Origin of the sequence: Plantactinospora sp. B5E13, from assembly GCF_039871775.1 — a bacterium.
Taxonomy (GTDB): Bacteria; Actinomycetota; Actinomycetes; order Mycobacteriales; family Micromonosporaceae; genus Plantactinospora.
This window is the reverse complement of the sequence record NZ_JBDPLT010000047.1, coordinates 1-57,671: the sequence shown is the minus strand read 5'-3', so window position 1 is coordinate 57,671 and position 57,671 is coordinate 1. Positions and strand designations below refer to the sequence as shown.

The window sequence follows — 57,671 nt, the reverse complement described above, 5'->3', positions numbered from 1 at the left end:
CGGGGCGACCCGGGACGCCCACTCCGCCCAGTCCTCGAACTCGAGGAACCGGCCGAGTCGGCCGAGCTGCTCCACCGGATCGGCGACCAGGTCCTCGTAACGGATCCGGTGCAGGTGCCGGGGCGGGTCGTCGGCCAGCGCCTGTTCCGCCTGGCTGCTCATGAACGCACAGAGTCCCAGGTAGCGGCGCAGCTCGCGGCCGCGTTCGTGCAGCAGTTCGGCGGTGAGCCGGTCCGGCAGGTACCGGACCAGTTCCTCGGGCACCGGCTGCCCCGGCTCGACCCGGAACGGATCGAGCCCGCACCGGCCGAGGAACTCGACCCGGAGCTGGATGAGCTGGAACGACGGGTGTCGGCTCATCGAGCGCGCGACGTCCTCCGGGTTCCGGGTCAGATAGACGATCCGGGCCGTCGGATAGGCGCGCAGCAGGTACGGCGCCACGTGACTGGAGCCGCCGGAGCGTTCCACCCAGCGCCGTTTGCCGATCATCACAGCGAGCAGGTCGAGAAACATCTGGTGGTGCGCGCCGACCGGCTGGGTGGGAAACTCCGGCACCCGTTCGGCGAGTTGGTCGAAAAGCCGGTCCGGGTCGGCGGAGATCTTGGAAAGGGTGATGGCGAGGATCCGTGGCAGCTCGGTCATCCGCCCTGCCCACCGTCCGGTCCGTGGATAGCGGACCTCCTTCGGCGGCAGCCCGATCCGGAAGAGGGTGGCGAGTTCGGCCTTGGGGCTGCTCAGCAGCGTCCAGTACGCCGCTCCGGTGAGCACCTCGGCGCTGCGGGCCCACGGCGCCACGGACATGAAGAACTCCTGGGCCGAGAGGGTGTCCGGCTGCTCCGCGATCAGGTCGGAAAGGAGGGTGGAGCCGCACCGGCCGTTGCTGATGATGATCGACCGGCCGGAGACGGGGGTGTCCATCCGGGTACCTCCTACGGGATGTGGTCTCGATGGGGGTGGGCGGGTCCGGTCGGCGCGACGCCGCACTCCTCGCGGAGCCAGCTCAGGACGAGCCGGCGCAGCTTCTCCGGCTGGTCGACCAGGATGGTGTGCCTACCGCCGGGGAGGACGACGGTGCGGACCCGCGGCAGCAGCCGGGTCACCTCGCCGGCCAGCTCGACGACGGCCGAGTCCGCGCCGTACACGCAGAGCACCGGTACGCCGATCGTGTTGAGCTGCGCGGCGCTCGGCAGCGGGCTCGACGGCAGTTCCCGGGCCAGGGTGGTGGCGGCCAGCATCTCCCCGGTGGCCCGGGCGCGACGGACGAACGCGGCTCCCCGGCCGGCCGCGAGCGCGGCGACCGCGGCCGGCCGGGGCAGCAGGTCCGCCGCCCGCTCCAGCCGGCGGGCCACCCGGCCCATCCAGGCCGGCGTCGGCGGCGCGGACTCGACCGCCACGATGCCGGCGACCCGGTCCGGGTGGCGGGCCGCGTACGCGTACGCGATCGTGCCGCCGAACGAGTTGCCGAACAGGTGGACCGGCCCGGCGATGTCGAGCGCCGCCAACAGTGCCGCCAGGTCGTCGACCAGGTCGCCGAGGGTGTACCCGGTGGGCGGGCGCTCGCTGTGGCCGTGGCCCCGCAGGTCGTACATGACCACCCGGCGTCCGCTGTCCGCCAATGGCTTGGCCAGGGTGAAGTACCAGCTGGCCAGGCTGTCCGAGGCCAGACCGTGGATCAGGACCACGGTCGGCGCTGCCGTCGCACCGGCTCCGCGGCCCGGGTCCGCTCCGGTCCCGACCGTCGGAAGGTGCTCCGGCACCGCGACGGCCGCCGGCAGGACATCGGGGTTCGGCTCCGCCGCCGATCCCGGCAGCGGACCGGGGTTCGGCTCCGCCGGCGGGTCGAGCAGTTCGACGTGCAGGTCGACGCCGTTGGCCTGGACCATCACGGCCGGATCGCCCCGACCCCGTCGAGTGAGCCGGCGATGTGGTCGACGAGTTGCCCCACCCGCAGGTCCCGCACGGTCTGCAGGTCCAGCGTGGCGACGAAGTGGGCGAAGTTCACCCGGTCGCCGTACCGGGTCTGCAGCCGGCCGGCGAGCGAGACGACGTCGAGGCTCTCCATCCCGAGGTCCTCCCGGAACGTGGTCTCCATGGTGATCTCGTCGTCCGGGGCGAAGTCCGCCAGCACGGCGCGGATCATCTCCGAGAGTTCGGCGAGGATGTCCTCCTGTGAAGCGGTCACCACGTGTGCTCCTTCTCTGCGTCGAGCTGCTCGTCCGGCCGGTCGGTCGGGGTCGGGAGGGATCGGGCGGAGTGGTCGGTCAGGGTTCGGGCGTGGGGGACGTCGGTGCCGGGCCCCAGGTCCAGGCGACGACGTACTCCCGGGGCGGCAGGTCGTCCGGGTTGCGCACCTCCCGGTACCGGACCTGGTAGAGCCGGCCGTCGACCGCGACGTCCAGCCGGGACTCCGTCGCCGCCAGTACGGTGAACCGGCGTGGACGACCGTCGAGTCCGGTCCCCTCGGCCTTGCCGACCGCCTCCTTGGCCGCCCAGAACCGGGCGAACCAGCGGTCCCGTTCGGCCGGGCCGAAGGCGGCCAGCAGGGCGAGTTCCGACGCGGAGAGGGCGAGGTCCAGGGTGCTCTCCGGACGCTCGGCGATCTCCACGACGTCGATCCCGAGGCCCGGCTCGTCCGGCGCGGCGCCGGGCGGGCGGGGACGGGCGACGGCGACGCCGATCTCGGCGGTGTGCGCCAGCGAGACGTCGCAGTCGCGCATCCCCCGACCGGGTCGGCAGTGGACCCGGGGTCGGCCGTTCGGGTCGTTGGTGACGGTGAGTTCGATCGGGTAGACGTCGGTGTGCCCGTCCTCCCAGAGCCGGAGCCGGACCGCGTCCTTGGCCGCGATCCGCCCCAGCATCCACTGCTTGCGCGACGCCGCCGGCTGCCGCTCGTACTCGGCGTACGCCGCGCCGCCGAGGATTCCCCGGGCGGCCATGCTCCGGGTCACCAGATCCGTCCAGCAGTCGAAGACCATCGTCCAGCCCTCCGGCTGGATCAGCGACATCGGGTTGCGCTCCGGGAACCGTTCCGCCGGCCGGGCCTGTGGGTGGCTGTCGAACCGCCGGTCCACCGCGCCCTCGATCACCGCCCAGACCCGGCCACCGTCGACCAGCTGGGTGTCGGCGACCAACTGCCTGTCGTCGATGGACCGGACCCGGGCGACGCACTCGAGTGCCGTACCCGGAGCGGGCGGAGGGCCGAAGAACCGGACCCGTCCCAGCCCGACCGGCAGTGCCACGGTCCGAAACGGCTGGGTGGTGATCAGCCAGTTGCCGATCAGCTGCAGCGCGTTGTCGAGCAGTGCCCCGGGCGGTGTCGGGGCGGTGACCACGCCGCGTACGTGCCGGTCACCGAGGGCATGCACCGCCGTGACGCCCTGGAAGAGCGGTCCGTGGAACATCAGCCGCTCGGCGTACATCTCCTCGGCGCTGATCCGGGGTGGACGTTCGGTGGCCGGGTCGTGCTGCCAGACCGGGGGCGGTTCGCTCGGATAGTCGGCGGCGAGTTCCACCGTCGCCCGGGCGTACGGGCCGAAGGTGACCGACACTCGCCCGTCGCCCGCCGGCCGGACGCTGACCTCCACGTCCTGGGCCGGTTCCGCGATCAGCCAGCGGTTGAACCGGGCGTCGTGCACCGCGACCGCCCGTTGTCCGGGTGCCGCCCGCTCAGCAAACTCGATCATGTGCTGGACGAGGGTGGTGGCGGGTACCACCGGCCAGCGGTCGCTCGGATCCGGCCAGTCCGCCGGCTGTACGAAGAAGCAGTGGTCGATCAGGTACGGCATGGTCTGCAACGAGACCCTGATCGTCCCGCCCATCGGCGGCCGGCCGGTGCCGCCACGGCCGGCGATACCGTTGCCGTTCACCGGGGCTCGGGGCGGCCCCGGGGACGCGGCCGGGGCCGGGGGCACAGCCGGAACCGCAGTGGCTGATCCGGTCGGGACGGCGGCACCGAGCACGGTCACCGCTCCCCGGGCGGTCTCGGCCAGCAGGGTGGCGAGCTCGGCCGCCGCGCTGGACCGCCCGGCGAGCCGGTGCAGCGCCGCCAGTGTGGCGGCCGGATCAGCGGCGCCGACCGGACCGGGATGAGCAGCCGCACCGTTGCCCGCCCTGGCGGCGCCCGGGCCACCACCGGCGCCAACCGGCCCGGCCGGGGCCACCGGACCGGGCGTTGCGACCACCGCCGGACCGGTGGCCAACGCGGTGGCGCCGGGCCGGTCACTGCGGACCTCGACACCGAGCAGTCCCGCGGCGCCCTCGCCGAGCCGGACCAGCGGCCCGCCCAGATCCAGCTTCATCGTCGGCCCGGGTCGGCGGGCGGGCGCAACCGCCGCCGGCGGGGTGGCGGCCGGACGCGGCGGGTCGAGCACGGTCAGGTCCGGATTGCCACCCTCCACCCACAACGCCGTGGCGACCCGGCGCAACTGGTCCAGCCCGCCCCGGTGGGCGACGTTCACCGGCATCGCCAGATGGTCCCGGTCGCGCAGGTTGTCGCCGATCAGCGAGGCGAGTTGTCCGGCGCCCACCTGGAGGAAGACCCGGAACCCGGCGTCATACATCGCGGCCATCGTCTGCCGGAACCAGACCGGTTCCACCATGTGCCGGACGAAGACCCGGTTCACCTCCGCCTCGTCCGTCGGGAACGGTGCCGACAGAGTCGCCGACCAGACCGGCACCTCGGTCGGATGCACCTCCCACCGACGCAGCGCCGCACCGATCGAGGTCAGTCCCTCGGCGAACCGCGGCGTGTGGAAGGTGGACCGGAACGGCAGCTTTTGGCACATGACGGTGGCGGTACGCAACGTCTCGACGAGCCGGTCCACCTCGGGCTCGGGTCCGTTCACCACACACTGGGCCGGCGCGTTGTCGTGGGAGAGCAGCACCCCGGGGAAGTCGACCAGGATCGGCGCGACCCTCTGGGCCCCGGCACCGATCGCGGCGAAGACGTACCCGTCCACCTCCACGGAGTCGACGTTGAACAGTCCGAGGAACTCGTCCATCCCGGCGGTGCTGACCTGGCCGCTGGTCGCCGCCGCGGTCCACTCGCCGATACTGTGCCCGGCGACCGCGTCCGGCCGTACCCCGATCCGGCGCAGCGCCTCGTACAGCAGCTTGCCCACCTCGATCAGGCCGGCGCCGTGCCGCCCGAGATCGGTCGCGGACCACTCCTGGTCGGAGAGCCCGAAGTGGGCGGCGAGGTCGGCGGTACGGGGTGCGAACTCCGCCTCCAGGCCCGGATAGACGAAAGCCAGCCTCCCGGTGCCACTCGCGAGCAACGGGTGGGGACTGAACCAGATGTCCCGGCCGCCACGCCACGCCCGCCCCCGGGCCACCGTCTTGCGGGCCACCGCGAGCAACCTGTCAGTGGGATTGACGATTCCGAGGCGGCAGCGTTCGTCGGGGTCGGCCGGGCCGGTACGCCGGGCGCGCGCGGCACCGGCGGCACGGATCTCCGCGTCCGTGCCGTCCAGCGTGGCGGCGAGCGCGGCCCGGTCCGGGGCGGCCAGCCAGAGCACCTGTTCCGGTTCGACCACAACAGCGGACACGGCGGTGCCGGCGGTCGGGGCGCGGCCGCCCACACCGCGCCGGTGTCCCGCCGGCTCGGGCGCCTGCTCGACGATGACGTGCGCGTTGATCCCGCCGAACCCGAACGCGTTCACCCCGGCCCGGCGCGGGCCCTCGCTCTCCCACGGCACGGCGGCGGCGATCGGCGCGAACCGGGTCCGTTCCATCTCCGGCCGCGGACTGTCGCAGTGCAGCGTGGGCAGCAGAACCCCCCGGTACACCGCGAGCGTCGCCTTGATCAGTCCGGCGATGCCGGCAGCCGGCATGGTGTGCCCGATCATCGACTTGACCGAGCCGATCACCGGCCTTCGCCCGTTCCCGCGGTGCGGGCCGAACACCTCGGCCACCGAGACGAGTTCGGCCGCGTCGCCGGTCGGAGTGCCGGTGCCGTGCGCTTCCATGAGCCCGACCGCGTCCGGCGCGGTCGGGTCGAGCCCGGCGGCCGCCCAGGCCCGCCGGATGGCGAGGACCTGGCCGGAGGAGGCGGGGTTGAACATGCTTGCCGAACGGCCGTCGCTGGAGACTCCGCTGCCACGGATGACCGCGTACACGCGGTCGCCGTCACGGAGTGCGTCGGACCAGCGCTTCAGCACCACGATCCCGGTGCCCTCACCGATCAGCAACCCGTCGGCGTCACGGTGGAACGGACGGATCCGGCCCTGCCGGGAGAGCGCCCGGAGCTGGCTGAACACCGACCAGAAGCTGACGTCGTGCACGTGGTGGACCCCGCCGGCCAGGACCGCGTCCAGCCGTCCGCTGGTCAGCTCGGTGATCGCCTGGTCGACCGCGAGCAGCGAGGACGCGCACGCGGCGTCCAGGGTGTACGCAGGACCCCGCAGGTTGAGCCGGTTCGCCACCCGGGAGGCGGCCAGGTTCGGCACCAGGCCGATCGTCCCCTCCGGCTGGTACGGCCCGAGCCGCTCGTCGATCCTGGCCCGGACCAGGTCGATCCGGGACTCGTCCAGCTCGGGGATCAGTTCCCGCAGCACCTGGCTGACCTGGCTGGCCATCCGGACCCGGTTGGCGTACCGGGCCTGGGCGGGGCTGAGGATGCCGCCCCGGCCCAGAATCACCCCGACCCGGTCACCGGCCGGCAACCGGTCCGTGCCGCCGGCGTCCTCGATCGCCTCGGCGGCCACGTTCAGCGCGATCAACTGGTCCGGTTCGATGTCGCCGACGGACGCCGGCATGATGCCGAACCGAAGCGGCTCGAAGGTGGCGTGCTCGTCGACGAACCCGCCCCGCCGACAGTAGAGCCGGTCCGGCCGGTCGGCGCGTGCCGGGTCGTAGAACTCCTCGTCCCAGCGGTGCGCGGGCACGTCGGTGATGGCGTCCACACCGTCGACCAGGTTGCGCCAGTACTCCGCCAGATTTCCGGCCGACGGCATCAGAGCCGCCATGCCCACGATCGCGACCGGCCCGGGTCGGCCGTTGCTCATGCGTCGTCACCTCCTCGCTGCGGTGATGGTTCGGCGACCGGGGTGGACCGTCGGGGTGGCCGGGGCCGCACCGGTCACCATCCGGACGCGGTGTAGACAACCGAGGTGAGCCTCGGGTCTCCCCAGGCCAGTTCGGCCAGCAGGCTGAGCGCACCCTCCTCGGGATCGATCAGTTCGATGCCCCGGCGGGCGTACTCCCGGCTCAGTTCCTCGCTGACCATGCCGCCGTGGCCGCTGCCCGGGGCCCACGGACCCCAGTGCACGGTGAGACAGCGGTTGCCGGTGTGGGCGGCCCAGCGCGCGCCGAGCGAGTCGAGCGCGTCGTTCGCGGCGGCGTAGTCGCCCTGGCCCCGGTTGCCGTACGCCGCCGCGATGCTGCCGAAGAGCACGACGAACCGGGGTGCCGGGGTCAGTTCGTCGAGCGCGGCGAGCACGGCCCGCGCACCGTCCACCTTGGTGCCGTACACCCGGGTGAAGGACGCCGGATCCTTCTCCGCGATCAGCTTGTCCTCGATCACCCCGGCGGCGTACACCACGCCGTCGATCCGGCCGTACCGTCGGTGTACGTCGTGCAGCAGCTCCCGGGTCGCCGCCGCGTCCCGTACGTCGAGCGTGTGGTAGCTCACCTCGGCACCGCGCTCGCGCAGCTCGGCGAGGGTCGCCTCGACCTCACGCGCGCCCAGTACCGCCTGGGCGGTGCGTTCGATCTCCGCCGGTGACCGCAGTCCCTGCCGGACCAGCGCGGCGCGCAGTGCCGCCCGGTCCGGTGCGGCGGCCAGTTCCGGGTGCACCGGGCCGGGCGGCAGCACGGTCCGCCCGACCAGCTCGATACGGCAGCGGGCCGCCGCGGCGACGGTCTGGGCGAACCACGGGGTGATCCCGCGGGCGCCGCCGATCAGGACGAGCACGGAGTCCCGGTCGAGTCCGATGGCCCCGACCTCGGCGCTGCCGTCTCCGGCCGGGCCGGCACCGTTGCTGGCAAGCGGGCCGAGCTCCCGTGCAGTGAGGTCGACGCTGCGCCGTCCGGCCTCGCCGTACGCCACGATCAGCGGGTCGCCGCCGGCCAGCAACTCCGCGAGCACCTGCCGGGCGATCCGTTCCGGCTCGAGCGTCTCGTCGACCTCGATGAACCGGACCGTGGTCTGCGGATACTCGCGGGCGATGGTGCGGAACAACCCGCGCATGCCGTCGCTGGCACCGGCGCCACCGGCCGGGCCGACACCGACCAGCCAGCGGGGTCCGGCCGCCAGCGCCTGCTTGATGAACGGGAACGCTCCGGGCAGCATCGGCGCGCCGGTGGTGTTCAGACCGTCGAGCAGGACGATGCCGTCGAATTCGGCGAGCTGCTCCGCCGGGGTCGCGTCGAGTTTGCCGGTCTGTCCGCTCACCCCGTGATCCCGCAGCAGTTCGGCCAGGTACGCGAGGCTCGCATTCGCCCCGGTGAGCAGGAAACTGGTGCCGGAAAGCAGCGCGGCCGAGGCTCCGACGTCCGGGGCGGCGAGGGTACGCGCCTGGGGCAGCAGCCGTTTCGGCGTCCTTCCCCGCCGTTGCAGCAGAGCGATCGCGCCGGTGCCGGCAGGGGCGGTCGACCCGGCCGGCGCGTTCAACCCGCCGGGAACCGGCAACCCCGCGGAAACCGGCAACCCCGCGGCGACCGTCGGCGGGACTGAGACGGTCGGCGCGGCCAGCGCCGGACGGCTCGGCGCGACGGTCAGTGCTGTGCCGCCGCCGTGGCCCCCCGCTGACGGGCTTCCCGGCCCGATCTCCGCCAGGTACGGACCGGAGTCCACTGTCGGCCGCACGGCCGGCGCACTCATCCTGTTGTTGAGCCAGTCCACCATCGCCCGGACGGTCCGGGCCTTCACCAACTCCTCCAACTCGGACTCGTCACCCTGCACCGCCAGACGCAACCGCGCCGCCACCTCCCCGGCCACCTCAGCCCGCTTGATCGAGTCGATACTCAGATCCGCCTCCAGATCCAGATCAACCTCGATCAACTCCACCGGATAGCCGGTCCGCTCCCCCAGCACCTCCAGAATCGCCGTCTGGAAATCCGGCAACGCCACCGCCGTCGACACCTCGACGACGGTCGGTGCCGGCCCGACCGCCGTCATCGGAACAGGCGGGCCGGGAACCGCCGGGGACACCGGGACGACAGGGCCGGGCGGCATCGCCGCAGGCGCCGGAACGGCAACCGCCGACGTGGCGGACAGGGCGGAGACCGTCACCTGCGGATCGCCCTCGCCGGTCTGCCAGACCAGCCGACCAGCGGCCCCGGCGGTGTCACCGAAGTAGGCGAGCATCACGTCCCGTTGCGAGGCGATCATGTCTCGACTGGTCCGCAGGAACTCACTGAGCAGTTCGTCCCGGCTGTCCCGGCCACCGATGGCGGCCCCGTTCGGTACGGTCATCGACAACTCCTTGATCCGTCGCGGGGGTGTCATCCCGCCGGGCAGGGTGTTTCCGAACTGGTCGCGGACGAGTTGGCCGTCGACCGTCCACATCGGTCGGCGGGTCGTTCCGTCGGATTGGAGCGGGCCGCCGGGAGCCGCCGTCGTCCGGCCCTGGTACAGCCAGCCGGGCTGTACCTCGACTCCGGCGCAGGCGAGCCGGGCGAGACTGCCGAGGAATCCGTACAGCCCGTCCTCGGGACGGGGTTCGGTGGCGACCGCCAGGTGTGGCCGCTCTCCGAGTACCGCCCCGACGAGCTTGGTGAGGACCTGGCCGGGACCGGTCTCGACAAAGATCCGGGCGCCGGCGGCGTACATCGACTCGACCTGCTCGACGAACCGCACCGGTGCGCCGATCTGTTCGGCGAGTTGCCGGCGTACCTGGTCGGGATCGCCGTCATAGGGAGCGGCGGTCCGGTTCGACCAGACCGGGATGGCGGGACGGCGCACCGGTGTGGCGGCGAGCGCCCGGGCGAACCGCTCGGTCGCGCCGGCCACCACCGGGCTGTGGAAGGCGCAGGCGACCGGGATGCGGCGGGCCGCGAGCCCGGCCGTCCGCAACGCGGTCACCGCAGTCTCGACCGCCGGCGTCGGTCCGGAGATCACCACCTGGCTCGGCGCGTTCTGGTTGGCGAGCACGACCTCGTCGGCCAGCCCGGCCTCGGTCAGCAACCGGCCGACGTCCGCGGCGGCGGCCGAGACGGCGGCCATCGTCCCCGGGTCGTCGCCGGCGGCGGCGAGGATCGCCTCGGCCCGCTCCGTACTGAGCGGAAGCAGATCCGCCGGGTCCAGGGCACCGGCGACGCAGAGCGCGACGAGTTCGCCGTAGCTGTGCCCGCCGGCCAGATCGGGGCGGACGCCGACCCGGCGCAGCAGGTGGGCGACCGCGAGCCCGCCGATGCCGAGGACCGGCTGGGCGATCCGGGTGTCGCGGACCCGCTCCTCCTGCTGCCGCCGGATGTCCGGGTCGAAGGCCGTCGGCGGGAAGAGCGGCTCCGCCCACCGCGCGCCGAGCCGCAGATAGTGGCGCAGTTCCGGAAAGGCCACGAACAGTTCGGCGAGGGCGTCCGGGCGTTGGCTGCCCTGCCCGGGGAAGAGAAAGGCCACACTGCCCGGCCCCGGCCCGGCGTCCTCGGCCGGCTGGACCAGCCCCCACCCCGGGTCGTGCTCGCCGGCCAGCGCGCGACGCAACAGGGTGGCGAGTTCGTCGTGGTCCCGGGCGACGATCGCGACGCGTACCGGTCCGGCCCGGCGGTCCGACGCGTCGGGCACCGCCGCCGCCAGGTCACACAGCGGCCACGGCCGGCCGCGGTCGTCCAGGGCCGACAGTGCCTCCACCAGCCGCCGTACCCGGGCGTGCGCGCCGGACCGGTCGAGGCCGCGGAAGCAGAACAGCTCGGCCGGCCAGACCCGCCGGGCGTGGCGGGGCTCCGGACCGGGGTACGCGCTCAGCACGGCGTGGAAGTTGGTGCCGCCGAAGCCGAACGCGCTGACCCCGGCGTGCCGTTCGGCAGCGGGCGCCAGCCACGGTCGGGCGCTGGTGTGGAACACGAACGGGCTGCGCTCGGGGCTCCACGCGGGGTTGGGTCGGGTCAGGTGGATCGTCGGGGGTGTGATCCCGGTGTGCAGGGCCAGACCCGCCTTGATCACCCCGGCGAGTCCGGCCGCGCACTTGGTGTGCCCGATCTGCGACTTGACCGAGCCCAGTACGCAGCTGCCCGGTTCGGCCCCGGAGGAGTCGAAGAGCCGGGTCAGGGTCTCCAGCTCGGTCCGGTCGCCGACAACCGTGCCGGTGCCGTGCGCCTCGAGAAGCCCGATCTGCCGGGGCGAGATGCCGCTGCGGTGGTACGCCCGGTCGAGGGCCCGGCGCTGCCCGTCCGCCCGGGGCGCGGTCAGCCCGAGGGCCCGCCCGTCGCTGGAGGCACCGATGCCCCTGATCACCGCGTAGATCCGGTCGCCGTCGCGTTCCGCGTCGGTGAGCCGCTTCAGCACCAGAGCGGCGACCCCCTCACCGAGGGCGATGCCGTCACCGGTGCTGTCGAAGGTACGGCAGCGTCCGGTCGGGCTCAACGCGTGCGCGGAGGTGAACATCAGGTAGTCGTTGATGCCGTTGTGCAGGTCGGCGCCGCCACAGATCATCAGGTCGCTGTCCCCGGCGACGAGTTCCTTGCAGGCCGCGTCCATCGCGGCCAGTGAGGAGGCGCAGGCGGCGTCGATGGTGTAGTTGGGGCCGCCCAGGTCGAGCCGGTTCGCGACCCGTCCGGCGATCACGTTGGCCAGCACCCCCGGGAAGCTGTCCTCGTTCACGGTGGGCAACTGCTCCTCCAGTTCCGCCGGCACCTCCCCGAGGTACGCCGGAAGCATGGTCCGCAGGGTCTGTGCGTGGCCCATGTCGCTGCCCGCCTCGGCGCCGAAGACCACGCCGGTACGCCGGTGGTCGACGCCGGGGACGTCGTGGGCGTAGCCGGCGTCGACCAGGGCGCGACGCGCCGCCTCCAGGGCGAGCAGTTGGGTCGGGTCGATGCTGCCCAGCGCGGTCGGCGGGATGCCGTACCCGATCGCGTCCAGGGGCACCGGGTCGAGGAAGCCGCCCCACCTGGAGACACTGATCCGGCCGGTCTGCCCGGGTCCGACCTCGGGGGCGTAGTAGGTGTCCACGTCCCACCGGTCGGCCGGCACCTCGGTGACCGCGTCGAGGCCGTCGAGCACCGTACGCCAGTAGCTGTCGAGGTCCGGTGAGCCGGGCAGGATGCAGGACATGCCGATGATGGCGATGTCCAGCGGGGCCGGTGGCGGTGCCGTCGGAGACGCCGCCGGGCCGAGTCTGTCGCGTAGGACGGCGAGCCGGTGCGCCTGGTATTCCAGCGCCCCGGTGGTCACCTCGGCGTGCAGCCGCGCGACCGTGGTCGGTGCCTGCCGGAGCACGGCGACCTGACCGGCCATGAACAGCCCCTCGGTGGCCTGGGTCGCCTCGTCGACCTCGGCGAGTCCGTCGGCCTGTCGGCGGATGCCCTTGCTGGCGATCCTCAGCCGCCCGACGTTGAGGATCTCGAGCTGTTCCCAGATCTGCCGGTTCTCCAGTCCGGCTTCCTCGAGTTCGCGGCGCAGCGCCCGGAAGTCGTCGACGAAGGGACTCTGCAGGCACCGGGTGGCGTGCCCGGGTGCGGTCTCCAGCAGTGCGGTCGTGGCGGCGGCGACGACCTCGCGGTGGAACAGCGGGGTGATCGCCCCGCTCGCGACCGCCTCCTCGGTGAAGAGGTAGGCGGTGCCCATCAGCACCCCGATCCGGGCGCCGCGTGCGGTCAGCGGGGCCGCCATCGCCTCGACCATCGCGGCGGAGCGGGCGTCGTGGATCCCGCCGGCGAAGAAGACCCGCAGGTCGGCGGCGTCGGCGGGGTGGTCGGCCAGATGCTCGTCGAGCACCTGGAGTTGGGCCTCCCAGAGCGGGAAACTGGCCCGGGGACCGACGTGCCCGCCACACTCGGCGCCCTCGAACACGAACCTGCGGGCACCGGCACGGAGGAACTGGCCCAGCAGCCCGGGTGAGGGCACGTGCAGGAAGGTGTCTATCCCCTCCTGGTCCAGCATCCGGGCCTGAGGTGGCCGGCCCCCGGCGATGATCGCGCAGGCCGGTCTGATCGCGCGGATCACCTCGAGCTGCGCGGCGCGTAGGTCCTCCGGCGCGAAGCCCAGGACGCCGACCCCCCACGGTCGGTCGCCGAGCCGGGCGGCGGTCTCGGTGAGGATCCGCCGGGACTGGTCGGCGTCGGCGAGGGCGAGCGCGACGAAGGGCAGGCCGCCGTCGGCGGCGACCGCCTCGGCGAACGCCGCCTCGTCGCTGACCCGGGTCATCGGGCCCTGCGCGACCGGGATCCGTACGTTCAGGGTTTCGGCGAGGGCGGCGCCCGGGGCCAGTGCGCTGTCCGCGCCGCTGCGCCCGATCGCGTCGAGCAAAGTGGTCCGGATGGCGCGGACGGCAGCAGCCGTGTCCGGCCAGCGGTCGGCGAAGACGGCGGCGAGCCAGCCGTCCTGGCCGATCGGCAGCAGCGGCGAGTCGGTGTCGTGCCGGCCGCCCCGGCGTAGCCCCCGGTGGCCGTCGACCACGACGGTCTCGGAGCCGTCCATCCGCCTTACGGTGTGCCGGACGTCCTGCGGTGTCTCGGCCTCCGGCATCAGGGTGAGCTGGCTGTCCAACACCACGCCCGCCGCGCCGCCGACCAGGCAGGCCACGGCGGTACGCGGTCCGATGCCGCCGGCCACCCAGATCGGCAGGTCGATCCCGTCGGCGGCGGCGAGTTGCTGGAGCAGGACGAAGCTGCTCAGTTCCCCGACCCGACCACCGGACTCCATGCCCCGGGCGATGAGCCCGTGCGCCCCGGTCACGGCGGCCTCGCGGGCCTCGTCCAGGCTGGTCACCTCGACCAGCAGCCGGTACCGCGCGGCGATCTGGCGCAGTGGCCAGGGGGTGTCCGGTGGCGCGACGACGAGGTCGACCCTCCCCTGCCCGGCCCGTTCGACGTCGTCGGGACCGGCGGCGCAGCCGGCTGGTACCCGTACGCCGACCGGCCGGGTCGCTTCCGTCGTGGCCTGGGCGAGCGCGGTGAGTGCCCAGGCGTCGCCGCGGCCGAGGTCGAGGACGCCGATTCCGCCGCCCCGTTGTGCCGACATGACGACACGGGGGCTGGGTTCCAGGAAGCCACCTGCGCCGATGGCGATAACCAGGTCGCACGGGTCGAATGCAGAGTTCATCGGACTCCCACTTCGTGAGCGGTGGTCTCGGATCGCCAAAGTGATCAAGAACAGCGGAGGGTACGACTCACGCATTGTTGTGAGTCGATCTCGCATTCCGACTCAATCTAGGGGAGGCGGGTTACACGGCAGTTAAATCCTCCCTAAGGTCATTCGAGTGACCCGCTCCTCCCGCACCACACACCCCCTCACCAGGGCGATCACCGGAGGATCGTCGCCGCGGGCCCGACCGGCGCGGCCGTCCGCAGCGGCAGCCGACAAGCGGAGGCATCCGCCACCGTTAATTCGCGAGGCGCCCCGATTGCCGACATGTTAAGAACCACAGATCCAGTGACAGTTGTCACTTCCCTCTCCCGCACCCACCAATCGAGACGCATTCTGGTGAAGCCCAAATCCCGACGGAACCGTCCCTGCCTATTAAGTAGGAAATGATTGACGTAGGTGGATCACACCGCCGACCGGCCAACCCACCGGCGCTCCTCGGAAACCGTCCCGCGCACCACACACGACCGCTTTCCAGACCGAATCGGCGGTGAACCATGCGCACCCTCGTCCTGCTCGCCCTCGTCGGCCTCGGCGCCCAACTGGTCGACGGCAGTCTCGGCATGGCCTACGGCGTCACCTCGACAACCCTGCTGCTGGCGATCGGCACCCAACCCGCGGCCGCGTCGGCCGCCGTACACCTGGCCGAGATCGGCACCACGCTCGCCTCCGGGGCCGCACACTGGCGGTTCGGAAACATCGACCCGAAGGTGGTCGTCCGCATCGGCGTCCCCGGGGCCATCGGCGCCTTCGCCGGAGCCACCCTCCTCTCCGCCATCTCCACCGAGTTCGCCGCACCGGTCATGTCGCTCGTCCTGCTCAGCCTGGGCTGCTACATCCTCGTCCGGTTCACGGGCTTCGCCGTACCGGTCGGCAACCTCGGCAAGCCGCTCCGCGGCCGGTTCCTCGCACCACTGGGCCTGGTCGCCGGATTCATCGACGCCACCGGCGGGGGCGGCTGGGGACCGGTCGGAACCCCGGCCATCCTGGCCAGCGGGCGGCTGGAGCCACGCAAGGTCATCGGTTCGGTCGACACCAGCGAGTTCCTCGTCGCCACCGCCGCCAGCGCCGGCTTCCTGGTCGGCCTCGGCGCGGCGGACATCAACCTCGGCGTGGTCGCCGCTCTGCTGCTCGGCGGGATGATCGCGGCTCCGGTCGCGGCCTACCTGGTTCGCCTGGTGCCACCCCGGATACTGGGCTCCGCCGTCGGCGGCACCATCATCGCGACCAACAGTCGGACGCTGCTCAACAGCGACTGGCTCGGCGCACCACGCCCGGTGCGGTACGCCTGCTACGCCATGATCGGCCTGCTCTGGGCAGCGGCCCTGACCTGGTCGATCCGCCAACACCGGGCCGAGCAGCGTACGGCCAGGGTGCCGGACGCCGACAGGGCCACCCAACCGGCCGGCAGCTAGGCCGGGTCCGGCCAGGCGTCACCGCCGCGGTCATCCCGGACGAGGAGGGCCGCACGGCTCGCGGCGTCGGCGCAACCGGGTGCTCCCGCTCGCCGGACGAGGTGACGTCACCGGGCGAAGGGGCCGCCGCCGGTGAAGGCGTACTCGGCGAACCGGGTGCCGATCCGCTGGTGGGCCTCCGGGCTCGGGTGCAGGCCGTCGGGTAACGGCACCGCTACGGCGTCGGACGAACCGTACAGGGAGGTGCCGTCAAGGTAGTGCAGGTTCTGGTCGGCCGTACGGCGCTCGGCCAGGGAGCGCAGCTCGCGACGGATCACCTGGAGCGTCAGGCGTCCCAGTGTGACATCCCCAGGTGTTCCGGTCGCGACGAAACGCACCTGGTCGGTGCCGATCGACCCGGGGTCGAGCGCGCCCGGGCCGGGCGTCTCCTCGTGGACACCGCAGAACAGGGGCGAGATCAGCAGCAGTGGGACGTCCGGGTGGCCGTCGCGGATCGTGTCGAGGAAGCCGTGGACGGCGGGGACGAAGGCACGGAGCCGCATCGCGTCACACCGGTACCCGCCGGGCCGGCCGGAACATCGACCCCGGCCCGGCGGGTGCTGCCACGTCATCGACGGGATGTACGCGTGGTGTCGGTGATCACCTGTTACTGGAGTTGGTAGAACCGGGGCGCGCCGTTGAGGTCGCGGAACACGATCACCCAGGAGGACCCGTTCACGTTCTGGTACGGCAGGACTGTCGGATCGGTGGACGCCGGGTCGTCGGCGGTCACCGTCTTGGTCCAGTTGCCCCAGGCGTTGGAGCCGGTGGCGGTCTCCGTGACGTGGTAGATCTGGCTGTCCGTACCCCGGACGACCACGGTCGCCCGACTGGTGTTCGGGTCGATGACCACGGTCGGCGACCCGGCCACCGGCGGGACCGGCAGGTCGGGGTTCGTCGACCCGATCACCTGCCAGGTCGTCGGCCAGCCACCGTTGATGTCCTGGAGTTTCGACACCACGGTCCCGCCGGCACTACGGGCGAACACCTGCAACTGGAAGCCGGGCCGGGCCACCACCGCCGGCGTACCGGTCAGGCCGGTGCCACCGAGGTCGGTCCAGGCCGACACCGCGCCGTCGTTGTAGTAAATGATCGTCTTGACCGCGCCCTGGTCGTTCACCGCGAAGACCCGCAGGCCGTCCTGCACCTTCACCACGCTGACGGTCGCGGTCAGGTTCTGGTCGCCCAGGTTCTGCCAGTACGCCGAACCGCTCTGCGCGTACGCCCACAGCTTCCCGTCGACGTCGACCGCGAACTGCACCACCGTGCCGGTGGCCAGCCTCGCCGCCACCGGAGAGGAGGCCATCGAGCCACCGAGGTTGGTCCAGGCATTCCAGCCCGGTCCGCCCGCCGTGGTCTGGCTGTCAGCCCAGATGTTGCCGTCCCGGAACTGCGCCGACACCTGCAGCCGGCCGTCCGACAGCTGCGCCAGCGCCGGCGGACCGGAGAACCGTTCGCCTCCGGAGATGACCGTCCACTGCACCGAGGCGAAGCTGTCCAGGTCGGACTGGTGCCCCCAACGGAGGTTGCCGCCGTTGTCGACGTACGCGTACTCGATGGTGCCGGCCGCGGCACCGGTCAACGGGGCGGCCTGCAGGGCCGTGACCCGGGTGTCCTGCGCCACCGGGACGGCCGGCGCCGGGTCGGCGTACCAGCCCTGGAGGTCGACGATGACGTGTGCGGGCTTGGCACTGCCGTTGCGGATCCGGATCTTGCCGTCGGTGCCCGGCCTGAGCACCAGCGCGTTGTCCCGCCAGACGCCGGCCTTGAAGTCCAGCACCGTCAGCGACGCCTCGGTCTCGCCCACCGGCCACGCCTTCAGGTAGCCCGCGGCCTCCGGGGTCACCACGATGTTCAACGCCGCTCCGGCGATCCCCCGGGTCGGCAGCCCGTTGGTACCGCCCACCCGCACGTCGACGGTGCCGTTCGCCGGCACCGGCAGGCCGGCGCCCACGCTGCGGGTGTTGATCAACCGGCTCGCGGCCAGCCGAAGTCCGGCGCCCTGGCTGGGGCTGGCGGCGTAGTAGCCTTCCACGTTCACCACCACGTCGACCGCGGTGCTGCCCTTGTTGGCGATGGTCACCTGGCCCTTGGTGGAGAGCTTGACCACGGCGGCGGACTGGGTGGAGCCGGTCTCGTGGTTCATCAGCGGACGGGCGGTGCCGCCGGTCGGGGCGACCGTCAGCCACCCTGTCGCGCTGGCCCCGGGCACGATCACGTTGACGAACGCCGCGGCCGCGCCGGCCGGGACCACGCCGCCGGTGAGCGTCACCGTACGGCTGGCACCGGCGGCGATCTTCCCGGTGGCGGTACCGAGGCCGCTGCGGGTGTCGATCAGGCGGGCGTGGGCCACCGGGACGAACCCGCCACCGGTGCTGCCCGGCACCGAGGTGAAGTAGCCCTGCACGTCGACGACGATGTCGGTCTGGCCACCGTTGTTGTAGACCGAGACCTTCCCGTTGGACCCGACCTTGACCACGGCGGTGTTGGAAAGCTGCTCGCCGACCCCGGCGGAGATCATCGTCCCCGTCGGGCGGCTGGTCCCGGCCGGCCAGAGGTGCAGCCAGGTCGCCGCGGTGGGCTTCAGTACGGCCAGGCGGACCAGCACCGCGCTCACTCCGGTGGTGGGGACACCACCGACGCCGAGGACCTGGAAGGTGGTGGTGCTGGCCGGGCCCCGCAGGCCCTTCGCCGCACCGACACCGTTACGGGTGTCCAACACCGCCGCCGTCCCGGCCAGTGGCACGTAGTCCCCGCCGACCCCGGCCGCGTCCGCGTACGCCGGGGGTGCGTGCGGTACGGCCACCGCCGGCGCCGCGAGCGCGAGCGCCAGCAGCACGACCGGTACGCGGAACAGCCCGCGTCCCGATCGGCCGACCTGTTCTGTTCTGGGCAACCTGATCTCCTTGGATTCGAATGAGGTGAGGTGGTTCAGGGAGGGCACGGTCCCGGCCGCGCCGCAGGCGTCACCGGTTGACCGGCCACGCGTCGTGCACCAGGTTGCCGACGCAGTAGCTGGCGGTTCCGGCCACCAGGACGGCGCCTCCGATGATCAGTTGCTGCCTGGTCGGCCTGTTCGTGAGCGCCCATCCGGTGGCGAGGCCGGTGACCGCGTTCGCCGGATTCATCGCCAGGCAGCGGAAGGCGGCGCGCCCCGGGTTCTTCCTGACGTACTGGTAGGTGTTCGTCCGGGCGATCGCCCGGCCGGCGCGGCCGGCGGTCCCGTCCCAGGCCGCCGCGATGCCACGGCCGGTGCCGAACCAGGCCGCACTGATGCCGCGGCCGGTGCCGAACCAGGCCGCACTGATGCCGCGGCCGGTGCCGAACCAGGCCGCACTGATGCCGTGGCCGGCCGGTGTGAGCACCTTCTCGTACGCCCACCTGAACGGCGTCGCCACGACCCGGCCGCACCGACCCCAGTCGATGTTGTGGACGAGCAGGTCGCGGTCCCCGGCCACCACGTGGAAGGTGTGCAGGGTGTCGACGGTCAGGTTGTAGACCGTCTCGTCCCGGGTCGTCGGGCGGACACCCAGCACGTCGCCGGAACGCTCGGCGGCGGCGGAGATCCGGGCACCGGGGGTCAGGTTCCGGGCCTCGACCCAGCGCCCTTCCCCGGTCACCCAGAACGGGTGGCCGTCGGTGGCGGTGACCGTGGCGGTCGCGTCGCCCGCCGCACCGTCGGTGTCCACGGTGATCTCGGTCAGCGCCTTCTGCCCGGTACCGACGATCACGTCGGTGACCACCTGTGCCCCGGTCCGGCCGGTCGTCGGGTCGGTGGCCAGGACCCGGTCGCCGACCCGTACCTCGCTGATCCGCCGGGTGCTGCCGTCGGCCATCCGGACCCGGGTGTCGCCGGTGAAGCTGTTCCCGGCGGCCGCGCAGGCACCGCCGATCGCCTCCTCGGCGGCCCGGGCTCCGGAGGCGGCCTCGTCGAGGCCGCCGACCGCCAGCCTGCCGGTACGCGCCCCGCGGACGGCGCCCACTCCCTCGGGGCCGGCGAAGGCACTGACGACGGTCAGCGCGGTCCAGCCACACGCCGCCCAGTCGATGTCCCGGACGCTCTCCGGGGTGAAACAGTCGACGGCGTCCTGGGCGCCGAGGAATTTCGCGAACTCGATCTGGAGTCCGATGTTGACCTGCTGGCCGAACTTCCACAGGTTGCCGAGGTCGGCGAGGGTCACGTCCCCGCTGGTGAACTTGTCCCAGGCCTGGCCGGCCGCCCGCTTGACGTCGCTGAACGAGGCGCTCCGGCTCGACGAGCCGGCCCCGGTCGAGGCCGCGGAGACGTTGCCGACCACCGAGCCCGCCGCCCCCACCGCCGCCCGGTAGATCTTGTCGGTGCCGCTGCGGGCGTCGGCGACCACGTCGCGGTACGCCGAGGTCGACCGGGCCGGCAGGCGCGGCGTCGAGGAGACGATTTTGCCGCCGGAGAGGTTCGGCGTCCGGGTCGCGCTGTCCACCGCCCGCGGGTCGTGCTTGGCGGAGTAGACGTTGGCGCTCCGCGCCGCGTCGCTTGTCACCTTGGCCCGCTGGTACGCCCGCCGGCGCGCCGCCTCCGGGTCGTAGCAGGCCCCACAGGAAACGCCGCTCCTACCGTTGCCGCCAGCCGGGCCCGGCGCGTACGACGGGTACGTCGTGCGGGGCTTCTCGGCGGGCTTGCACTTCCTGACCTTGCACGTCTGCGCGTGCGCCTGGGCGGCGATGGCACTGGCCGTGTCGCGGATCGAGTCCCCGGGGCCGCACAGCATGAACGAGCACGGGACGACGGTGTACGAAGGCGTCGGCGGGGGTGGGGGCTTCGCACAGAAGATGAAGAGGAAACAACGCCGCTGGGCGCGGTGGCCGTCCGGGTCGACGTGGTCCAGCGGTGCCGCGGCGCCGTACGTGTACCGGTTCGCGAACACCGCGTCGCCGCTGTCGTAGTCGAGGTCGTCCCGGGAGGTGAACACGCCGGTGGCCGGGTTGTACCAGCGGGCGCCCATGTTGACCTGGCCGGTCGTCTTGTCGGTCCAGTCGCCCTGGAAGCCGATCGAGCCGGTGTCCCCGCTGGCCGCGGTGACCTTGCCGAACGGGTCGTACGCGGTGGAGTCGGGCAACTGGTCGAATACGCTGTCGGCCGGGTCGAAGGCGCCGACCACGTCCCCGTGGTTGTCGGAGAGGTTGAGCCGCCTGGTGCCGCCCCGGCCGGTGGCGAGCAGTTCGTCGCCGGGACCCCGGGCGTACGTCTCGGTGCCGTCGGAGACGACCTCGTCGCTCTGGCCGGCGTAGCTGAACGCGGTGCCGTTGCGGGACGCGACCCGGTCGAGACCGTCGTACGTGTACGTCTGGGTGCCCGCGTTGACCAACCGGTCGAAGGCGTCGTACCCGAACTGTTCGGTGAGGCCGGAACTGGTCCTGGTCCGCAGGCCACCCCGTGGGGTGTACGTGTAGGTGTAGTCGCCGTCGGCGAGCAGCCGGTTGCGCTCGTCGTAGCTGGCGGTCTTCGCGCCGGCCCTGACCCGGTTGCCCGCGTCGTCCCACTCGTAGCCGGTGGTCACGCCACCGACGGTCTCGCCGGTGAGCCGACCCGCCTGGTCGTAGGTGTAGCCGCGCTGCCCGGCCCCGGCCAGCCCGGTGGTGGTCTCGCTGACGACCTGGTCGGTGAGCTGGTAGCCGTAGGTGGTCGACGCGACGGTCTTCGCGGCCGCGTTCGTCAGCGTGTCGGAGCTGGTCCGGCCGAGGTCGTCGTAGCCGAAGGTCCGGACCCGCCCGGCACCGTAGTTGATCGTCTTGACCGCACCCGCGGCGTCGTAGCCGATCTGCTGGGTGGCACCGGTGAGCCCGTCCCGCATCGAGACCAGCCGGCCGGCGGTCCAGCCGTACGCGGCGGTGCCGGCGGCGTCGGTACGGCTGGTCGGGTTGCCGTCCTTGTCGTAACCGAACTGGGCGGCGCCACCCGGTCCCGAGGTGCCGATCAGGTTCCCCCGGTCGTCGTAGCTGTACGTGTTGGTCCCGGAGGCCCCGTTGACCTGGATGATCTGGCCGACCAGGTCGTAACCGACGGTCCGGGCGGCCGTACCGGCCTCCGCTCCGGTACCGGTCTCGCTGGTCAGCCGCCCGGCGGCGTCGTACACCCGTTGGCGGACGACGCCGCCGGGCGCGGTCAGCCGCACCGGGTTGCCGGCCGCGTCGTAGCCGGTCGTGAAGGTCCGGTCGGCGGCGTTCGGCTGGGCCGGGGTGGCCGGCTCGACCTGCGCCTCCGGCAGGCCGAGGGTGTTGAACGTGGTGATCGTGGTGTGTCCCCGGCCGTCGGTGTACCGGGTCCGGTTGCCCGCCGCGTCGTAGCCGAAGGAGGTCGTGACGGACCGGGTCGGGCTGACCGGCTCGACCTGCCGGACCAGCCGGTCCGCCGCGTCGTAGTGGTAGCTCCGGGTCACCTGGGACGGGTCCGTGACGCTGACCTGGTTGCCGGCCAGGTCGTAGCCGTAGCGCGCGGTACGCAGCACCGTACCGTCCGGCTTCCGGTCCGACTCGGCGGTCACCTGCCCGAACAGGTCGTACGTGGTCTGCGTGGTACGTCCCAGACCGTCGCTGGCCCGGACCTGCCGGCCCGCGTGGTCGTAGCCGAACTGGGTCACCACCCCGGCGGGATCGGTGGAGCTGATCAGCTGACCGAGGGTGTCGTAGGTGTTCGTCACCGTCGCGCCGCTCGGTGCCACCACCCGGGTCACGTTGCCGCCGTCGTCGTAGGTCGTCCGGGTGACGAAGGCCCCGGCCACCGGCCGCCGTTCGATCTCGGTGGCGGTCACCGCCCGACCGAGGTCGTCGTAGGTGGTCTCGGTCCGCGCCCCGGTCGGGTCGGTGCTGGTCAGCTGCTGGCCGGTCCGGGTGTAGGTGAAGGTCGACACGGCGCGCTGCTCGTTGGTCGAGCCGGGCTCGTCCAGGGTCACCAGCCGGTCGAGCTGGTCGTACCCGGACCGGGTGACGTTGCCCCGCGCGTCGGTGACCTCGACGACGTTGCCGTTGCCGTCGTATCTGGTCGACATGCTGGGGGTGAGCGGCGGCAGCGGCCCCGGCGGCACGTAGCTGGCACCCGTCGTACCGACCAGCCGCCCGGCCCGGTCGTACGTCGACCGGGTGACGTTGCCGAGCGGGTCGCGCACCTCGGTCTGCCCGCCGAACGTGTCGTACCCGACGGTGGTGGTGGGGGTGACCGTGGCGGCCGGTTGTCCGCCGCTCTCGGCCGCCACCGGTACGCCGGCGACGCTCACCGACTGGCCGAGTTCGTCGTACCTGGAGACGGAGGTGTGGGCGGCCTTGTCCGCACCGGCGACGTTGCCCCGCGGGTCCGTCACCGAGATCTGGTACCCGCGCCGGTCGTAGCCGTACGTGGTGACCCGGGTGGTGGTGCCGTCGCTGACCCGCTCCTCGACAAGGTTTCCGCTGTCGTCGTAGTCGCGGTCCACCACCTCGGTGACGGTGGGGACGGCCCAGGGCACGTTGGATGCCTTACCGGAGCGGGTGACCCGGGTGATGTTGCCGCTGCCGTCGTAGGTGTTGGCTTCGGTGCGGGCGAGTCCGCCGGGATCGGCCGTCAACGACACCACCCGGCCGCGCCGGTCGACGGTCTGCTGGACCACCGTCCGGCCGTTGTCGGTCACCTTCCTGGTCAGGTAGCCGGCGCTGTCGTAGGTGTTCTGCTCGACGACGAAGTCGCGGGTGGAGCCGTCCGGGTTGTGGACGTTCTTCACCACCGTCCGGCTCGGCAGGCCGTCCCTGTAGTACTCGTACTCGGTCCGGCGGCCCATCGCGTCGGTCTCGCTGGCCAGCCGGCCGGCGAAGTCGTAGGCGTACGAGTTCAGCACGAGGTGGTCGTCCGTGCCTGGGCCGGGGACGCCGGCGGGATCGCTGTGCCAGTTCCGCAGCCGTACCTCGGCAACCTCGTTGCGGGCGGTGAACGCGTAGTCGTACCGGTTACCGTTGGGGTCGGTCTCCGAGGTCCGGTTGCCGAAGACGTCGTAGTCGTAGGTGGTCTCGTTGCCCTCCGGGTCGGTCACCCGGATCGGCCGGTTGTGCTCGTCGTACTCGGTGCTTGTGGTCCGGGACGGGTCGTTGCCGAGCGCGTCGGCGACCTCGGTCGCGGTCACGTTGCCGTCGACGTCGTACGTCATCGTGGTCCGCCGTTGGTGCCGCACCCCGGTCACCGCGTTTGTGGTCGCCGGTCCGGTCTGCGCCAGCGGCCGGGACATCGGGTCGTAGGTCTGGGTACTGGCCACACCGTTCGGGTAGCTGTCGGAGATCTCCCTTGTCGAGATCTGCCGGCCGATGGCGTCGTAGGCGTATTCGACAACCAGTCCGGACGGAGTGGTGGTCCGGGCCAGGTCGCCGTTGGCGAAGTACGCGTACCGGGTCACCGTGCCCCGGGCGTCGGTCGTGCTGGCCAACAGTCCGGCCGGCGGTGCTCCTCCGCCGACCGCCTCCTCCGCCCCCGTGGTGTACGTGTTGCGGACCACGCTGCCGTCCGGCTCGGTCTGGGTCAGCAGCTGACCTGTGACGTGGTAGCTGTAACTGGTCCGGTAGGTGTTGTCGGTGGCGCTGGCGGACCGGCCGTCCCGGGTCTCGGTGGGCAGGTCGTTACGCGGGTCGTACGGGTTGGTGATCGTGGTCGGGTAGCTGGTGTGGCTGGTGTGACACTCGGTCGCGCTGCGGCAGGTCCGCCGGGAGGTGACGTTGCCCCGCCCGTCGTAGGTCAGCGAGACGACGTCACCGTTCTCGTCCGTGACCGTCACCAGGTTGCCGTTGTCGTCGTAGGCGTAGGAACGGATGCTCGTCCCCTCCGCGCCGTACCGGACGAAGACCGGGCCACCCGATTCGTTCGGGATGATGGTGCAGAAGGTCGGGTCGTCAGGGTCGGGTCTGGTGCAGCTCTCCACAGGTGACGGTGGTGGCATCGCCGGCTCGCCCGGCGAGTCCTCGGGCCGGGCCTCGATGCCCAGCGGCAGGCCGGTCCGCAGCAGCCAGCCGCCGATCGCGTCGTACTCGTAGAGGCTGGGCCGGTTGGCCGGATCGAGGACCTCCACGCTGCGCCGCAGGTCCGTGTCGTCACCGTAGACCGCCGGCCTGCCGACCCGCCAGGTCCCGCCGTTGCCGTCGGTGTACTCCCGCACCCGGTCGACGCCGACGTCGTAGCTGACCGACGAGGCGACCTTGCCGCTGGGCAGCACCACCCTGCCGAGCTGGTCCGCCTGGGCGACACCGGCCCGGTGGTGCGCGGTCACCGACGGCGGACCGAGCGGACCGCCGTACAACGCCACCTCGTCGATCGCACCGGCGAAGTGCCGCTGGGCGGTGCTCCCCCACGCCGGCCACGAGGTCGGCGTACTCGCGTACGCCGCACCGATCTGGTTGAACGTCAACAGCGAGTGCTCGACCGTCTTGCCGGTCAGCTCACCCACCCTGGCCCCGTCCAGGTACAACGTCTGGGTGGTGCCCAGCGCGGAGAGCACCACGTGGTGCCAGCGGCCGTCGTTCACCGCGACCGTCGAGGTGATCGGACTGATCGTGCCGGTCGCGAACTGCCCCCGCAGCCGGCCGTCCGTGCCGACGTACAACACCGGCACCCCGGCGCCGGAGGCCGTTCCGAGCGCCTTGTCCTGGTACCCCAGCAACGGCCCGCCCGTGCCGGTCGCCGACGCCTTGAACCACAGCTCGACCGCGCCGTCACGGCTCTTCTTCACCGTCCCCTTCGGCAGCTCGACCCGGCTGGAGGTGCCGTTGAAACTCGCGGCGGTGTCGGTGGTTCCGGCGAGCGCGCCGGCGGTCCCGAGCGTGACGCTCGTGTAGGTGCCGGCGTCCTTACCCAGGTTGACCGCCACCTCGCTACCAGAGGCCGTGCCCTCCGGCTCACCCAGCCGCCAGTACGACTCGGCCCGCGAGTCCAACACCAGACTCCGGTAGTGCGACCCGGCACCGTACTCGTAGTTGGTGCAGGCCGCGGTAGGGGCACACACCTTGGTCAGCAGGTCACCGGTGTAGGTGTAGTTCCAGGTCAACGCGGTTCCGTTGACCGGGTCGGTCCGTACGCTGGCGACGTGGTCACCCGACCAGGTGAACCACAGCGCCCGTCCCGCCGTGTTGGTCTGACTGTTCGAGACCTGGGCCCTGGCAAGCTTCCCGGTCGTGGCGTCGTAGCTGAGCACGACCGACCGGCCGGCCACGTCGGTGATCCTGTTGAGCCGACCGTTGAGCGAGAAGTGGTAGGTGGTGCCGGCGGTGTCGAGCAGCTTCCACGCGGAGGTGTCGACGGTGAGTGACGCGGTCCGACCCCAGGGGGCGGCGTATCCGCCGTCGGGGTTGCGACCGAACCTGACCGCCTGACCGTCCGGGTACGTCACCACCACGTTGCCGGACCCGTCGTCGTCGGGCACCAGCCGCATGTCGTAGCGGGTCGTCCATCCCGCACCGAACAACCCGTCACGGCGGGGGTCGAGGCTGTTGTACGTCCGCAACAGGCGCAGCTCGGGGCCGACCGTGGCGACCGTGGCGTCGACCGCGGCCGTCGTGTAGTTGCCGGACTGCGGATCGAACTCCTGGTCCGACTCGGTGTACGGCGCGCCGGCCAGCCGTGAGGTGACCTCCGGCTGCGGTACCGCGGCCAGCACCGTCGAGTACGGCGAGACCACCTCGGTGGAGCTGTCCTTGACGTACGCCCGCCAGAGGTACGCCCTGCTCCAGCGCATCGTCCCGGCCGGCACGGTCCAGGCGCGCCGGCTCTGGTATCCGGAGTTGACGCAGTTCGTCGGGTTACCACTCGCGTTGCGCTCGCAGAGCTCGAACCTGAACTGGAGCGACGCGCGGGGTGGCGCGTCGATGTCCACCGCCTGGGCCCACAGTTGCGGGGTCAGCGTCGGCGCCCGGTAGCCGTTGGGCGGGGAGAGTTCCTGTACCACCGGTGGGATGTCGAAGACCTGCAGCACCAGCCGCGCCGGAGGCACCTGGTGGTCGGTGAAGACCGGCCCGCCCGTCTTCACCATCGTGAAGTCCAGGAAGTACTTCCCCGGAGGCATCGCCTTGATCGTCGCGTCCAGCGTCACCCGACCGTTGCGGGCCACCGTCGAGGTCAGGCTCGCCGAGCGCTGTTGCGACACCGCCACCCCGGTCACCGCGTTGTACGCCCGGTAAGCCAGGTAGAAGTCGCCCGGCGCCCAGGCCGCCGCGCTCCGGTTCGTGACCGTGACCTTGATCCTGCCGTCCTGGTTCTGCAGCACCGCCGGCTCGGGTACCGGGTCCGGGATGCCGTAGACCGCGTTGTACGGGCTGTGCGTCACGTACAACCGGGGCGGGTTCGCCGTGCCCGTACCGGTGAACCGCTTACCCGACAACGCATCCGACGCCGAGGCCCGCAACGACAGCCCGTTGTTCGGCTGCTCCCCGTTCACCCACCGCTGCACCAGGTCACGACCGCCGCTGCCCAGGTTGAACAGTTCGCCGTCGAGCGGGCAGGACGACGACGCCTGCCCGAACCCGATGTACCCGTGCGCGAACGAGCGACTCGACAGTGCCGCACCGACCGCCGGACCCGGGTACGAGTAACCCGAACCGCCACTCCACGAGCCCGTCACCGGGTGCACCGACACCGGCCGCGCCGTGCAGGAGTCCGAGTCGTAGTTCACCACCCACAACTGCGCGCCGAAAATGGTGTGGTATCGCAACCGGTCCACCAACCCGGTGAACTTCACGTACGACGCCGAACTCGCCCCGTCCACCGTGCCCACCAGCAGCTGGGAACTGCCCGAGGCCGAGCCACCACCCTGCACGTACATGCTGCTGTCCGCCGCGTCACCGGTCACCGGCACCTGCACCGTCGGATCCACCGACACCGGAAACACCCGGGCCGGATCCCGCAGCCAGTCGGAGTCCACGGTGACCTCGAGAGCGGTCCCACCGCCGGAGGCCACCAGGCGGTACCCGACGGCCGTGGAGCGGGCCGGCCCCGCCGTACCGCTCCTGGAGTCCACCATGTCTCCCGGCGGGATGACGGCCCGCGTCGCCCCGGTCGCGTCGGCGAGCAGCACCTGCCCGTCGACCAGCTTCGCGGCGAGCCCGGTCAACCGCAGCGGGAACAGGTACGACGTCGGGGCCGCCGGTGACGTCAGGACCAGGGTCTCCTTGATCCCGGTCGGCCGGGACTCCAGCCGCAGGTCGACATGGGGACGCACCCCCGGGTACGTGATCGTGCTGCCGTCCACCCGGGGCGCGGCGCCGGTGACTCCGGCGAGGGTGAAGGAGAGCGCGTGGGCGTCGTCGATGTCCAGCCGGGCCAGCTCGGCGGCATCGGACCGCGACCCGAACCGTACGTCCACCCCGGCGGCGGTGTTACGCCAGCCGTCGGCCGGGTTCTCCGCCGGGGTCAACCGGGTGTCGATCGGCGCCCAGGTGCCGTCGTCGGTCCGGAAGTTGATCGGCGAGTCGGAGAACTCGGTGGTCTGGGTGCCGTCCGGGTTGGCGTACCTCCGCTCGTGGGCGCCCCTGTGTTCGGGCAGTTCCCGGCTGGTCGCCCGGTCGTACCCGCGTACCTCCGGGGCGGGCGGCGGCGCCGCGACGACCGCGCTGTTCGCCGCCGGGTCCCAGGTGACCCGGGGGTAACGCGCGCGCACGGAGGTGGGCAGCGTGCGGTTCGCCGGGGCGCCGGCACGCTGCCCGCGGCCCGTCGCCGCGGATCCCCAGCGCTGCTCCGGCCCGGCCACCGCCGACCGTCCGGGGCCGCCCCGGTCCGGCGCCGACGGGCCGCTGACGCCCTCGCCGGCGACGGTGGCCAGCACCAGCAGGGTCACCCCGACCGCGACCAGCTTGGTCTGCTTTGCCAACGGCAGCAGGCCGAGGGTGGCCGACAACCGCTTTCCCGCTCGCGACATGTTCCCCGACCCGCTTCCTGGAGGGCGACGCGTACCGCGCCGCCGGACCACGCTCCGGGACGCACACGCCGGGCGGCAGCCTCACCCGTCACGGCTGACACTTCTCTGCCGTCCGCTTGACACTTCCCGTTTGATCAACACGTCCGTTGTCGCCGGTAGCCTGTCGCGCGTGGAGTTCCGACTGCTGGGTGCGGTGGAAATGTGCTCCGTCGACGGCGAGGTCGTCCGGTTGGGACGGCGCCAGGAACGCCTCGCCCTCGCGATACTGCTGCTGGAACCCCGCCGGGTGGTCGCCACCGAGCGGCTCGTCGCCCTGCTGTGGGACCAGGCTCCACCACCGATGGCCAGGACAACGCTGCAGAGCCTGATGTCCCGGATCCGGGCCGCGCTGCTCTCGGCGGCCCGGGGCGAACCCGGCAACCCGGCCCAGCTGCTGGCCCGCGGTGGCGGCTACCTGTTGCAGGTGGACCCGGAGTCGGTGGACCTGCACCGGTTCCGCCGCCTGGTCGACGAGGCGCGGATCATCAGGAAACCGGACCTGCGGGCGGCTCGGCTGGCCGCCGCGCTCGACCTGTGGCGCGGACCGGCACTCGCCGACGCGGCCAGCGGGGCCACCCGGGAACGGCTCTGCGGCAGTCTGGAGGAGCTGCGGTTCGCCGCGATCTCCGACCGCATCGACGCGGAACTCGCCGCCGGTCGACACGCGGACCTGATCGCCGAACTGTCCCGGCTCACCGACGAGCATCCGCTCCGTGAACGGTTGCACGCCCAGCTGATCACCGCGCTCCACAGGTGTGGCCGACGCGCCGACGCCCTGACCGCGTACCAGCGGGCGCGACGGCTACTCGTCGCCGAACTGGGCCTGGAGCCCGGACCCCAGCTCCGGGCACTGGAGGCGCGCGTCATCGCGGACGACCCGACGGGCGGCGCCGACGACGACCAGGAGCCGTCGTTCCCGGCACCGGTCGTGCCGGCCCAGCTCCCGCCGGACCTCGTCGGGTTTGTCGGCCGGGCCGGGTACCTGCGCCAACTCGACGCGCTGGGTGCCGGCGAGTTGATCGGGGCGGCGACCGGCATCTGCGTGATCACCGGTACCGCCGGCGTCGGCAAGACCAGTCTCGCCGTCCGCTGGGCGCGCCGGATCCGGGGACTGTTCCCGGACGGACAGCTGTACCTGAACCTGCGCGGGGCGGATCCCGAGGGACACGTGGTGAGCCCCGGCGACGCGATAACCGCGTTCCTGGCGGCGTTGGCGGTGCCACCCGAGCGGATCCCCGACGCGCTGGACGCCCGGGCCGCCCTGTACCGGAGCCTCATCGCCGACCGGCGGATCCTCGTGCTGCTGGACAACGCGCACGACGCCGCCCAGGTACGCCCGCTGCTGCCCAGCGCGCCCGGCTGTCTGGCGGTGGTGACCAGCCGCAACCGGATGTCCACCCTGGTGGCGATGGAGGGTGCCCGGCCGGTCTCGGTCGCCCTGCTGACCGCCGACGAGGCGCACGAACTGCTGGTCAGCCGGCTCGGTGCCGAGGCGGTCGCGGCCGAGCCGGAGGCGGTCCGGGAGATCGTCCGACTCTGCGCCGGGCTCCCGCTGGCGCTCGTCGTCGTGGCTGCCCGAGCCGCCACCAATCCCCATTTCACCCTGGCCGCGATCGCCCGGGAGCTGCGAACGGCCCGGGGCGGGCTGGACGCGTTCGAGGGGGACGCTCCGGCCTCCGGGGTTCGGGCGGTGTTCTCCTGGTCGTACCAGACCCTGCACCCGGGCGCGGCCCGACTGTTCCGGTTGCTCGGCCTACACCCGGGTCCGGACATCGCCCTCGCCGGCGCGGCCAGCCTCGGCGGCCTACCGGTCGGGCAGACCCGGTCGCTGCTGGCCACGCTCGCCGCCGTGCACCTGGTCACCGAGCTGTCCCCGGGCCGGTACACCCTGCACGACCTGCTCCGGGCCTACGCCTCCGAACTGTCCCCCGCACACGACACCGAGTCCGACCGCCGGGCAGCCGTACGTCGGCTGCTCGACCACTACCTGCACACCGCATACGGCGCGTCCCAGTTGCTGTACCGCGGGCTGGACGCAATGGACCTGGCGCCACCCGACCCCGGGGTCACGGTCGAGGACCTCCCCGACCAGGTCGCCGTGCTGGACTGGCTGACCGAGGAGCATCCCGCTCTCTTCGCGGCCCTGAACCACGCGGCCGGGCACGGGTTCGACCGGCACACCTGGCAGCTCGCCGCGACCCTGACCCCGATCTTCCTCCGCAACGGCCGCTGGCGGCACATGGTGCACCGGGCCGTGCTGGACGCGGCGGACCGGGTGACCGATCCGGCGGGGAGTGGACACGTCCACCGCATCCTCGCCATCGGACTGGCCGGGCTCGGGCGCACCGACGAGGCGTACCGCCACCTCCAACAGGCCCTCGACCTGTACCGGCAGGCCGGTGACCTCGCCCTCCAGGCGAACGCCTACCAGGGCATGACCTGGGTACGCGAACGGCAGGGCCGCTACGAGGAAGCGCTCGCGCACGCCGAGCAGGCGTACGCCCTGCACGAGGCAGCCGGCGCGGGCGTCCGGCTGTTCCACGCGATCAACAACCTCGGGTGGTGCCACGCCCGGCTCGGCAACTACGAACAGGCACTCGCCTACTGCCAGACCGCGCTGGAACGGGCCATCGAATTCGGCGACACGCACGGTCAGGGCACCATGTACGACAGCCTCGGTTACATCCACGGCTGTCTCGGCGACCGGGAGCGCGCCGTCACGTACTACCATCGGGCTCTCGACCGGTACCGCGCCGAGGGCAGCCGCTACCTGGAGACGCGGACCCTCGACCACCTCGGCGACCTGCACGCCGCCACCGGCGACCTGCCCGCCGCCCGGGAGGCCTGGCGCCAGGCGGAGACCATTCTCGACGGAATCGGTCACCTGGACGCCGACAACATCCGGGCCAAGCTGAACCCGGTGTCGCCGGTCAGCGCCGCCGGGGCGTTCCGGACCCGTCCGACCGACGACTGATCCGGGCCGTCGCGGGTCCGGTCGCCCGCGACGGCCGTGGAGGTGGATCGCCTCGCCCACCTCGCGGGCGGTCCGCGGCCGGGGCGGCCGGGAGAGGGCCCGCCCCGGCCGGGTCCGACGGGCGGCCGGCGATCAGCCCGCGGGCGCCGCGAGCCGGAGCACCGCGACGGCCCGGGGTGCCAGCTCGACCCGGTCCACCGGCTCGGTCCGATCGGCCAACAGGTCGACCGAGGGCCCCGGCAACGGCACCGAGACAGGTCCGGCACCGTGGTTGAGCAGGAACAGGTACGACCGGTCGACGCCGTGTCGCTCGATCGCCTGCACCCCCTCCGGCAGGTCGGGCAGGACCGGGGTCACCCCCGCGTCCGCCCGGGCGAGGTCTAACAGGCGCCGCATGGCGTCCGGCTCCGGCCGGGTACCGAGATACCACGCCACACCCCGCCCGTACTCGTGCCGGGTGACCGCCGGGCGGCCGGTGAGCTCACCGTCGGCGAACGTCGCCACCACCCGCGCCCCCTCCGGCTCGATCCACTCCGACCAGACCGAGCCGGTACGCCGCTCGCCGTCGAGATCCAGTCCCACCGCGCCGTCGACCGGCAACGGCCAGAACTCCTCCACCCGCAGCCCGAGCACCTCGCGCAGCGGTGCCGGGTAGCCGCCGAGATGGACCCGGTCGCACTCGTCCACGATGCCGCTGAAGAACGACACCACGAGGGTCCCGCCCGCCTCGACGTACGCCCGGAGCCGGGCACCGACCGACGCCGGCATCAGGTAGAGGTTCGGGACCACCACCATCCGGTACGCCGAGAGGTCGGCCGTCGGCGGCACCACGTCGCAGGTCACGTGCGCGTCGAAGAGCGGCTCGTAGTGCGCCTGCGCGGTGCCGAGCAGGTCGAGTACGCCGGGGTGGGCGGCGCCCTCGACCGCCCGCCAGTTGTCCCAGTCGTGCAGGAGTGCCACCTGTGCGCGTACCCGGGTGCCGACCAGTTCCCCTAGATCGGCGAGTTCCCGGCCGAGCGCCCGGACCTCCCGGTGCGTCCGGGTCTGCGGGCCGCCGTGCGGGACCATCGCCGAGTGGAACCTCTCGGCGCCGCCGGCGGACTGGCGCCACTGGAAGAACAGCACCGCGTCCGCCCCCTGCGCCACCGCCTGCCAGCTCCAGAGCCGCATCAGCCCGGGCGGCTTGGGCGCGTTGCGCTCCCGCCAGTTGACCGCGCCGGGCGCCTGCTCCATCAGCAGCCACGGCTGGCCGCCCCGGGCCGACCGGACCAGGTCGTAGCCGAACGCGGCGGCGACATGGGCCCGCGGGTCGAACGGCTCGGGATAGCTGTCGAGGCTCACCACGTCCTGTTCCGCCGCCCAGCGGTAGGAGTCGATCGGCTTGTGTACCAGGCCGATAAAGTTCGTGGTCACCGGCACGTCCGGGCTGTGCCGGCGGACGATGTCGCGTTCGGCGAGGTAGCAGTGCAGGATGGCGTCGTCGCTGAACCGTTCGAAGTCCAATCGTTGGGTCGGGTTGCCGAAGGTGGGGCTGGTACGCGGCGGGAGGATCTCCGCCCAGTCGCCGTAGCGCTGGGACCAGAACGTCGTCGACCACGCCGCGTTGAGGGCGTCCAGGCTGCCGTACCGGTCCCGCAGCCAGCGGCGGAAGTCCGCGGCAGAGACGTCGCAGTAGCACTGGCGTACGTGGCAGCCGTACTCGTTGCCGATGTGCCAGATCCGCAACGCGGGGTGGGTGGCGTACCGGGCGGCGATCCGCTCGACGAGTCGCCCGGCGTAACGGCGGTAGACCGGGCTGGAGGGACAGTAGTGTTGACGGGAGCCGGGCCAGAGCCGGGTTCCGTCGGCCCGGGTCGGCAGGATCTCCGGGTGCAGGCGGGACAGCCACGGCGGGGGCGAGGCGGTCATGGTGGCGAGGCTGGCCCCGATGCCCGCCTCGGCAAGGTTGTCCAGCACTCGGTCGAACCAGTCGAAGTCGTACCGGCCCGGCCTGGGTTCGACAGCGGACCAGGAGAAGATGCCGACCGAGACCAGGTTGACCCCGGCCTCGACCATCAGCTTCGTGTCCTCGGCCCACACCTCGGGGGACCACTGCTCCGGGTTGTAGTCGCCGCCGAACCAGATTCCGGACAGCTTCGGGTCGGGCTCGCGTTCGATCATGGGAAGGACTCTCCTCTGAGCACCAGAGCGGCATTCACCCGGAAATCGGACGTAGGACGTCCATCGTTCGAGTCGAAACTAGGACCGGCGGTGCGCGGCGTCAAGACAGGGCAGGTGTAAATTGGCCACGGACAGACGGCGCACGACTACGGCGATGTGGGATGTCGCGCCAGCCGGGACCTAATCCTGGAGGGCAGCCATGGCCAGGCGCAGCGGCGAGACACTCCAGGAGCGCATCGTCGCCCTGATCCACGACCGCCAGCTTCCCGCCGGCGCGCCGATGCCGACCGAGACCCAGCTGATGGAGCTGCTCGAGGCGAGCCGCAACAGCGTGCGCGAGGCGGTTCGGGCACTTCAGGCGTTGGGCATCGTCGAGATCCGGCACGGGTTCGGCACCTTCGTCGGACGTGCCTCGCTCGACGTCCTGAGTCCGTCACTGGAGTTCCGGATCAGGTCCGGCCCACAGGGCGGCGTACGCGCGCTGCACGACCTCATCGAGGTGCGGGAGATCCTCGAGACGGCGCTCGTCGCCCAGGTCGCCCAGAACACCAGCCCGACCCGGCTCGACGCGCTGCGCGCCCTGGTCACCGCGATGCGCACGGACCTGGAGGCGGACCGCGCCTTCCACACGCTGCTCTACGAGTCCTGCGGCAACGACCTGGTACTCCAGCTGATCAACCTGTTCTGGCAGGTGTACCACCAGGTCGAACCGCTGCTCGGTACGCCGCGGGAGGACAAGGAGCTGATCGTGGCCAACCACCGCCGGATCGTCGACGCGCTGGCCGCCCACGACCCGGTCGCCGCTCAGGACGCGATGCGGCGACACTTCCACGACGTGAAGCAGCGGATCGCCCGCGCCGAGGCGGCGACCGGCACCGGCACCGGCACCGGCGACCCGACGGACGGCACAGCCTGACCCGGTCGGTCCCGCGACCGCGACGCCCTGCGGCCCGACGCCCGCACGAGCGGCGGGGAAGGGCCGGCGCCGGCACGCCTCCGAAGGAGGAGACGCGCCGGCGCCGACCCGCCGGTCAGCCGACCCGCTCCATCGGGAGCCAGAGCCCGAGCCGGCCCTGGATCGGCAGGCCACGGAGGCGGATCAGGTCGAGTTCGGTCGGGGTCAGCGCCCGCCGGTAGACCCGGACGTCGTCGAGCGTGCCGCGGAACCGGTCGACCCCGTCCACCCGCTGTCCGACGTGCAGGCCCTGCACCCCGAACTCCTTGCCATCGGTGACCGAGCCCGGCGGGCAGGTGGCCGAGGCGACGACCGCGCCGTCCACCCGCAGCACGAACTGTCCGGCGGAACGTTGCAGCACGACGTGGTGCCACTGCCCGTCGTTGTAGGCACCGGCCGACTGCACACTGACGTTGAACCGGTCGACCATGATGAGCGCCCGGATCCGGTTCGACGCCGGCTCCGCGCGCAGCCAGACCTGGGGGGTGGTGCCGCTGCCCGTCCGGTACGCCCAGAGCAGCGCGTGCGACCCGGTCGTCGCGGTGTACCGGAACCAGGTCATCATCGTGAAGTCGTCGCCGGCCACGTCGATCGAACGGTCGAACGGCACCTCGACCCGGTCGTCGACACCGTCGAGTTCGAGCCCGTTGCCGTAGCGTCCGGGTACCGTGCCCGCACCGCCCCGGACGTACGCGTCGTTGCGGTGGTGGGTCAGGTCCGGGGTCCGCGGGCCCGGTGCGGGCGGCCCGGGTATGCCCGGCGGGGTGCCGTTCGGGGTGGCCAGGTACGCCTCGTTGAACCGCGCCCAGCGGATCGACTCGTACGGCGTCGCGACGCCGGCCTCGTAGTAGAGCCCGATCTCGTCCGGGCCGAGCCGGACCAGGTCGGAGTAGGCGGCCGGCCCCCACCAGAAGACCTTGCCCTGCTGCCACGGCTGCCAGCTGCGACCCTCGTCGAAGGAGGAGCGGACCGCCATCGCCTCCCGGGCCACCGGGTGTGCGGGCGCGGAGAGCAGGATCCGGTTGGTCCGGTCGCCGGTGTCGGTGGCCCGCAGCCGCAGCGTCGCCGCCTGCACGTCCGGCAGGGCGAGGTCGATGGTGCGGAACGGCCGGTCGAACGTCTCACCCCCGTCGCTGCTGGTCGCGTACGCCCGGTGCCCCGGATCCGTACCGCGTTCCCGGGCCAGCGCGTAGACCCGGCCGTCGGTCAACTCGACGACCGTCACCTCCTGGGCGATGACCGTGCCGTCGGAGTACGAGCCCTCGGCACCGATCTGCCAGGTCTCGCCGCCGTCGTCGCTGTACAGCAGGTGGGTGCCGTAGCGGTGCGGCCCGACGCCGTCGTACGTCTCGTGGCTCGCGCCGACGACGAGGCGGCCGGCGTGCGGGCCCCGGGTGAGCTGGATGCCGTGCATCGGGCCGGTGGCGTACCAGAAGTTCCACTCCGGACGCTTGCCCTCGGTCATCTCCCGGGGCGCCGACCAGGTGACCCCGTCGTCGTCGCTGACCTGCACGTACGGGTCCCGGTCGCAGCCGTTGGGGCAGGGCTGCGGACCGTTGTGCGTGCTGACCAGGACGATCCGGCCGGTCCGCCGGTCGACGATCGGCACCGGGTTGCCGTGCGTGGAGCCGTTGCCCTCGGAGACCACCTGCAGCGGCCCCCAGGTCCGGCCGCCGTCGAAGGAGCGCCGCAGCACCAGGTCGATGTCGCCGTCGTCGCCGCAGTCGGCGACCCGTCCCTCGGCGAAGGCGAGCACCAGCCCGTTGCCGGCCTCGACGACGGCGGGGATCCGGAAGCAGGCGTAGCCGAGGCTGCGCTGGGCGAACAGCACCTGTTCGTCGAGGTACGGCGCCGGGCCGGCAGCCGGCCCGGCGGCCGAGGTGCTCGCCGGCCGGGTGGTCGGCGACTCCGGCGCGGCGGCGGCCGGCCCGCCCAGCGGTACCACGAACAGCCCGGCACTGAGCGCGGCGAGCACGCGTCGGCCGGCTTCGCGGCGAGAGCGGGGAACGGTACGGAACGCACGGCCCGGGCGGCGGCCCGGCGGCTTCTTCTCAGGCGCGTGGATCATGTCGTGCCCTTCGGAGAGGAAACAGGTGTCGGTCATCCTATGTCGGACGTGGGATGTCCACTACCCAGAGCGGCGTCGGAGGACGACCCGCTTGACGATCGGGACACGTCTGCTTAACGTCTCGGTGACATAGGACATCCTATGTCTAGAGAAGGGACTACCGAGCATGACCGCACATCCGCGGCGCTGGGCCCTGGCCGCGACCGGCGTCGCCCTGGTCCTCGCCGCCACCGTCACCGCGAGCGTCCCCGCGGTGGGAGCCCGCCCCTCCTGCGCGACCTCGGTGCCGTACACCTCCGGTGCCGAGGGGTACAACGCGTTCCGGATCCCGGCCGTCATCGCCACCCGCTCCGGTGCGCTGCTCGCCTTCGCCGAGGGGCGGCTGGCCGGGCTCGCCGACGCCGGCAACATCGACACGGTGGTGAAGCGCTCCACCGACGGAGGCTGCACCTGGGGTCCGCTGCGGGTGGTCCACGACAGTGGTCCCGACACCGCCGGAAACCCCGCCCCGGTGCGCACCACCGACGGCCGGATCGTGTTGCTCACCACCTACAACGCCGGTACGGCGACCGAGGCGATGATCCTGCGTGGCGAGGTCACCGCCGAGCAGAGTCGACGGGTCTTCGTCCAGTACAGCGACGACGAGGGCGTCACCTGGACCGCGCCCCGGGAGATCACCGCCGACGCCAAGCTGCCGAACTGGCGCTGGTACGCCACCGGGCCCGGGCACGCCATCCGACTCACCCGGGGTACGCACGCCGGGCGTCTGGTGGTCCCGGCCAACCACTCGATCGCGCCGCCCGCCGGCTCACCCGACCTCGGCTCCGAGGCGAAGTACTACGGCGGGCACTCGCTCTACAGCGACGACAACGGCGGGACCTGGCGGATCGGGTACGTCGACGACAACACCGACGGCTACGTCAACGTCAACGAGACGACGGCTACCGAACTGCCGGACGGGCGAATCTACCTCAACACCCGGGAGCACAACGGCACCGCGCCAGGAAACCGCGCGGACGCGTACAGCGCCGACGGCGGCGCGAGCCTGACCGTCCCGTTCCGTCCGCAGGCCACCCTGGCCGGGCCGGTGGTGCAGGGCAGTGTCCTGCAACTGACCGGCCGGAACGCTCCGCTGGTCTACTCCGGACCGGCGGACCCGACCAGCCGGGCCGCGTTGACGTTGCGGGTCAGCCACGACCGGGGCGTCACGTTCGAACCGGCCCTGGCCCTGTCGGGTCTGCCGGCCGCGTACTCCGATCTTGTCCAGCTCGACAGCGCCACCCTCGGCGTGCTGTACGAGACCGGGGACTTCGGCGCCAACGAGACGATCACGTTCCGCCGGGTCCCGGTACGCGACCTGACCTGACCGAGGTTCGTCGTCCCGGATGGCGGAACACGGTCGTGTCCGCCATCCGGGACGCCCCGTCAGCCTCGGCCCAGCCGGGCGAGGCGCTCGCGTACCCCGGCGAAATGCGCCCGCATCGCCGCCTCGGCCGCCGGCCGGTCCCCCGTGATCACCGCGGTGTAGATGTCCCGATGCTTGCGGGCGACGTCTGCCGGCGCCTCGTCCGGCGGCCCCAGGTCGTCGCCGAGCTGGTGGTAGACCTCCCAGAACGCGCCGAGGAGCTGGCCCACCAGCGGGTTGCCCAACGGGCGGTAGAGCACGTCGTGGAAGAGCCGGTCGGTTTCCGGGGTAACGGCGCCGACACGCGCCTCCGCCTCCATCCGCTCGATCAGTTCGCGAGCTGGTGTGAGCCGTCCGACCAGGTCGTCGCCGCCGTGCCCGTCGATCAGGCGCTGGGCCAGCCCGCTCTCCAGGATCTCCCTGATCTCGATCAGGTGACCGAGGTGGTTGCGCTCCTCCTGCAGCGTGATCCGGCTGTGGAAGGCCAGCTCGTCAACGAGGCCGCTGAGCGACATCCGGCCGACGAACATGCCGAAGCCGTGCCGGATCTCGACGATGCCGAGGGCCTGGAGGACCTTGAGCGCCTCCCGGACCGAGTTGCGGCCGATGCCCAACTCCTCCATCAACTCGGACTCGGTGGGCAACGGGTCGCCGGCGGTCAGGCCACGTTCCAGGATCAGGACCTTGACCGCCTCCTGGACCTCGACCGCCCGGCTGAGCCGACGGCGCCGAACGACAGGACCGGCGTGCGCCGGTTCGGGGGGAGGCCCGGCGGCACCGCGACGCTGGCGCCCATCCTGAAACACCACGGACATCTCCTGGACGTTGGCCCTTGACCGACGGCGACGCCGGCCCCTAGCCTCCCACTATACCGGACATGGGATGTAGGACGTCCAATGTCAGCACCGCCACCCCACTTCGATGGCAATCCAGGAGGCATAGTGAGCGACCCGGTTTCCCGGCGCGTCCTCAGCCGCCGTGACTTCTTGCGCTACAGCGGGACGTTGGGCACCGCCGCGGCCATCTCCGCGACGGTCTCCGCGTGCAGCGGCCCCGCCTCGACCGGCTCGGCCGGTGCCGGCGCCGACAAGGACCTCGTCACCGCCGTCATCGGCTACGGCAACAACCAGAGCTGGGACCCGACGATGACGGCGTCCGCCTTCTCCATGGCCGCCAACAACCACATCTACGAGGGTCTGGTCGACACCGACCCGATCACCCGGGAACCCTACCCGGCGCTCGGCACCGCGCTGCCGTCCGACCTCGCCGCCACCACCTGGCGTTTCACCCTCCGGGCCGGCGCCAAGTGGCACGACGGCCAGCCGGTCACCGTCGACGACGTACTCTTCAGCTTCGAGCGGGTCCTCGACCCGGCCGCGAACGTGCTGGTCCGCTCCTTCTTCGGCGCCTGGCTGCAGGAGGTACGCAAGGTCGACGAGAGCACCGTCGAGCTGGTCTTCAAGTTCCCGTTCCCGGACGCGCTGCGACGCCTGACGATCGCCAAGATCATGCCGAAGCACGTCTTCGGCGCGCCCGGCGGCTGGGACGCCGCGAAGTCCGGCACGGCGATCGGCTCCGGCCCGTACCGGATGGTCGCGCACAACCCGACCTCCAACACCACCTTCGAGGCGTTCGCCGACTACAACGGACCGCGTAGGCCGACCGTCAAGCGGATGAACTGGCTGTCTATCGTGGACGCCTCCGCCCGGGTGGCCAAGATCTCCGGCGGCCGCGCCGAGGCGCAGATCGCCGACAACATCCCGTACGCCAACATCGACCAACTACGCGACGGTGGCCTGACGGTCGAGGGCGGCAAGGGCATGAACCACATGTTCCTGATGTTCAACACCGCCCAGCAGCCGTTCGACGACGTGCGGGTGCGCCAGGCGCTGCTGTACGCCATCGACACCCAGAAGATGATCGACGTCGCGCTCAAGGGGCACGGTGCGCCGGCCACCAGCTTCCTCAACGCCGAGAACCCGTCGTACGCCCGGGCGAAGACCGTCTACAGCCACGACCCGGACAAGGCGAAGGCGCTGCTCGCGGCGGCCGGGGTGAACGACCTGAAGGTCACCCTGATGGCGGTGAACGTCAGCTGGATCGCCGACTGCCTGCCCACCATCGCCAACTCCTGGTCGGCCATCGGGGTACAGACCACCCTGGAACCGCAGGACACCGCCGCGCTGTTCACCAAGATGGACCAGTCGCAGTCGTACCAGGTGGTGGCCGCGGCGTCCAACCCGAACCAGTTCGGCCTGGACGCCGACCTGATCCTGCGCTACAACTACACGTCCGGCGGCACCTGGATGAAATACACCAAGTGGGACGCCAGCCCGGCGGCGAAGAGCCTCTTCGACCTCATGGACCGGGCGGCCCAGCAGCCCGACCCGGCCCGCAAGCTCCAACTCGTGCACCAGTACCTGGACCTCGTCGCGGAGCAGGCGGTGCTCTACCCGGTCGTGCACACCGAACTGATGACCGCCTGGGACCCGAAAAAGCTCACCGGCGTACGCCCGCAGGCGTACCCCGGAATCACCCTGCTGCAGTCACAGCGCGTCTGACCGGGGGGCGGCGCCGCCCCCGGCCGCCCCCGCCGCCCACCCCCGAACCGGCCGACCCAGGAGTCACCCGTGGCAGTCATCGCCAGAATGCTGGTGCGCCGCACACTCATCCTGATCCCGCTGCTGCTGGGCGTCATCCTCTTCGTCTTCCTCGTGATGCGGTTCTCGGACAACAAACCCGAGTACGCCTACTTCCAGGGCGCCAACCCGACCCCGGAACAGCTGCACCAGTTCCGGGTCGAGAACGGCCTGCTCGACCCGCTGCCCGTACGCTACCTGCGGTTCGTCGGCGACCTGCTGCACGGCGACCTGGGCACCAGCGTGCTGACCAAGGCCCCGGTACTCGACTCGGTGCTCACCGCCCTGCCGCTCACCCTGCAACTGACCTTCCTCGGGCTGGCCGTCGCGATCGTCCTCTCGCTGGTCCTCGGGGTCACCGCGGCGATCTTCCGGGACCGCTGGCCGGACCAGCTCATCCGGCTCGTGTCGCTGGTCGGCGTCGCCGCACCGGCGTTCTGGCTGGCCCTGCTGATGATCCAGTGGCTGGCCGTCGACCGGGGTTGGTTCCCCACCAGCGGCTACATCAACCCCGCCGACTCGTTCACCGGCTGGCTCCGCTCGCTCACCCTGCCGGCGCTCTCCCTGTCGCTGCCGGTCGCCGCACAGCTCACCCGGATCATCCGTACCTCGATGGTCGAGGAACTCGACAGGGACTACGTCCGCACCGCAATCGGCAGCGGGCTGCCGCCGATCGTGGTGATCGGCCGCAACGTCCTGCGCAACGCGCTGATCAACCCGTTGACCGTACTCGGCCTGCGGGTCGGCTACCTGCTCGGCGGCGCGGTGGTCATCGAGACCATCTACTCGCTGCCCGGCATGGGACAACTCATGATCAACGCCGTCCGGGACGGCGACCCGGCCGTCGTACAGGGCGTGGTGCTGACCATCGCCACCGGCTTCGTGGTGGTGAACCTGGTCGTCGACCTCCTCTACCTGCTGGTCAACCCCCGAATCAGGAGCGCCGCGTGACACCCGACGACACGACCGAGACGGCGGCCGGCGGCGGGCCGGCCGGCACCGGACGCGACACCCGCCCGCGCGGGATGCGCCCCGGGCTGGCAGGACGGCTGTCCCGGCCCGGCATCCGGTTCCGCCGACTCGGCCCGCCCTCGTGGATCTCCATCGCCGTGCTGGCCGTGGTCGCCCTCGCCGCGCTCCTGGCACCGCTGATCGCGCCGCACTCGCCGTACGTGCAGGAGATCTCCGGCGGCGGTCCGAGCGCGACGCACTGGATGGGCCTGGACAGCGCCAACCGGGACATCCTCACCCGACTGCTCTACGGCGCACGCTGGTCACTGCTGATCGGCCTCGGCGCGACCGCCATCGCACTGGTCGTCGGGGCGGTGGTCGGCGCGGTCGCGGCCACCTCCCGCCGCGCCGTCGACGAGGCGCTGATGCGCGGGCTGGACGTGGTGATGGCGTTCCCCGGGATCGCGCTCGCCGCCGTCCTCGTCGCGGTCTTCGGCGGCGGCATCGGCGTACTGGTGCTGGCCATCGCGTTCCTCTACATGCCGTCCGTGGCCCGGGTGGTACGCGCCAACGTCCTGGCCCAGTACGGCGAGGACTACGTCGCCGCCGAACGGGTCATCGGGGCCCGCACGCCACACATCCTGGTCAGACACGTCGCCATCAACTGCGCCGCGCCGATCCTGGTCTTCTGCACCGTGATGGTGGCCGACGCGATCGTCTTCGAGGCGTCCCTGTCCTTCATCGGCGCCGGCGTACGCCCACCCGCCCCTTCCTGGGGCAGCGTCATCGCCGACGGCCGCAACATGGTGCTGCTCGGCGGCTGGTGGGCCACCGTCTTCCCCGGGCTGCTGATCCTGCTCACGGTGCTGGCGTTGAACGTCCTCGCCGAAGGTGTCTCGGATGCCTGGGCCGCGCCGGCCGCCCGCCGCGCCGAGCCCGTCCGCCAGGGCGAGGACGTGGACGTGCTGGAGCAGGCCCGGCCCGGCTTTGCAGAGATCACCCCGCTGCCCGGGCTCGCCGAGGCGGCCCGCCGGATCGCCGAACGCGCCCGCCCGCTCCCACAGGGCGAGCCGATCCTGCGGGTGAACGGACTGGCTGTCGGCTTCGACGGCCGACACGACGACGTGGACATCGTGGCGGGCATCTCCTTCGACGTACGCCCGGGCGAGGTACTCGGCCTGGTCGGCGAGTCCGGCTGTGGCAAGTCGTTGACCGCGCTGACCGTCATGGGGCTCCAGCCGCGCGGCGCCCGGGTCCGGGGCGAGATTCGCTTCGACGGTCAGGACCTGCTCACCCTCTCCCCCGCCGCCCGGCGCCGGTTGCTCGGCCACCACATGGCGATGATCTACCAGGACGCGCTCTCCTCGCTGAACCCGGCGATGACCATCCGGGCGCAGTTGAAGCAGGTCGTCCGCCGGGGCGGTCGACGCAGCCCGACTGAGCTGCTGGAACTGGTCGGGCTCGACCCGGCCCGTACCCTCTCCGCCTACCCACACGAGCTCTCCGGTGGCCAGCGGCAACGGGTCCTGATCGCGATGGCACTCTCCCGCGACCCACGACTGATCATCGCCGACGAACCGACCACCGCGCTGGACGTGACCGTGCAGGCGCAGGTGATCCAACTCCTGCTCCGGCTCCGGACCGAACTCGGCTTCGCCCTGATCCTCGTCTCACACGACCTCGCCCTGGTCGCGGACGTCACCGACCGGGTGGTGGTGATGTACGGCGGCCAGATCGTCGAGAGTGGTGTCACCGCGACGCTGGTCGGCGCGCCCGCGCACCACTACGCCCGGGGACTGCTCGGCGCGGTGCTGTCGCTGGAAGCCGGCGCCGACCGGCTGACCCAGATCCGCGGCGTGGTCCCGTCCCCGGCGGACTTCCCCGCCGGGTGCCGGTTCGCCGACCGCTGTCCGATGGCCACCGAGGTCTGTCGGGTCGAGTCGCCCCGGCTGGTCGGCTCCCTGGATCACGCGGTCGCCTGCCACCATCCGGCCCTGGCGGTCCCGACCCCAGACGTGGACCACGAACCCCCGGACACCGCCGCGTCCGTGCCGACCAGCCGGACGGAGGTCCGATGACCGCGCCACACCCCGCCGCCGCCCTGGTGGAACTCGCAGACGTACACGTCGTACACCGGGCCCGTTCCGGCGGTCTGTTCCGGCGTGACCGCGTCCACGCGCTCACCGGGACGGACCTCCGGATCGCCCCCGGTGAGACCGTCGGAGTGGTCGGCGAGTCCGGCTGCGGCAAATCCACCCTGGCGAAGGTCATGGTCGGGCTCCAGCCGCCGACCTCCGGCACGGTCCGCTTCGCCGGCCAGGACCTCTGGTCGATGTCGCCCTCGACCCGGCGGTCGACGGTCGGCGCCAGCACCGGAATGGTCTTCCAGGATCCGTCCACCGCGCTCAACCGGCGGCTGCCGATCCGGCAGGTGCTCCGCGACCCGCTCGACGTACACCGGTGGCGAACGCCGCAGGACCGGGAGGAGCGGGTCCGGGAGCTGCTCGACCTGGTGGGGCTGCCGGCAAGCGTGGCCAACCGGCTGCCCAGCCAGGTCTCCGGCGGGCAGCGGCAGCGGGTGGCGATCGCCCGGGCCCTGGCGCTACGCCCGCGGCTGCTGGTCGCCGACGAGCCGACCAGCGCGCTGGACGTCTCGGTACGGGCCCAGATCCTCAACCTGCTGCTCGACCTCAGGGAACAGCTCAACCTGGCGATGATCTTCGTCTCGCACGACATCCAGACGGTACGCCGGATGAGCGACCGGGTGGTGACGATGTACCTCGGCCGGATCGTCGAACAGCTGCCAGCCGGTTCGCTCCCGCACGGCGCCCGCCACCCGTACACCCGGGCACTCTTCTCCGCCACCCCGGGTCTGCTCTCCCCGATCGACCCGATCCCGCTGACCGGGCCGGTGCCGTCGGCGACCCGACCGCCGAGCGGCTGCCCCTTCCGTACCCGGTGCTGGCGGGCGGACGACCACTGCGCCGCCGAACTGCCGGCCGCCGAAGCCGGCCGCGACGGGCACCTCTACCGGTGTCATCACCCCGTGCTCGACGGCACGACCGACCGCGAACTGATCAGCCAAGCCCAGGAGCGTCCATGACCACCGCCCCCCTGTCCGGCGTCGTCCCCCCGGTGTGCACCCCCCTCACCCCCGACCTCGAGGTGGACACCGGCTCACTGACCCGGTTGGTGGACCACCTGCTCGACGGCGGCGTCGACGGACTCTTCGTACTCGGCTCGACGTCGGAGGTCGCCTTCCTCCCGGACGCGGACCGCGGGATCGTGCTCGACACGGTGCTCGGACACGTCGCCGGCCAGGTGCCGGTACTGGCCGGTGTCATCGACATGACCACACCCCGGGTCCTCGACCACGCGCGGGTTGCGGTCGAGGCCGGCGCGTACGGGCTGGTGGTCACCGCCCCCTTCTACACACGTACCCACCCCAACGAGATCCTGCTGCACTTCCGGACGGTCGCCGACCGGACCGGGACTCCCGTGTACGCGTACGACCTGCCGGTGTCGGTGCACCAGAAACTCGGCCCGGAGCTGCTGCTGGAACTGGCGGCGGAGGGCACCCTCGCCGGGGTCAAGGACTCCAGTGGCGACGACGGTGGGCTGCGGGACGTGATCCTGCGCCGCCGGGACCAGGACCTCAACGCCTTCGCCGTGTTCACCGGCTCGGAGCTGACCGTCGACTCGGCACTCTGGATGGGGGCCGACGGGGTCGTACCGGGGCTGGGCAACGTCGACCCGCACGGCTACGTACGGCTCTACCAGGCCGCCGCCCGCGGTGACTGGGCGAGCGCGCGGAAAGAGCAGGAACGGCTGTTCCGCCTCTTCCGGCTGGTGAACGCCGGCGGCCCGCGGATGGGACGCGGCTCCTCGGCGCTCGGCGCGTTCAAGGCCGCCCTGCACCTGCGCGGGATCATCGCCCACCCGACCACCGCGCTCCCGCAGCTTCCGCTGGACAGCATGGAGATCGCCCAGGTCGGCAAGCATCTGGCCGACGCCGCCCTGCTCTGACCGTGCGGGTGACGCCGGTCAGGGAGTCGGCTGGGCGATGACGGCGGGCGGAACCGGGACTCAACGCTCGGCGTTGTCGGTGCGCGGCCGGGCGCCGGCGATGAACCCGTCGAGCGCCGGCCCGTGCAGCACGCCGCCGGGCAGCGGATCGCGCAGCGCCCGTGCCGCCAGGCGGGTCACGGGTAGCCGGTGCGGGCGCGGCGCCGCGACGAGCACCACGTTGCCGTACCGCCGGCCGCGTAGCATCCGGCGGTCGGCGACGACACACACGTCCGCGAAGACCGCCCGCAGGGTGGCCGCCTGTACCCGGGTGAGGGCCAGGGGTGGCAGGTCCGTGACGTTGACCAGGTAGATGCCGTCCGGTCGCAGTACCCGGGCGACCTCGGCGGCGAACGCCACGGTGGCCACGTGCGGCGGCATCCGGGCCGCCCGGTAGATGTCGGCGAGCACCAGGTCGTACGCGCCGGCGGGGGCGGCGGTGACCGCCTCCCGGGCGTCGGCGACGTGTACGTCGACACCGGCTGGTCGGGGTGGCAGGTCGCGTCCCACCAGTTCGACCACGGCCGGGTCCCGCTCGACGACCACCTGCGCCGAACCAGGCCGGGTCGCGGCGACATATCGGGGCAGCGTCAGTGCGCCGCCGCCGAGGTGCAGCACGTCCAACGGATCACCGGTCGGCGCGGCGAGATCGGTCACGGTGGCCATTCGGCGGACGTACTCGAAGTGCAGGTACGTGGGATCGGCGAGATCCACGTACGACTGCTCGACGCCACCGGCCAGGAGCGTGCGGCCGGTGGGCCGGGCCGGGTCGACGACCAGCTCGAGCCGGTCGTCAGATGCCTCCATGACCAGGCAGGCTAGTCCACCCGCCCGTGCCGCATCCCACCCGCCTGGTGGCGGAGGACGTGTCCCTCGCGCCTGGCGCCCGACGCGGCGAGCCGGAACTCTTCGGTCCGGGGGCCGCGCTCAGAGGCGGCCCCGGGCGGTCCTGGTGCGGTGGGCCGTTCCCGTCGGGTCGGCGTCGAAGAGGGATCGCCATTCGATGGCCTGCCGGTGCGTCGGGTTGCCGGCGAGGGTCGCCGCGTGCAGTCCGGTGGCGTCCAGCAGCCGTCGGAGTTGCCGCCACTGGTCGAACGACAGCTCCAGGTACACCAGTGACGGCAGGTCGGCCAGTACGGCCAGGTCGGCCACGTCGGCGCTGGCGAGGGACAGACCGTGCAGGTTCGGGACGGTCCGCAGCGGCGTCAGGTCGCTCGGCGCGGCATTCTGGGTCAGACCCAGCGAGCGCAGCGTCGGGTGGCCGGCCAGTGGGGCCAGGTCCGACCCGGGGTGCACCAGGAGGTGCTCCACCGGAAGCTCCCGCAGCGGTACGAGGTCCGCCGGGGCGGTCATCGACAGCGAACGCAGCCGGCGCAACCCGGCGAGCTCGGCGGTGTTCACCCGGCCGTAGTACAGACGAAGTTCCTGTACGTCCGGCAGCTGCCGTAGCGGTTCGAGGTCGATCTCACCGCCGCGTCCTTCCAGCCGCAGGTCGGATCGCCGGACGACCGGACCCGGCCGGCCAGCACGGCGGTGACCGGCTCGGCCACGTACCCGGGCCGGGTGCTCCAGTCGACGCCTGCCGTGATGACCTGGCCCGGCCGGCCGTGACGGGCCGGTGCGAGGTCGACCACGAGGAAGTTGCCGCCGGCGTCGTCGGCGATCGGGATCCACCCGGGGTGACCGCTCGCCCGGGGGACCGTGTCGGCCGGGTCGGCCTCGAGGACGACCCGGTCCCACCCGCCCGGCCAGGAGTTCTCCGCCGGGACCGAGGTCATCCGGTACCCGACGAGTGGCTGGAGCGGTTCGTCGAACTGATCGACCCTTGGTCACCTCGACGAACCCGGCTCGTCACCACCGGTCTCACCTGTCCTGGACGGGCACCAAGCCGCCCGTCCAGGACAGGTGGTGCTCAGGAGGCGGTGCACACCGGGGTCAGGCCGGTGGCCGTCCCGGTGCCCTGGAAGCCGAACTCGGTGGTCTGGCCGGCGTTGACCGAGCCGTTGTAGCTGACGTTGCTGAACTGCACGGTGCCGCTGGTGCCGGAGCGGTTGGCGTTCCAGGTGTTGGTCACGGTGGCCCCGGACGGCAGGGTGAGCCGGACGTTCCACCCGGTGATCGGTGCGGAGCCGGCGGTGACCCGCACGGTGGCGACGAAGCCGCCGGTCCAGGAGTTCAGCGACACCGTGGCCGAGCAGCCGGTGGTCGGAGTCGGCGGGGTGGTCGGCGACACCGGCGGTGTCGTCGGGGTGGCCGGCGGGGTCGTCGGGGTGCCCGGCGGTGTCGTCGGGTCGGTCGAGACGTCGCGGCCCTTGTTCAGCTCGTCGAGGACCGCGTGGTAGGCGGCCTTCTTCTGGTAGTTCCCGCTGCCGCCGGTGAACAGCAGGCCCCGTTCCGAGGATCGCCACGACTCGCTGTCGGCGATGCCCCAGACGGTGATGCCGGTGCACCTCGCGACGTTCAGGCAGGCCCGGACGACCTTGCGGTAGTTCTCCGCCTGGCCGGCGCCGATGTCGTTGTTGCTCAGGTCGTCGTCGATGTCGAGCTCGGTGATGTGCACCTCGACGCCGAGGTCGGCGAAGCGCTGGATGTTGGCCTGCAGGTCGGTGGTGATGATGCTGTTCGGGTTGTCGTTGAAGTGCGCCTGGAACCCGACGCAGTCGATGTACTGCCGGTAGGTGCGGACGATGTCGTACAGCGCGTTGGCCTTGCGGTTCTGGGTGCCGCCCTGGACCGTCAGGCCCTCGACGTCGTAGTCGTTGATGCAGAGCTTGGTGGTCAGCCCGCCGGCCTGCACGACCTGCTTGGCCCGGATGAACGAGTCCCGGATGACGTCGGTGTCGCCGGCGTCGAAGAAGTCACCGTCGCCGTTCGCGTCCCGGTTCATGGTGTGTGGCCACTGGTTCCGGCGCCGGCCGGTGTTGTTGTCCTCCAACGCCTCGTTGACGACGTCCCAGTACGCGATCCTGCTGCCCCAGCGGTTGATGGCGTTGCCGATGAAGGTGTTCAGCGTCGCCTGGCTGGCACCCTGCAACGCGCCGGCCTGCGAGTGCCACACCAGGGTGTGACCACGGACCAGCATGTTGTTGCTCTGAGCATGGTTGACCAGGGTGTCCGCGCCGCCGGTGTTCTGCAGCCCTCCGCTCGAGGTGGCGATCCTGTCCGGCTTCATGTCGTTCTCGGGAGTCAGCTGGCTGAACTCCTGACCGACGAGGGAGGTGAGTCGGTTGGGTGAGGCGGCGACGCCGAAGAACAGCCCGGCGTTGGCGGCCGCGGCCCGCAGCGTGGTCTCGGCCGCGGCCGCCGTGCCGACGGACTGGATCGTCACGGTGCCGCCGACGAGCAACAGCACCGCCGTCGGCAAGGCGATTCTGGTGGTTCTCCTACGCTGTCTCAGGCTGCTGTCCACAGGACCTCCTCGATACCCACCGCTTGATAGATGGCCATGCATGTCACCAGAAAGGGCCAGTATCGGAACGGGCCAGCCACGCTGTCAACAACTTCCGGAAATGCTCCGGTAACCACCACGGGGCCGAGCAGTCGCCGCAAACATGTTTGCCCAGGTGGGACACCAGCTCGGCCAGGCCGTCCGACGTGGGCATGAGGACGAGGCGCGATCGCGTCCGTCGTCGCCGCCACAGGTACCGGAAATTCGACCGGGCGACGCTGTCGCGCACCCCGATCCTGACCGACCGTACGCGGCCCTCGGACGGCGGCCCGAACCCCGGCATTCGGCGCCCCAACACCCGACGTTCGGGTGGGTGAGCGTCAGCGGAAACTTCGGTGAACTGGGGCGTCTCGAGTTGTCGGGTGTGGAGCGGCTGCTGCAGGGTTGGCGGCCGACCGCTGTTCCCTCCCCCGACGGAAGTGCTTGCCGTGCGCGTGATGGCGTTTCTCGCCGCCCTGGTGGCCATGCTTGTCGTCCCCGCCCCGGCGCAGGCACACGTCCAGGTGACCACGGTCGCGGTCGACCTGCGCGGCCAGGGCGACGACCTCGTGGCTGTCGTCGACCTGGAGTACGACGTCCTCGCCCGGTTGCTGGGCCTCGACGGAGTCCTGGGGCCGGACGCGGTCGGCGTCGACGGCGTGGACGGCGCGGCCGCCGAGGTGCCGACCGAGCTACGACGCAGATCGCTGGACGCGCACGCGGGCGACGTGGCGGCGTACGTCGGCGAGCGGTTGCTCCTTCGCCGCAGCTCGATCGGGTGTACCGCCGAGGACAACGCCCGCGTCGAACTCGCCGATTCCGGCGCGGTGCGGGTCGGGCTCGCCTACGGCTGCCCGGCGTCCGGTGCGCTCACCGTCCGCAGCGACATCTTCCGCGCCTCGGACGGCGTCGTCGACGACACGACCACGTTGGTGGCCTACGACATCGACGGCCACCGTGGGTCCAGGTTGCTCGACCCCGCCCGGACCAGCTTCACGGTGGGTCGCGGCGGTCTGCTCGGCGAGATCCCCCGGTTCGTCCGGCTCGGGGCGGAGCACCTGCTGTTCGGACTCGACCACCTGCTGTTCCTGCTGGCACTGCTGCTGGGCGCGAAGCGGCTGCGCGACGTCGTCGAGGTGGCCACGGCCTTCACGCTCGCCCACTCGGTGACCCTGGTGCTGGCCGCGGTCGGCTGGGTCAGCGTGCCCGGGTGGATCGTCGAGCCGCTCATCGCGCTGTCGATCGCGTTCGTCGCGGTCGACAACCTGCTCTCGCCGAGGACGACCCATCGGCTGCCCGTGGTCTTCGGTTTCGGGTTGCTGCACGGGCTCGGTTTCGCGGGCGCGCTCCGCGTCGACGGGCCGCTGTCGGTCTCGACGCTGACCGGCCTGGTCTCGTTCAACGTCGGCATCGAACTCGTCCAGTTGGCGGTCATCGGGCTCGTCTTCCCGGGGCTGCTGTTCCTACGCAGGGCGGCGACCACGCCGGCCGCCACTCGCGTCCTCACGCTCGGCACCGTCGCGGCGACCGTCGCCGTCGCCGGGGCCGGTCTGGTCTGGTTCGTCGAACGTACGCCGATCCTGACCTGACACCTGTCCAAACCCCCACTGCGAAGGATCCCGATGTCCTCGTTACCGTGGACACGCGCGCGCCTGCGCGTCGTCCTGTACACCACCACGCTGGGGCTCGCCGCCAGCGTGGTGGCGGGCCCACTCACCTCGTACGTGGCGTACGCGATCGACCCGCCGGAGGCCACCGTCGGCGGCGTCGTGTACGTCGACGCCAATCACGACGGCGTCCGCAGCGACGGCGAGGCCGGTCTGGCCGGCGTCCGGGTCTCCGACGGCACGGTCACCACCACGACCGCGGCCGACGGCAGCTACTCGCTGACGATCTCGACCGACCGCCGCACCACCGACATCGTGTGGGCCACCCAGCCCCGCGGCTACCGGTTCGGCCTCGACGAGTTCAAGGAGCCCAGGTTCTGGGCCAACCTCGGCCAGCTCGCCGACGGCGCGACGCCCACGGCAGACTTCGCCCTGGAACGCGACCGGATCTCCGACGGGGACCGGTTCTCCTGGGCGAACATCGCCGACCCGCACGTCAACGCGCAGCTGCCCGACCAGATCCGGGAGATCAACTCCACGGGCACCGACCTGCGGTTCATCGCGGTCAGCGGCGACCTCACCAACGACGCCAGCCAGGGGCAGTTCGACACGTACCGTCGGGGCGCCCAGCAGTCGGATGTCGGGGTGTGGCCGGCCGTCGGCAACCACGAGTACGCGGGCGGGTCGGCGTACGCCGACAAGATCGACAACTACCGCCGGAACGTCGGGCCGGAGTGGTACTCGTTCAACTACGGCAACCGGCACTTCGTGGTGCTGGAGAACAACGGCTCGGCGCCGTTCGACGAGGAGTTGGCGTGGCTCAGGGACGACCTCGCCGCGAACGTTCCGCTCGACGACGACCCGAAGAACGACATCGAGGTCGTCGTCCTCACCCACCAGCCGATGAACGTGCCGTTCGGCTCGCCGTCGACGTACGACGCCTTCGGTGACGTGCTCGAGCAGTACCGGGCGCAGCTGATCCTGGTCGGCCACGAGCACTCCAACCACGTCGAGAACAACTCGGCGTTCGCCTCGACCGCCAAGCACATCCAGACCGTGTCGAGCTCGTACACGATCGACAACGCGCCCCGTGGCTTCCGCTACATCCACATGGCGGGCCCGGACTTCGACAACCCGTTCCGGATGTACGGCGAGAACGAGCACCTCACCATCGTCAGCCCCGCGCCGGGGTCGACCGTGCCGGCGGCGAGGTTCCCGGGCATCCAGGTCAACGCCTACGACACCGGCGACGAGGTCGTCTCGGCACGCTACCGGATCGACGGCGGCACGAAGTGGCTGCCGCTGCGGCACAGTGGCGAGTTCACCTGGCAGAGCGACCTGCCGAAAGACCTGCGGAAGATCGGTAAACACCGCGTCGACGTGCAGGTGGTCGACGCGGCGGGCAAGACCTGGACCCGGTCGGCGGACTTCACCCTCACCCGCGAGCCGGCGCTCAAGCCGGTCGCCGGCGGCGACTGGGACCAGCACCACGGCAACGAGGCCCACTCCGGTGTCGCGCCGGCGCAGGAGGCCGGCCGCCGCCTGGCCTGGAGCTTCCGTACCGAGGGCACCTTCCTCACCGGGTCGCCGGTCATCCACGACGGCGTCGTCTACGCCGGCACCCGTGACGAGAACGGCGACGGCAACAGCCGGATCCACGCCGTCCGGCTCACCGACGGCAAGGAGCTGTGGAGCTTCACGGTGCCGCAGTCGATCCACGGCAGCCTCGCCTACGGTGACGGCCTGATCTTCGCGCCGACGCTCGGCTCGGAGCTCTACGCCGTCGACGGGAAGACCGGCAGGCTGCGCTGGAAGGCCGTGCCCGAGCAGGCGCCGGCCCCGAACAACCAGCGCACCTACGGCTACTACTCGCCGGCTGTCTCCGGTCACACCGTGCTCTGGCCGTACCAGACCCGGTTCGGCATCGGCAGTCAGGGCGTTCTCAAGGCGCTCGACACCCGGACCGGACGGCAGCTCTGGGCCTCCCCGATGTCGGGCGCGACCATGAGCGACGGCACCCCCGCCGTCATGGACGGCACGGTGTACGTCGGCAACGAGACCGCCGACCGGGTGCTCGCCTACGACCTGGCCACCGGCGCCCGCAAGTGGACCGGCACCGAGTCGCTCGGCAGCTGGCAGGACGGCGTACCGACCGCGGCCGAGGGCAGGGTCTTCATCGGCGCCAACAACGGCATCGTCGCCCGGGACGCCAGGACCGGCGCGACGCTCTGGACCTACCGCAGCCCGCGCTCCTCGCTGGTCTCGAGCGGCTCGACGCCGAGCGCCGCGGCCGTCCGCCACGGCGTCGTCTACATGGGCTTCCCGAGCGGTGCCGTCGTCGCCCTCGACGCCGCGACCGGCAACGTCGTCTGGGAGCGGGCGCTGCCCGGCGACATCTACCACGGTGGCGTCATGTCCAGCCCGGTGGTGGCCGGCAACACGCTCTTCGTCGGCGCCAACAACGGCAGGTTCTACGCCCTGGCCACCGACACCGGCCAGGTCCTGTGGAGCCACGAGATCGGCACCTGGGTGGGCGCCGGCCCCGCCGTCAGCGGCAACACCGTCGTGACGGGCGCCTGGGACGGCAACCTCTACGCCTACGTACCGGGCGGCGAGTCCGCGAAGCGCTGGGCGACCGTGACCGGCACCGTCAGCGACCCGGAGACGGGTGCGCCGGTCGCCGGCGCGAAGGTCACCGCCGTCGCCGCCGGTCAGGAGACCGCGGTGACCAGCACCGACGCCGGGGGCCACTACCGGATCGGTCTGCCGGCGTCGACCTGGACCGTCGCCGTGGCCAAGCGTGGCCTGGTCGCCGACGACCGCTCGGCGGCCACCGTCACGGTCGGCACGTCCGGCACCACGACGGCCAACCTGAAGCTGATCGAGGTGACCCACCCGGTCGCCGGAAAGTCGACGTACGCGCCGGACTACGGCAACGGCAGCACCCGCACCGACACCGTCTCCGGCACCGAGTACTACTACCTGGCCAACGACAAGATCCGGGCGTCCGTGACGCCGTACGCCGCTGGCGACAACGGTGTCGGCGGCAACAACGGTGTCGGCGGTCTGGGTCAGGGTGCGCTGTCGGACCTCATGCTCAACGACGCCAACGGCGCCGAGACCCTCGACTGGGGCGAGATGCTGCTGCGTCCGAGCCTCACGCCGCCCGACTCGTGGGAACGGCCGAACGACCAGCTCGACCTGCCCGACCTCGCGGTCGACGGCGCCGCCGTGGTCGGCAACGGTCAGTACCGGGCGGACCCGGCCATCAAGGCGCGGGTCCGCTACGAGACCCTGCCCGACGCGCCGATCGTGAAGATGACGGTCACGCTGACCAACACCGGCACGACGGACTACCAGGGCTACTTCAACTACATGATCGACCCCGACAGTTCGGTCGACAACGGCCGAATCCCCGGGTTCGGCGGCACCAACCCGGGGATGAAGACCTCGGGCTGGACCGGGAACTACGTCTACGTCGGCGCCGACACGGCCACCACGAACGGCCAGGCCGCGCACGGTCTCGCCTGGGCGCTTGACACACCGGCGGCGGTCGGCGCGTACGGCTACGTCGACGGTCTCTACTACGACGTCACGATGGCGCCCGGTGCCACCAGGCAGTTCAGCTTCTACCACCTGACCGACTACCCGACCGCCGGTGGCGACCCGACCGGCGCCATCGCGAGGTGGGTCGACGAGATCGACCTGCACGACGCCGCCGTCCCCGACGCCGCTCGCGCGGCCGGCTCGGTCACCGCGGCCGGCGCCGCCGTCGCCGGTGCCCGGGTCGCGCTCGAACAGGCCGGCACGGTGGTCGCCACCACCGACACCGACGCCGGGGGCAGGTACCGCGTCAAGGCTCCGGCCGGCCGGTACGACCTCCGGGTGTCCAAGTCGGGTCACCAGACGGCCACCGCCACGGTCACCGTGCCGGCGGCCGGCAGCGGCGTCGCCGACGTCGCGCTGAAGCCGGTCACGGTCGAGGCGAGCTACGGCAAGCAGATCGGCTCGGGTCTGGTCGAGGCGGGTTACGGCGACGTCGTGCTCGAGAACGACAAGCTCTCGATGGCGATCGCCGACGCCTACAACGACTCGCAGCTCTCCGGTGGGACCCGCGGCAAGCCGGTCGACATCGCGGTCCGGGGCATGGCCGACCAGTTCGACTGGATCAACCTGCCCTACGTCTCGGCGACCCAGCCGACCGGCAGCAACGCGTGGGACAGCCGTTCCGTGGCGGCGACCGAGGTCCAGATCGTCCAGGCGACCGGTGACAAGGCTGTCGTCCGGGTGTCCGGGCCGGTCAAGGGCTTCCCGGGCCTGACGGCGACGACGACGTACACGTTGCGGCCGGGCGATGCCTTCGCCACCGTCTCGACGGAGCTGAGCAATTCCGGCTCGGCGCCGCTGGACGTGTGGACCGGTGACGCGATGGACCACGACGCGGCCGGGCAGGCCAGTGTCATCCCGGGCGTCGGTGTCGTGGCGCCGGGTACGACGGCGGCGTACGCCCCGACCAAGCCGTACCTCGGCATGACCGGGAGCGACCCGCAGGTTTTCGGTCTCGTCTACGGCACGCCGGCCAGCGCCTTCGACATCTACGCCGCGGGCAACTGGGTGATGAGTCGGTTCCACGTCGACGTGCCGGCGGGTGGCTCCTACACCCTCACCCGCAAGCTTGTCGTCGCCCCGGGCACCGACGCGGTGGGCGTCCTCGACGGCGTCTCCGCGCCGTAACGCACCACCACGCCGGACACGGGGCCGGCCCGGACACCAACCGGGCCGGCCCCGTACGCCGAACCGCCGACGGGCCCGCGCCTGACCGGCCGCGACGACGGGCACTGGACTCGCTGACCCCGGGGCCCGGCGGACCGCGACGACCGCCGTCGACGGCAGGTCGGTGTTTACCTGAGCCCTCCGACGGACAGTCCGCCGCGCCAGTACCGCTGGAGACTGAAGAACGCGATGATGAGCGGGATCACCGACACGAGCGCGCCCAGGATGATGAGGCTCCAGAGGGAGGTGGTGCCCGCGTTGTTTCCGGAGGCGACCCCCTGCCAGAGGCCGAGCCCGACCGTGACGGGGAAGAGCCGGTTGTCGGAGAGCATGGCGAGCGGCAGGAAGTAGTTGTTCCACGACGCCACCGCGGACAGGAGCAGCACGGTCACCACCGCCGGCCGCATCAGCGGCAGTGCGATCTGCAGGAACGTGCGCACCTCCCCGGCGCCGTCGACCCGGGCGGCGTCCAGGATCTCGTCGGGGACCGCGTCGCGCGCGTACACGTGCATCAGGTAGACCCCGAACGGGTTGAGCAGCGAGGGCAGGATGACCGCCCAGACCGTGTTCGTCAGGCCGAGCTCGGAGAACATAATGAAGGTCGGGATGACCAGGGCGGTGGTCGGCACCATCAGCGCGCCGAGCACGACCGCGAAGCTGAAGCGTCTCGCGGCGAACCGGTACTTCGCGAATCCGTAGCCGGCCATCACGGCCAGGATCGTGGCGCCGACCCCGCCGGCGAGCGCGTACAGCGTCGAGTTGAGGATCCACCTGCCGTAGATGCCACCGTCGTACGTGAACAGCTGTCTGAGGTTGCCGAGGTAGTCGATCTGGTCGGCGAACCACAGGGTGTTGCCGCCGCTGAACAGGCCCGGGGCGTCCTTCGAGCTGTTGACGATGATCCACCAGAACGGTACGAGGAAGTAGACCACCAGGAACCCGAGGAGGAGCTGGAGCGGAAGGTGGCGTTGCGGCCTGTGGGATGCCCTGGCGCCGGTGCGGTCGGTCATCAGAGGAAGCTCCTCCGCTTGCGGGTGAAGAACAGGAAGGCGTACACGCCGATGAAGACGACCCCGCCGAGGGCGAAGGAGATCGCCGACCCGTAGTTGAAGTTCGCGAGTGAGAACGCCTGCTGGTACGCGTACATGTTGGGGGTGAAGTCCGCGCCGATCGTCCCGGCGGCGAGGTACCGCAGGATCTGCGGCTCGTTGAAGAACTGCAGGGTGCCGATGAGCGAGAAGACCAGGATCAGGATCAGCGCCGGGGCGATCAGCGGGATCTTGATCCGCACCGCGACCTGCCATCTCCCGGCGCCGTCCATCCGGGCGGCCTCGTAGAGCGTCGGATCGATGCCCTGCAGGGCCGCGTACAGAATGATCATGTAGTAGCCGGCCCACTGCCACGTGACGATGTTGAGCAGGCCGTAGAAGATCAGGTTTCTGCTCAGGAAGTCGGGCGCGGTCGCACCGAACAGACCGAAGACGTCGGTCAGCGGCCCGAAGCTCCTGCTGTACAGGAAGCCCCACATCACCGCCCCGATCACCGTCGGGATCGCGTACGGAAGGAAGACCATGAGCCGGGAGAAGCGGGTGAACAGGGACGTCACCGCGTCCAGGATCAGCGCCATCGCGAGTGCCACGACGATCTGCAGCGGGATGGCGACGAGCGAGAAACGGATGACGAACCACGCGCCGGACAGGAAGCTCGGGTCGGTGAACGCCTTCACGTAGTTGTCGAAGAGGACGAAGCTGGTGCCGCCGATCAGCTTCTTCTGGAAGAGACTGAGGTAGAACGCGTACCCCAGCGGCGCGATGAGGAACGCGAGGAAGACGATCCCGAACGGCCCGACGAAAAACCACCCCGTCAGGTGCTCACGGAGGCGTACCTTGCCGCGGATCTTGTGCGTCTTCTCGTGGACGCGCGGTGCGCGCTCTTCGGTCAGGAGGGTCATTGTGGGCTCCGGGACGTGGACGCTTGGGGGTCGGGGGGGCCGCCGGCGTCCTTCACCTTCTGCGC

At 71.7% G+C, this 57,671-nt stretch carries 28 protein-coding genes (1 of these 28 running past the window's edge); 11 read left to right on the top strand and 17 right to left on the bottom strand.

Translation table 11 applies throughout. The features are described 5' to 3' along the window. From ABGB05_RS29885 to ABGB05_RS29865, 5 genes are all read right to left on the bottom strand, one after another. Positions 1-918, bottom strand: the 5' portion of a protein-coding gene (locus tag ABGB05_RS29885; RefSeq protein ID WP_347657267.1) for a sulfotransferase domain-containing protein. The gene continues 66 nt to the left of window position 1, outside the view; the window shows 918 of its 984 coding nt (coding positions 1-918); its start codon is at positions 916-918; its stop codon lies beyond the left edge, outside the window. A gap of 11 nt (positions 919-929) precedes the next feature. Next, a complete protein-coding gene (locus ABGB05_RS29880) occupies positions 930-1,883 on the bottom strand; it encodes an alpha/beta hydrolase (protein ID WP_347657266.1) in 954 nt (317 codons plus the stop codon). Continuing rightward, the gene (locus tag ABGB05_RS29875) at positions 1,883-2,182 is read right to left on the bottom strand and encodes an acyl carrier protein (protein ID WP_347657265.1); all 300 of its coding nucleotides are present in this window, start codon (positions 2,180-2,182) and stop codon (positions 1,883-1,885) included. Before ABGB05_RS29875 ends, ABGB05_RS29880 begins: the two co-directional genes overlap by 1 nt. Before the next feature lie 79 nt (positions 2,183-2,261). Continuing rightward, entirely contained in the window at positions 2,262-7,004 is a 4,743-nt protein-coding gene (locus ABGB05_RS29870; protein ID WP_347657264.1) for a beta-ketoacyl synthase N-terminal-like domain-containing protein, read from the bottom strand. 74 nt (positions 7,005-7,078) lie between these two features. After that, entirely contained in the window at positions 7,079-14,203 is a 7,125-nt protein-coding gene (locus ABGB05_RS29865) for an SDR family oxidoreductase (protein ID WP_347657263.1), read from the bottom strand. Between the two features lie 539 nt (positions 14,204-14,742). On the opposite strand from ABGB05_RS29865, the gene ABGB05_RS29860 reads away from it, so the two are divergent. Next, complete coding sequence (locus ABGB05_RS29860) at positions 14,743-15,660, top strand: sulfite exporter TauE/SafE family protein (RefSeq protein ID WP_347657262.1); 918 nt, start codon at positions 14,743-14,745, stop codon at positions 15,658-15,660. Positions 15,661-15,767: 107 nt separating this feature from the next. On the opposite strand, the gene ABGB05_RS29855 is transcribed toward ABGB05_RS29860, so the two are convergent. From ABGB05_RS29855 to ABGB05_RS29845, 3 genes are all read right to left on the bottom strand, one after another. After that, positions 15,768-16,202, bottom strand: coding sequence for a hypothetical protein (locus tag ABGB05_RS29855; RefSeq protein ID WP_347657261.1), 435 nt, complete (start codon positions 16,200-16,202; stop codon positions 15,768-15,770). A 104-nt stretch (positions 16,203-16,306) separates the two neighbouring features. Beyond that, the gene (locus tag ABGB05_RS29850; RefSeq protein WP_347657260.1) at positions 16,307-18,595 is read right to left on the bottom strand and encodes a hypothetical protein; all 2,289 of its coding nucleotides are present in this window, start codon (positions 18,593-18,595) and stop codon (positions 16,307-16,309) included. A 70-nt stretch (positions 18,596-18,665) separates the two neighbouring features. Further along, positions 18,666-28,592, bottom strand: a complete 9,927-nt coding sequence (locus tag ABGB05_RS29845; RefSeq protein WP_347657259.1) for a LamG-like jellyroll fold domain-containing protein — start codon at positions 28,590-28,592, stop codon at positions 18,666-18,668. A 169-nt stretch (positions 28,593-28,761) separates the two neighbouring features. On the opposite strand from ABGB05_RS29845, the gene ABGB05_RS29840 reads away from it, so the two are divergent. Continuing rightward, entirely contained in the window at positions 28,762-31,605 is a 2,844-nt protein-coding gene (locus ABGB05_RS29840) for a BTAD domain-containing putative transcriptional regulator (protein WP_347657258.1), read from the top strand. A gap of 132 nt (positions 31,606-31,737) precedes the next feature. On the opposite strand, the gene ABGB05_RS29835 is transcribed toward ABGB05_RS29840, so the two are convergent. Next, a complete protein-coding gene (locus ABGB05_RS29835) occupies positions 31,738-33,765 on the bottom strand; it encodes a beta-galactosidase (protein WP_347657257.1) in 2,028 nt (675 codons plus the stop codon). A gap of 199 nt (positions 33,766-33,964) precedes the next feature. On the opposite strand from ABGB05_RS29835, the gene ABGB05_RS29830 reads away from it, so the two are divergent. Further along, positions 33,965-34,681, top strand: a complete 717-nt coding sequence (locus ABGB05_RS29830) for a FadR/GntR family transcriptional regulator (RefSeq protein WP_347657256.1) — start codon at positions 33,965-33,967, stop codon at positions 34,679-34,681. 115 nt (positions 34,682-34,796) lie between these two features. Here ABGB05_RS29830 and ABGB05_RS29825 read toward each other — a convergent pair whose 3' ends face one another. Continuing rightward, on the bottom strand, positions 34,797-36,788 hold the full coding sequence (locus tag ABGB05_RS29825) for a sialidase family protein (RefSeq protein WP_347657255.1): 1,992 nt from the start codon (positions 36,786-36,788) through the stop codon (positions 34,797-34,799). Between the two features lie 166 nt (positions 36,789-36,954). Here ABGB05_RS29825 and ABGB05_RS29820 point away from each other — a divergent pair, with 166 nt between their 5' ends. Further along, positions 36,955-38,154: a sialidase family protein gene (locus ABGB05_RS29820; protein ID WP_347657254.1), complete on the top strand. Its 1,200-nt coding sequence runs from the start codon at positions 36,955-36,957 to the stop codon at positions 38,152-38,154. Between the two features lie 59 nt (positions 38,155-38,213). Here ABGB05_RS29820 and ABGB05_RS29815 read toward each other — a convergent pair whose 3' ends face one another. Beyond that, a complete protein-coding gene (locus ABGB05_RS29815) occupies positions 38,214-39,002 on the bottom strand; it encodes a FadR/GntR family transcriptional regulator (RefSeq protein ID WP_347657253.1) in 789 nt (262 codons plus the stop codon). Positions 39,003-39,134: 132 nt separating this feature from the next. On the opposite strand from ABGB05_RS29815, the gene ABGB05_RS29810 reads away from it, so the two are divergent. The 5 genes from ABGB05_RS29810 (at position 39,135) to ABGB05_RS29790 (ending at position 45,809) form a co-directional block, all read left to right on the top strand. Beyond that, positions 39,135-40,754 (top strand): ABC transporter substrate-binding protein, encoded by a 1,620-nt coding sequence (locus ABGB05_RS29810; protein ID WP_347657252.1) that lies wholly within the window; start codon positions 39,135-39,137, stop codon positions 40,752-40,754. A gap of 69 nt (positions 40,755-40,823) precedes the next feature. Then, positions 40,824-41,783 (top strand): ABC transporter permease, encoded by a 960-nt coding sequence (locus ABGB05_RS29805; RefSeq protein WP_347657251.1) that lies wholly within the window; start codon positions 40,824-40,826, stop codon positions 41,781-41,783. Next, a complete protein-coding gene (locus tag ABGB05_RS29800) occupies positions 41,780-43,861 on the top strand; it encodes a dipeptide/oligopeptide/nickel ABC transporter permease/ATP-binding protein (RefSeq protein ID WP_347657250.1) in 2,082 nt (693 codons plus the stop codon). The genes ABGB05_RS29805 and ABGB05_RS29800 overlap by 4 nt, the downstream gene beginning before the upstream one ends. Continuing rightward, positions 43,858-44,886, top strand: a complete 1,029-nt coding sequence (locus ABGB05_RS29795) for an ABC transporter ATP-binding protein (protein ID WP_347657249.1) — start codon at positions 43,858-43,860, stop codon at positions 44,884-44,886. Before ABGB05_RS29800 ends, ABGB05_RS29795 begins: the two co-directional genes overlap by 4 nt. Continuing rightward, positions 44,883-45,809, top strand: a complete 927-nt coding sequence (locus ABGB05_RS29790; protein WP_347657248.1) for a dihydrodipicolinate synthase family protein — start codon at positions 44,883-44,885, stop codon at positions 45,807-45,809. Before ABGB05_RS29795 ends, ABGB05_RS29790 begins: the two co-directional genes overlap by 4 nt. Positions 45,810-45,869: 60 nt before the next feature. Here ABGB05_RS29790 and ABGB05_RS29785 read toward each other — a convergent pair whose 3' ends face one another. From ABGB05_RS29785 to ABGB05_RS29770, 4 genes are all read right to left on the bottom strand, one after another. Next, the gene (locus ABGB05_RS29785) at positions 45,870-46,655 is read right to left on the bottom strand and encodes a fused MFS/spermidine synthase (RefSeq protein ID WP_347657247.1); all 786 of its coding nucleotides are present in this window, start codon (positions 46,653-46,655) and stop codon (positions 45,870-45,872) included. A gap of 120 nt (positions 46,656-46,775) precedes the next feature. Next, a complete protein-coding gene (locus tag ABGB05_RS29780) occupies positions 46,776-47,249 on the bottom strand; it encodes a hypothetical protein (protein ID WP_347657246.1) in 474 nt (157 codons plus the stop codon). Next, entirely contained in the window at positions 47,246-47,626 is a 381-nt protein-coding gene (locus tag ABGB05_RS29775) for an SMI1/KNR4 family protein (protein ID WP_347657245.1), read from the bottom strand. The genes ABGB05_RS29780 and ABGB05_RS29775 overlap by 4 nt, the downstream gene beginning before the upstream one ends. Positions 47,627-47,760: 134 nt before the next feature. Further along, entirely contained in the window at positions 47,761-49,257 is a 1,497-nt protein-coding gene (locus tag ABGB05_RS29770; protein ID WP_347657244.1) for an endo-1,4-beta-xylanase, read from the bottom strand. 476 nt (positions 49,258-49,733) lie between these two features. Here ABGB05_RS29770 and ABGB05_RS29765 point away from each other — a divergent pair, with 476 nt between their 5' ends. After that, a complete protein-coding gene (locus tag ABGB05_RS29765; protein WP_347657243.1) occupies positions 49,734-50,864 on the top strand; it encodes a HupE/UreJ family protein in 1,131 nt (376 codons plus the stop codon). Positions 50,865-50,897: 33 nt separating this feature from the next. Further along, positions 50,898-55,616: a PQQ-binding-like beta-propeller repeat protein gene (locus ABGB05_RS29760; RefSeq protein WP_347657242.1), complete on the top strand. Its 4,719-nt coding sequence runs from the start codon at positions 50,898-50,900 to the stop codon at positions 55,614-55,616. Positions 55,617-55,783: 167 nt separating this feature from the next. Here the strand turns inward: ABGB05_RS29760 and ABGB05_RS29755 are convergent, their stop codons facing one another. Both ABGB05_RS29755 and ABGB05_RS29750 read right to left on the bottom strand, forming a co-directional pair. After that, positions 55,784-56,665: a carbohydrate ABC transporter permease gene (locus tag ABGB05_RS29755; protein WP_347657241.1), complete on the bottom strand. Its 882-nt coding sequence runs from the start codon at positions 56,663-56,665 to the stop codon at positions 55,784-55,786. Continuing rightward, positions 56,665-57,606 carry a sugar ABC transporter permease gene (locus ABGB05_RS29750; RefSeq protein ID WP_347657240.1) on the bottom strand — a complete coding sequence of 314 codons (942 nt, stop codon included), beginning with the start codon at positions 57,604-57,606 and terminating at the stop codon, positions 56,665-56,667. Before ABGB05_RS29750 ends, ABGB05_RS29755 begins: the two co-directional genes overlap by 1 nt. Positions 57,607-57,671 lie beyond the last annotated feature (65 nt).

Coding starts and splice junctions, on each gene's coding strand:
- ABGB05_RS29870 (WP_347657264.1), bottom strand. CDS start 7,004: ATGAGCAACGGCCGACCCGGGCCGGTCGCGATCGTGGGCATGGCGGCT.
- ABGB05_RS29865 (WP_347657263.1), bottom strand. CDS start 14,203: ATGAACTCTGCATTCGACCCGTGCGACCTGGTTATCGCCATCGGCGCA.
- ABGB05_RS29750 (WP_347657240.1), bottom strand. CDS start 57,606: ATGACCCTCCTGACCGAAGAGCGCGCACCGCGCGTCCACGAGAAGACG.
- ABGB05_RS29845 (WP_347657259.1), bottom strand. CDS start 28,592: ATGTCGCGAGCGGGAAAGCGGTTGTCGGCCACCCTCGGCCTGCTGCCG.
- ABGB05_RS29825 (WP_347657255.1), bottom strand. CDS start 36,788: ATGATCCACGCGCCTGAGAAGAAGCCGCCGGGCCGCCGCCCGGGCCGT.
- ABGB05_RS29760 (WP_347657242.1), top strand. CDS start 50,898: ATGTCCTCGTTACCGTGGACACGCGCGCGCCTGCGCGTCGTCCTGTAC.
- ABGB05_RS29790 (WP_347657248.1), top strand. CDS start 44,883: ATGACCACCGCCCCCCTGTCCGGCGTCGTCCCCCCGGTGTGCACCCCC.
- ABGB05_RS29795 (WP_347657249.1), top strand. CDS start 43,858: ATGACCGCGCCACACCCCGCCGCCGCCCTGGTGGAACTCGCAGACGTA.
- ABGB05_RS29830 (WP_347657256.1), top strand. CDS start 33,965: ATGGCCAGGCGCAGCGGCGAGACACTCCAGGAGCGCATCGTCGCCCTG.
- ABGB05_RS29755 (WP_347657241.1), bottom strand. CDS start 56,665: ATGACCGACCGCACCGGCGCCAGGGCATCCCACAGGCCGCAACGCCAC.
- ABGB05_RS29820 (WP_347657254.1), top strand. CDS start 36,955: ATGACCGCACATCCGCGGCGCTGGGCCCTGGCCGCGACCGGCGTCGCC.
- ABGB05_RS29775 (WP_347657245.1), bottom strand. CDS start 47,626: ATGACCTCGGTCCCGGCGGAGAACTCCTGGCCGGGCGGGTGGGACCGG.
- ABGB05_RS29880 (WP_347657266.1), bottom strand. CDS start 1,883: ATGGTCCAGGCCAACGGCGTCGACCTGCACGTCGAACTGCTCGACCCG.
- ABGB05_RS29860 (WP_347657262.1), top strand. CDS start 14,743: ATGCGCACCCTCGTCCTGCTCGCCCTCGTCGGCCTCGGCGCCCAACTG.
- ABGB05_RS29785 (WP_347657247.1), bottom strand. CDS start 46,655: ATGGAGGCATCTGACGACCGGCTCGAGCTGGTCGTCGACCCGGCCCGG.
- ABGB05_RS29835 (WP_347657257.1), bottom strand. CDS start 33,765: ATGATCGAACGCGAGCCCGACCCGAAGCTGTCCGGAATCTGGTTCGGC.
- ABGB05_RS29765 (WP_347657243.1), top strand. CDS start 49,734: ATGGCGTTTCTCGCCGCCCTGGTGGCCATGCTTGTCGTCCCCGCCCCG.
- ABGB05_RS29855 (WP_347657261.1), bottom strand. CDS start 16,202: ATGCGGCTCCGTGCCTTCGTCCCCGCCGTCCACGGCTTCCTCGACACG.